Here is a 56,826-nt window from a genome sequence, read left to right on the forward strand (position 1 = left end):
TCGCGCACATGCAGCCGCTGGGGATTGAGCACCATGCCCTTGATGGTCAGAAGTGCCAGAGCCGGATCGAACTTGACCCGATTCTGCAATTGCCCGGTCAGGCATCGGTATAGAAACTGATCGACCGCCTCGCTGTCCCACCAGCCGTCCATATAGGCTTCGCCAAGCCCCAGGGTCCCGTGGGTCATGACGCGGCTGAACAGGCGGTCGTCGTGAACCTGGATATCCCAGGGCCGCGAGCCGCCTATTTGGATATCGATTTGCGCTAGAAGATCGGTAATAAACGACTTGAACTTTGCCGACATGGCCCCGCTCAAAAAATATTAGTGACGCGCCAAGGCGCGGGGAAAGACACCTACATCACTAAAATTTGTGCGTGTTGTCCAGTCCCTTGGTGGGCTTACTGCACCCAATCGTCCGCCTGGCGGGTCGGCGGCGAGTACCCGTCTTCATCATCTGCCGTTTCGAGAATTCCGATCAACTCGGCCACTTTGCCGGTCGGCAGATGATCGCCCTCATTGACCCGCGCCTCATCGGCGTCCAGCCAGACCAGTGCCTTTGTCAAATCCGCTTCGGTGGCTTCGGTCGCCGCTATTTCGGCGGCCAGATGTTCGTCTATGGGACCGAGTACCCGCTCGATTTCACCGCGCGTGAGTGTCATGGCCATATCTCCCAAAAGACCTGCTCACCGATTAATGCGGTGCGCGCCCGATGGGTTGCATGCCGCACTGGCAATAAACGGCAACCCGATGCAATCTGGCTTTCCCTATAACCTATGGAAATTTTCGCCCGCCCTGTCGGATGCGGCGCGCCGGGTGCGTCCTCGCCATACAAGGAGTTTGGCCATGCTCTACGCAATCCTTTGCTACAACGACGAAGCCGCCGTTGGCGGATGGTCGAAAGAACACGACGACAAGATCATGGCCGATCTTCTCGCCGTTCAGAAGCCGCTGGTCGAAGCGGGCAAGATGGGACCGGTGGCTCGGCTGATGCCGACGACTGCCGCCACGACCCTGCGCAAGACCGCTGGCGAGCCGATGGTGCTGGACGGACCTTTCGCCGAAACCAAGGAACAGTTTCTCGGTTTTTACGTCATCGACGCGGAGAGCCTCGAAGAGGTTGTGCAGGTTGTGCGCGATCTGGCCGAGGCCAATCCGGGCATGGGGTCCTATGAGATCCGCCCGGTCCGCGACTTCTTCCCCGGAGCGCAAGCAAAGTGAACGACAAGGATGCCGACTGGATTGGCCTGACACTGGCCGGTGCCCGCCCCCGGGCGGTTGCCGCGCTATACAGGTATTTTCGCGACCTCGACATGGCCGAGGAAGCCTTCCAGGAGGCATGCCTGCGTGCGCTGAAATCGTGGCCGAAAAACGGTCCGCCGCGCGATGCGGCGGCATGGCTGATCCTTGTGGGTCGCAATTCGGGCATCGACAACGTCCGCCGCCGCGCGCGATTTACCGAATTGCCCGAAGAAGATAAGATTTCCGACACCTCCGATGCCGAAAGCAACATTGCCGAGCGGATCGACGATTCCCATTATCGCGACGACATCCTGCGGCTGCTGTTTGTGTGCTGTCATCCGGATCTGCCGGCCACCCAGCAGATTGCCCTGGCCCTGCGGATCGTTTCGGGGCTCACGGTCAGGCAGATCGCCCGTGCCTTTCTGGTCTCGGATGCGGCCATGGAACAGCGCATTACCCGCGCCAAGGCGCGCATTGCCAAGTCTGGCGCAAGCTTTGAGACACCCGACGCCGCGGATCGCGCCGAGCGGGTGGGCGCTGTGGCGGCCATGGTCTATCTGGTGTTCAACGAGGGCTACACCTCGGCCGGCGAGCGAACGGAAACCCGCAACACCTTCGCTCAGGAAGCGATCAGGCTGGCCCGGCTGCTGCTCGGGCTGTTCCCGACTGAGCCCGAACTGATGGGCCTTCTCGCCCTTTTGCTTATTCAGCAATCGCGCGACGCGGCGCGGTTCGACACGACCGGCAACATCGTTCTGCTCGACGATCAGGACCGCGCGCTCTGGGATCGCCGCATGATCGACGAAGGGCTTGCGCTTATCGACAAGGCGATGCGGCACCGGCGCCCGGGTGTGTTCCAGGTTCAGGCGGCCATTGCGGCGTTACATGCCCACGCGAAAACGCCCGCCGATACCGACTGGACCGAGATCGAGCTTCTCTATCGGGTGCTCGAAGCCCTGCAGCCCTCCCCCGTCGTTACCCTCAACCGGGCCGTGGCGGTCTCAAAGATCGAAGGGCCGCAAGCGGCGCTCGACCTGATCGAGCCCCTCGCCGATGCGCTGGGTGGCTATTTCTATTTTCATGGACTGCGCGGCGGGCTGCTCAAAGACCTCGGGCGCATCGAGGAGGCACGCATCGCCTTCGACATCGCCATTGCCCACGCCAACACCACGGCAGAGGCCGTTCACATTCGCGCCCATCTCGACAAACTGGGCGGGTCGCCCTCGGGCGCATAATTTTTTTCTCACTCTTGTCGGGGCGCCAATTGGCCGTCCGTCCTATGGGCATCTTACCCAAGGAGGACATCATGTTCATCAAGACCGCATTTGCGGCGATCGCCCTGGCGACGCTTGTTTGTTTCCCCGTCGGCGCACAGGACGCCACCATGGCAGAGACGTTCGATCCCATCGAACTGAGCACGGACGTGCCCGTCCCCTCCGAGGACGGGACCGTCAATATCGACGGGCTGGAGATGTATTATCAGGTCCATGGCGAAGGCGAGCCGCTTGTGCTCATCCATGGCGGGCTGATGACCATCGAGGCATGGGGGCCGATCCTCCCCGCGCTTGCCGAAAACCGCAAGGTCTATGCAATCGAACTCGAGGGCCATGGCCGCACCGTCGATCTCGACCGCCCCCTGTCCATGCAGCAGTTCGCACAGGACGTTTCGGGGTTCATCGAGCAGATGGATCTGGGGCCCATCGATATCGTGGGCTTTTCCATGGGCGGCGGCACTGCGATGGGCGTGGGAGTCCTGCATCCCGAACTGGTCAAGAACCTTGTCATCATTTCGGCCTCCCACCAGCCCGATTCGATCTGGGATTCGGTGCGGGCCGGCTGGCCCTATATGACAGCGGAGATGATGGAAGGCACCCCCATGCTGGCCGCCTATGAGGCCGTTGCGCCTCAGCCCGAGCGGTTCTCCGGATTCGTCGACAAGATCAGAGAATCGATGGTTTCGGGAGAGCAAAGCTGGACCGACGAACAGATCGCCTCGATCCCCGTACCGGTTCTGATGATCATCGGGGATACCGACCTCGTCCAGTTCGACAAGGCCCTCGAGATGTTTCGCCTGCTCGGCGGACAGTCTTCGACCGGTCCGATGGGTCCCGCGCTCAACACCGCACGCCAGTTCGCCGTGATCCCTGGGGCGACCCACTACGATATCATGTTCAAGACCGACCTTATGCTGCCGCTGATTGAAAGCTTCTTTGCCGCGCAGGCCAGTTGATAGATAGATTCAAGTGGCTGACGGCCGGATTCAGATGTATCGTATTCTGAATCCGGTCTCTGGCATTAGATATTGAAATAAAATGCTTTTTCCGAGTTCGGCCCGAGGAGGCTCCACATGAAGATCACCCCCTATCTCAACTTCGCCGGCGATTGCCGCGAGGCGATGAGCTTTTACCAGTCGGTGCTGGGCGGCGAACTTGAAATGACCGCCCACAAGGATACGCCATCGGCCGAGCACGTCCCCGCCGAGATGCAGAACCAGATCATGCACGCGGCCCTGACCTGGCCCGACGGCACGATTTTCGCCTCCGATGCCCCCATGGCGCAGGCCAATTCTTTTTCCGGCGTCTATCTTTCGGTCCACCCCGAAACCGTCGAGGACGCCGAGCGCATGTTCGCCGCCCTCAAGCAGGGGGGCGAAGTGGAAATGGAACTCGAACAAACCTTCTGGGCCAAACGGTTCGGCATGCTCTATGACCGCTGGGGCGTCAAATGGATGTTCAACGTCGATTAGGTGCAGTGGGGCAGTGATGGGTGTCGGGTCATCCTCTCGGCTTCATCACCACCATTCGCCCCACCCCCATCGTCATCCTCGGGCTTGACCCGGGGAGTGAGTGCCGTCCGTAGGCAAATCGCTCCGGTGGAGCGATTTGAGGCGCGAACGCCCGGAGCGCTATGCGCGAGGGCAGCAACGCCCGAGGATGACGCGGGTGAAGTTGGAAACGCTGCGTAAAAAACTTTATCCCCGTCCCCAGTCCCTCGTGCCATTCTCCTCGCACGGCCGCACCAGAGACGAGGATGCATACGAGCTTCCGGTGAGGGCAGGATGGAGAAAGGGGAAGCATGGGTCCGAGCCTAGGACCACATCGGTCTCCAGGCGCTCCAGAATGTCCGTTGGCCGATCCGGGTTCCATGCGGGTCGCCGCAGGGAAGGCCCAAAGCGGACGGATGGCCGGGCGAGGATGGGAGTCCACGTCGTACTCCCGAAAGGGAGAGGGGCACCGACGGGAGGTTGGCAGGGAAAGTGGGCACCGGTTTCCCGGTTCGCCAACCGACCCACCAAAAATGCCAATATCCCGGACGACAAACCCCAGCCCGAGACGCCGCCATAAGCCAAAAACCCCGGATGCGTGGGGCGATGATCGCTTCATATAAAAACTAAATCATGCGGAGCGTTCATCGCCCCATGCCGTCTACTTCGATCCGTCCTTCGGCCAATCGTGCCGGTGGCACGATTGGAGGTGAGAAGGCCAGGAGAGCTAAGCTCGAATGGCAATCAAAGCCCGAGGCGATCTCGCCGTCGGAGGTTTTGTCATGCGCGGCTGCATAAGCGCAAACTTATCCACCATCCTTCCAACGGATGCGATAAAGGTCGAAGCGGCGGTCGCGCAGGTTGCGCACCGCACCCTGCGAGCGGGCCCATTGCAGGGTCGAGAGGTTGAGATCGGCAACGACAACCATCTCCACGTTCTCGCTGGCTTCTGCCGCAATCCCGTCGCGGGCGAAGGGCATGTCCGAGGGCGTAAAGATCGAGGAATGAGCGTAGTTGATGTCGAGATTGTCGACATTGGCGAGGTTGCCGGTAATCCCCGAGGTCACGACATAGCACTGGTTCTCGATGGTGCGGGCCTGGCAGCAATATTTCACCCGCAGGTGACCCTGGCGCGTATCGGTGCAGTAGGGCACGAACATGATGCGGGCGCCCTGATCGGCGAGACGCCGGGCCACTTCGGGAAACTCGCTGTCGTAGCAGATCATCACCCCGATCGGACCGCAATCTGTATCGATCACATCCACGGAATCGCCGCCCACGATGCCCCAATAATCCCGTTCGTCGGGCGTGGGATGCATCTTTTCCTGGGCGTGGACGGTGCCGTCACGCAAAAAGACATAGCAGACGTTCTGGATGTCCTCGTCTTCGGTGATCGTGGGATGGGTGCCACCGATGATGTTGATGTTGTATTTGAGCGCCATCTGCTGCATGCGCTCGATAAATTGCGGCGTGTATTCGGTCAGCCGCAGGATCGCCTCATGGGGCGGTTGCTCGGGTTCGCTCGAGAGCAGCATCAGTGTGAACAGTTCGGGAAAAACCACGAAGTCGGATGCGTAGTCCGCCGCCACGTCCGCGAAATATTCCATGTGCGTAAAAAACGCCTCAGCGTCGGCGAACCGGCGCGCCTCGAGCTGCACCGTGGTCACGCGCACGGTCTCGCGGCTGCGCCGGTGGGCCGGGCGTGCCTCGTCTTCTTCGTCATAGCGCGGATTGCGCCACACCATGAGCGCAGCGTGGCCCCCCGAAGCCTTGTCGTCGGGATGGTAATTGCGCAGCAACAATTCGGGCTCAAAGCCGAGCTTCATCTGAAAGCTGGCCACCGGATCGCGCACTTCGCGGTCCACCACAGCCTGGAAATACTGACTGGCGCGCGGATAGTCCTTCTTGTTGCGCCGATAACCCGGCAGGCGCCCGCCAAAGGCGATGCCCTTGAGCCAGAGTTCCTCGCACAACCGCTGGCGCGCCTCATAGAGCCGCCGACCAATTCGGCTGCGCTGGCGGCCCGGATCGACACACACTTCAACGCCATAGAGCCATTCGCCCTTGCCATTGTGGAGCGAGCCATAACCGGCCCCGGTGATGTTTTCCCAGGTGTGCTGCTTGAAGATCTGCTTTTCGGCCAATTGCAGCGTTGCCGCATAGCCCACGATCTGCCCGTCATAGACGGCAACGAACTGGCCCTCGGGAAAGGCGTTGATCTGCCCGCGGATCGTGCCGGGAAGGTAAGGTCCTTCTTCGGGGTACACCCTCTGGGTCAGCTTGATGATGGCAGGGATATCGCGAATCTTGGCAGTCCGCACCTCAAGGAGCGGCTTGTCGGAAAGTTTGGGCACGGGGTGGAAACCTCGTTATCGATCAAATCAAAAATGGATTGTGCCGGCGGCGCGCCGTCAGCCTATAGCATGACAACGCCTCACCGCCACTTTTGCTCCCTTAGTGCGTCTCTTGCGCCACCAACTCAAGCGCTCGTCCATAAAGCGCCTCGCCGTCGATGCCGTTTTCAGCGGTTTCGGCAAACCAGTTGTCGATGGTTATCTGCGCTGCAGCACGCCAGCGTGCGGTCTCTTCGGCGTCGAGGGTCACTATCGTATTGCCTTCGGCCAGCGCCTGATCGCGGGCGACGATGTCATCGGAATCGTTGGCCGCTCCGAACCGTCCGGCCCATTCGATTCCCGAATTGGCGTCGATCACCGCCTTGAGGTCATCGGGCAGGCTCTCGTAGCTATCGCGGTTCATCACGAAGGCAAAGGTCTGGGTATAGAGCCCATGGTCACCCGAGAACTCGGTATGGTGGGAAACGATCTCGCTGGTGCGCAGCGCCATGGTCACCTGCCAGGGAATGGTTGCCGCGTCGATCACGCCCCGCGACAGGCTTTCAGGCACCTGCGGGACGGGCATGCCGATGGCCTCGGCCCCCAGATCGGTCAGCATGGCCGAGATGACCCGCGACCCACCGCGTACCTTGAGGCCGGCAAGATCCTCGAGTGTTTCAATGGGGCCGGAGGAATGAAAAACGCCAGGTCCATGGGTATGGACGGCAATCAGCTTGACGCCGGCAAACTCGTCCATGGCATTTTCTTCGACAAAGCGCTGGAAGGCACGCGAGGTGTCCTCGGCATTGGTGACGAGAAACGGCATTTCGAACACTTCGGACTTTGGAAAGCGACCGGGGGTATAGCCGAGCACCGTCCAGATCAGGTCGACAACGCCGTCCTGGGCCTGATCGAACAGATTGGCGGGCGCGCCGCCGAGGATCATTGAAGGATAATATTCGATCTTTATCCTCCCGTCCGACTGGTCCTCTATAGTCTCGGCCCACGGAATGAGGCCCTCACGCGGTACGCTGTCGGTCATGGGCAGGAATTGGTGCAACCGGAACGTGTACTCTTGAGCCGGCGCGGACGAAATAAAGGCAGCGCCACAAAGCGCTGCCGCGAACAGGGTTCTGGTGATCATGAATGGTCCCCAAATGCGCGGGACCAGCAAGGGTGCCTCTCACCCTGTGCGAGTTCGATCCCGCTCCGGGCGATCGGGATGGCCCGGGCGCCGGTTCCCCCGACGCCCGGATTGATTAGCCGATCACTGCTCCGGGCTCAACCGCAGAATCTGCCCCGGATCGGCGTCGGTAATGAGATAAAGCGCGCCATCAGGTCCCTCGGTTACATCGCGGATACGATGGGGAAAACCGTCTCCGAACAGGAACTCGTCGCCCAGCACCTCTTCGCCCTCGAGGTCGATGCGGATCAGGTCGGTGCCGGCAAGAGCCCCCATAAAGGCGTCACCCTGCCATTGGGGGAACAGATCGCCCGTGTAGAACGCCAGCCCGGATGGCGCCGGGGATGGTACCCAGGTCCGTTCGGCTTCCACCAGGTCGTCGGGCAGGTCTTGAGGCGGGTTGATGGGATCGCCCGAATATTCGGTGCCTTCGGTCAACAACGGCCAGCCGTAGTTTCCACCGGGCACGACCTTGTTGAGCTCGTCGCCGCCGCGCGGTCCATGTTCGGCCACCCAGAGCTGATCGGTTTGAGGATGCATGTCGGCACCCTGCATGTTGCGATGACCATAACTCCAGATTTCGGGCAACGCGCCTTGTGTATCGACAAAGGGGTTGTCCTCGGGCACCGACCCGTCGGGCAGGATGCGGATCACCTTGCCCAGGTGTGAATCGAGATTCTGCGCCTGAACGCGGAACTCGGCATCGGACCGCTCACCGGTGGTGATGAACAGATAGCCATCATTGTCGAACGTCAGCCGGGAGCCAAAATGCAGCGTCGAGGGCAGCTTGGGCTGTTGAGAGAAGATGACTTCGACATCGGACAATTGCCCCCTGTCCTCGCTCAGAACCCCGCGTGCCACGGCCGTGGAATTTGTCCCGGCCTCATCGCCGGGTTCGGCGTAGCTCACATAGACATAGCGGTTGGATTCAAATTCGGGATCGAGAGCCACATCGAGCAGACCGCCCTGCCCCTCGAAAACCACTTCGGGCACCCCCGTGATCGGATCGGAAATTGTCCCGTCTGCCGCAACATGGCGCAAATTGCCCGACCGTTCGGTCACCAACATGCTGTCGTCGGGCAAAAATACCATGCCCCATGGAAACTGCAGCCCCTCGACAACCGGATCGAGCGCCACAGCGCCGGCTTCGGTTTCATAGGTTTGGGCGATAGCGGGAGTCGTCAGTGCCGTTGCACACACAAGACCGGCAAGAGCTTGGCGGAACATTGGTTTCTCCTCTTGGATTGGCATAAAATGCCAACCCTGCGAGGCATGTCCGGTTCCGCTCGCCGGCGATCACGATGGTGTCAGTAGCCCGAGCCGCCGCCGGCCCCAAACCATTTTTCATAGTCAGAAACCAGCAGATGGATCGGATCGACGTCCTCCTCGATTGCGGCGAACCGCCCGATGGGATCGAGGAACGTGTTGTCGGTCCTGTCGTCGTTGACCGTTGAGACCTCGCCGATCAGCACGTCGCCCCCCTCGCCCCAGAATTTGTGCCAATTGCCCGGCAACAGGGTCACGCTTTCGCCGGGTGAGAGTTCGAGAATACCACCCGCAGGCAGAACGCGGCGGATGCCATCGGTAAACACCTCGACCTCCCCGGATGTATCGATGCCTTCGCCCGTTCCGTCATCATTGTAGAGCTGGAGCGCCAGCGTGGCGCCGCCGCGATTGATGATGTCCTCGGCCTTTATGGTGTGGCGGTGCATGGGCGAAATCTGGTCGTGACGCGAGATCATGATCTTTTCGGCATAGAGCATACCGCGCCCCTTGCCGAGATCGGCCGCATCGCCGTTGCGGACGGTGAACAGGAACAGGCCGAGCGCATCGAAATCGCCCTGCCCGTAATCGGTCACGTCCCAGCCCAACCCGGAGCGCAAGATATTGTCAATCTGGTCCTGCTTGTCCTTCATTTCGGACGGTGTCCAATATGCAAAGGGGGGCAGGATATAGCCGAAAGAGCGGATGAATTCGTCCGCTTCGGAAATGATGTCATTGACGCGGGAACGCTTCATCCCGTGATCTCCGTCTGCTCAATATGTTTCCGCCAAATGGCTGATCCGCAAACTGTTTTGGAGATCGTCCAGCCCCGGCGCCGCACCCCTGCGAGGCGAGAAGCTAAGGGTTGCCGGACGACCGGGCAAGAGGGTGATACAATTGTCCGAGAAATATCGCGCAGGTTCGACTTGCGCCGTGACAAAGAAGGCACACGCGTCCGATTGCAAGGTGAGTTCAGAGCCGTTTGCGCATCAGAACTACCCCTCCGCAACAGCCTCGCGTGATACGCGAGCCAGTTCAGGTGCTGATTCAAGTCCGATAGAAACATCGAGTCCGTGCAAGGGTTTGGCAGCACCCTCCATATCCAAGGCAATCATATCGAGTGTGAACTCCGCACATGCCAGGCCCTCGCTCATGCCCTTGATGACGACATCTAATTTAGTTCAATGTCTGGGCGAAATGGAAAACTCCAATGACGGACGCCCCGGGAGACAATGATGGACGAGAACGAGCGCGACAATCCCGGCCTTCCCCACCTGCCGCCGACCTATCCGGTTGGCTTTCTGGCTTTGGCTATCATTTTGGAGTTCTTGGTTCCACTCCGGTTCCTGGCCGCTCCGGCAGTGTTCTCGCTGCAAACACTGATCGGCGGCGTGCTGCTCGTCTTGGGCCTCTCGCTCGACATCTGGGCCTTCCGGCTATTTAGGGCCGCCGGGACCAACCCCGAGCCTTTCAAACCGACCACGGCAATCGTCGCACGCGGCCCCTACAGGTTCACGCGCAATCCTATGTATGTGGGCTTCCTGCTGAGCTTTACGGGCATTGGCCTGCTGTTTTCGCTGGAATGGACGCTGATCGCGCTGCCTGTCCTGTGGTTCGTCCTCGATCGCGTAGTGGTGCAACGCGAAGAGGCCTATCTTGCCCGCAAGTTCGGGGCCGACTACGAAACATTTCTCGCAACGACCCGCCGCTGGCTCTGACTATTCGGCGGCTTGCTCGTCCTTGAGGTCGAGGAAGCCGCCGGATTGGCGTTCCCAGAGCCGGGCATAGTGGCCACCCCGCGCCAACAGCGCCTCATGCGTACCCTCTTCGACAACACGCCCATGATCGAGGATGACCAGCCGGTCCATGGCGGCAATTGTCGAGAGGCGATGGGCTATGGCAATCACCGTCTTGCCGTCCATGAGCTTGTCGAGCTGGCTCTGAATGGCGGCTTCCACCTCGCTGTCGAGGGCAGACGTTGCCTCGTCGAGGACAAGGATCGGCGCGTCCTTGAGCAGAACCCGTGCTATGGCGACACGCTGGCGCTGCCCGCCGGAAAGCTTGACCCCGCGCTCGCCGACCTGCGCGTGATAATCCGTCCGGCCGCGGCTGTCCTTGAGATCCATGATGAAATCATGGGCTTCGGCGCTCTTGGCAGCGGCGATCATTTCCTCCTCGTTCGCTCCGGCCCTGCCGAACAGGATGTTGGCCTTGACCGAACGGTGCAGCAGGGCCGTGTCCTGGGTCACAACCCCGATATGGGCGCGAAGAGATTCCTGGGTAACCTTTGAAATGTCCTGTCCGTCGATCAGGATGCGCCCGCTTTCCAGATCGTAAAAACGCAGCAGCAGATTGACCAGCGTGGATTTGCCGGCGCCCGAATGACCGACCAGCCCGATCTTTTCGCCGGGGCGCACGTTGAGATCGACGCCCTCGATGATGCCCTTTTCGCGGCCGTAGTGAAACCTGACATTTTCGAACTTGATCCCGGCGCCTGTGACCTTGAGCGGCCTAGCGTCAGGCGCGTCCGTCAATTCGAGAGGCTGGGCGATGGTTTCCATCGCGTTCTGGGCAACGCCGAAATGGCGCATCATGCCGTTGAGCTGCCCCATGAGGCGCCCCTGCATCATGTTGAGGCGCAGCACCAGGCTGAGCGTGAAGGCGATAGCGCCCACGGTAATGGCGTTTGCCGTCCAGAGCTGGATGGCCAGCCAGCCGAAAGCCATGATCATTACGGTGCTCAGCAGGCCCATGGAGGCCCGCATGCCCGTCACGAGACGGGCCAACCGGGTCGCGGAATCGAGGAAACGCTCGAACCCCTTTTTGACGTAGGTGTCGTTGTCTTCGGCGTTGCCGAACAGACGCAGGGTCTGGACGTTGGCGAAGCTGTCGGTGATCCGGCCGTTGAGCACCGAAGCATTTTCGGCGTTCTCTGCGGCGCGGGAGCGCATGCGCGGCACATAATAGCGGGCCATCAGGAGAATGGCAGCGATCCAGATCACCACAAGCGCCGCCATGCGCCAGTCGAGCTGGGCAAAAAGGAAAATTGTCGTGCCGGCAAAAATGGTCAGCGCCCAGCCGATCTGGATGACGCTGGCGACGAAATCGTTGAGCGATTGGGCGGCCTGGGACACCTTGGTGACCAGCCGTCCCGCGAAATCATCGTTGAAAAACCGGATAGACTGGCGCGATACATAGCCATAGGTCTGCCAGCGCACCATTGTGTTGAACCCGCGCCCGATGGTCTGTTCCTCGACCAGCGCCTGCAACGCGGGCGCCGCAAAGCGCCCCACCACCACAACGACCAGCATCATGGCAAGCTCGGTGCCGTGGGCGGAAATCAGCCCGGCCCAGCCGCCCGCTGCATCGGTGCTTTCCAGCAGATCGATGAGCCGGCCCATATAGAAAAAGAACAGCGCCTCGAACAGCGAGGTGAGGCCCGTAAACAAGAGGACCGCGAGGTAGGGCGCCTTGGCCTGGCGGATATAATACCAAAGGAACGCCCAGATCGTGTCGGGCGGCTGGATATCTCCCTTGTGCTCGAAGGGCATGATCCAGGTTTCGAAGATTTTCGAGATGCGGGCGGGAAGGCTGAGGGTCTCTTGCGTCATGTTCTGATAAATGGCGTCGGCGAGAGATTATGTCAAGATATATCTTAGAAACACGCTTACGCCGCCACCAGCCTTCCCGTCTTTCACGTTATTGCGCGGCAACCTCCTCGGCATCCGCGTCGATGAAGCCGCCGGACTGGCGGGCCCACAGGCGGGCATAGGTGCCGCCCGTTTCCACAAGCTCGGCATGGGTGCCTTGTTCCACCACCCTGCCCTCTTCGAGGATAATGAGCCGATCCATGGCGGCGATCGTCGAGAGCCGGTGGGCAATGGCAATCACCGTCTTACCTTCCATAAGCATGTCGAGCTGGCTTTGAATTGCCGCTTCGACTTCGGAATCGAGCGCCGAAGTTGCCTCGTCGAGCACCAGGATCGGCGCATCCTTGAGCAGCACGCGCGCAATCGCAATGCGTTGGCGCTGGCCGCCCGAAAGCTTGACGCCACGCTCGCCGACATGAGCATCGTAGCCCTTGCGGCCCTTGGCATCGACCAGCGTCAGAATGAAATCATGGGCTTCGGCCTGCCGCGCGGCGTCGATCATCTGCTCATCGGTGGCATCGGGGCGACCGTACTTGATATTGTCGGCCACCGAACGGTGCAGGAGCGATGTGTCCTGGGTCACGACCCCGATGTTGGCGCGCAGCGAATCCTGGGCGACCGATGCCACGTCGGTGCCATCGATGAACACGTGCCCGCTCTGGCGATCGTAGAAGCGCAGCAGCAGATTGACGATCGTCGACTTGCCCGCCCCCGAACGTCCGACAAGGCCGATCTTTTCCCCGGCGCGGATATGCAGGTTGAGCCCTTCGATAACCTTGGAGCTCTCATCGTCACCCTTCTTGCCGTAGTTGAACGCCACGTCCTTGAAAACGATATCGCCCTTAACCCGTTCAAGCCTGGGCGCATCGGGTTCATCGGCGACGATCGAGGGGAGCGAGAGCGAATTGATGCCGTCGCGCACCGTGCCGATGTTCTCAAACAGCGCCGACATTTCCCACATGATCCACTGGCTCATGCCCTGGAAGCGCAGAACGATGGCAGCGGCCGCCGCAACGGCACCGGCGCTGACCAGATCGTCGAGCCAGAGCCAGATGCCGACAAAGCCCACGGCAAACAGCAACAATCCATTGAGAATGGTAATGCCTTGGTTGAGGATCGTCACATAGCGCATCTGGCCGTGGACGGTATCGAGGAACTCGTCCATTGCTTCTCGGGCGTAGGTTTCCTCGCGGCTCGAATGGGAGAACAGCTTGACCGTCGCGATGTTGGTGTAGCTGTCGACAATCCGGCCGGTCATCATCGAGCGCGCGTCGGCCTGCAGTTCGGAAATCTTGCCCAGTTTGGGCACATAATAGCGCAGCAGCAAGACATAGGCGATGACCCAGACAATGAAGGGCAGCGCCAGCCAGACATTGTTCATGGCCGCCAGAACCACGGCACCGATGAAATAGACAATGACGTAATTGAGCACGTCGAGCAATTTCATCACCGTTTCGCGTACGGCGAGCGCTGTCTGCATCACTTTGGTGGCGATGCGGCCGGCAAATTCGTCCTGGAAATAGCTCATCGATTGGCGGATGAGATAGCGGTGCGCCATCCAGCGGATACGCTGGGGAAAATTGCCCAGAAGCGTCTGGTGGATGATCAGGTTCGAAATCAGCACCAGCGTCGGCACGACGAGCAGCACAAACAGGCTCATCCAGAACAGCATCGGACCTTCCTGGGCCAGGAAGGTGTCCTTGTCGGCAGCCGAAAGCCAGTCGATCACGTTGCCGAGGAACCCGAACAGGGCGATTTCGGCCAGTGCAACCAGCGTCGAGAGCACCGCCATGGCAATCAGGGGCAGCTTTACGCCGTCCATATAGTGCAGGCAGAAGGCCAGCAGCGTATTGGGCGGCTGCGAAGGCGCTTCGGGCGGATAGGGATTGAGCAGTTTTTCGAACCAGCGGAACATCGGACAACCAGAAGGGAAGAGAACCCGGCATTCCCGCCCGCGCCTTCCCACATGCGCAAGCGGAACCTGAGGTGATTAATTTAACAAGATAATACTTGATAAATTCAATTCCGAAATTCGTCAAGCACTGACCTTGCCGCAAGGACGCTGCAGCATCTGTAAATCCGACACCGGATAAATCCGTTGGACAGCCGCATAGAATAGCAGCCTTGGGAATGAGTCGCATGTCTCTTGGATGACACCGGCCCAGCGCAGCGCGACCCTTAACAAAGTGGAAATATTTTTTTCGGTCCTAAGTGACTCTGCCGACTCGACAATTCCGGTCCGCGCAAATACCGGCAAAAAATGCCTATGGACAAGAGTCATGCAACCGATTCAAAGTCTTAGCATCACGAAATTGGTAGGGGCAGCCGCTGGAACGCGGTTGATCGGGCATGGGTTCGGCGGAGACATCCGGCGGCAGCGATATGGGATTCGGGGACCAAGCCAAGGGCCTGGTGCAGCGTCTTCTGGCCGCCGGGAATCTGCCGGTTCCTGCCCTTTTGGCGCTCGTTGCGACCCTTGCCTCGGCGGCGCTTTTCATTGGCAATGATTTTGCCCGCTCACAGATCGACCTTGAGAAGCGGGCTCAACTGGTTGCTGCCCTTGCTGCGGCCCAGATTGCACCGGACCACTTCGACACCCTGCCCTCCAGCTTGCCCTTGCTGCCGTCCGGATTTGCGGACAGCACCCATTTTGTTGTTCTCGGCGCCGATGGGCAGGTGCTCCTCGGTGTATCGCCCGCAGCGACGGGAGACGATGCCAGCCCACTCCTGCCGCGAGATCAATATGTTCATGCCAGGGCGCCGCTCACGAATGACGCGGGCGAAGTCGCTGTGTTCATTTCCCGGTTTTCCGTTCTCGACGATCTCGCGTGGCGCCATGGCTGGATTCTTGCCGGCCTGTTGTTGGGCGCGGGGCTGATCGTTCACACGAGCTACCGGCGGACCAGACGTGGCGCGGCCCTGCTTCCAGCCATCGAAGCCGTGCCATACGGACTGGCACATTGGTCTGAGGACGGGCTTCTGGTCTGCACCAACCCCGCTTTTGCGCGTCTCTTGCGGCTTGATCGGACGGCAACAATGCCCGGCGCCTGTTACTCCGATATCAGCGAAACGATTTCAGGCGAAGTTTCCGCCCGTCCGGTCCTTGATACCGAGCGCCAGCGTGTCGTCGAGGTGGCGCGCGAGGATGGCTCGGTTGTGATGCTCGACGAACGCCCCTGCCCGTCCGGCGGCTTCATCACCATCGTCACCGATATTACCGAGCGCAAGGCCGCCGACCGGCTGCTGGGTTCGATCCGGGAAGAACAGCGCCAGCTCGCCCGGCGCTACCACGAGGAAAAGGTAAAGGCCGAGGCTTCAAGCCGTGCCAAGACGAGTTTTCTTTCCCACCTCTCCCACGATATCCGCACACCGCTCAATCACATAATCGGCTTTGCCGACATGATCGCGCTCGAGACCTTCGGTCCCCTGGGCGACCCCAAATATCGATCCTATGTCACCGACATCAAATGCGCCGGTGAAAAGCTGCTGACGTCTTTTGCGGAAATTCTTGAATTCGCCGAACTCGAAGGTGGCCGTAAGACTCTCAAAAAAGAGACCATCGCCATCGACGATCTGCTTTCAGGCTGTTCGATCCGCTTTGCCGGTCGCGCCGCCAAGGCCGGCGTACGGCTCGACGTGGCGCGGCGCACCCAGGGCGACCTTCTGGCCGACCGGCATTATCTCGACCGCATGCTCGCCAATCTGATCGAAAACGCATTGCGATTCACTCCGGCCGGCGGCTTGATCCGGGTCGCCGCCTGGCCAGCGGACAATGGCGTCGTGCTTGAAGTGACCGATACCGGCGCGGGCATGAGCCAAGAGCAGATGAGCAAGCTCTCCCAGCCTTTCGCGCTTCCCGATGCCGCGTTCACGCGGGACCATGACGGCGTCGGCCTGGGCATCGCCATCGCGCGGGCCGTGGCGGAACAAAGCGGTGGGCGGCTGGCCATAGATTCGCTGGAGGGCATCGGGACCACTGTGGCCATTTCCCTGCCCATGGCGCCGGCGCAGGAACACAAATTGCCAACCCCGATTTCAATTGCCACGGCGCAGGCGGCCTAGCCTCTCATGTTCTTGTAAAATTGAGCGGCTGCCGCGCTCACTTCCGCGCGCATCGCCACGATGTCGGCCTCCAGTCTGGCGAAATCGGGATAGTTGGCACGGCGCGCCACCAGTTCACGGAAGGCCGGTGTCCAGCCCTCGTCCTTGAGCGGATCGAGAAGGCAAGCGCTCATCAATTGCAGGATCGTCGCATAGGTCGCATGGATTTCCGCGAGGCGCTCGCCTTGCGGAAGGGTGCCTGTTTCCGTCAGCCTTAAGAGCACTTTGGCTGGCGGGGCCTGTGGTACATCGAGCTTTGCCCCTTCGAGAAGTTGCGCCGTCTGGGCGACAAATTCCAGATCGACCAGCCCGCCATCATGGAGCTTGAGATCGAAAGGGTGACGCGGCGGACGCTCCCTGGCCATCAGGGCGCGCATGTCGAGAACATCTCCCACGATTTTTGCCCGGTCGCGCGGAAGCGCCATGATGCGGGCAATCTCGCTATCGACGGTTTCGGCCAATCCCTCATCACCGATCGCCACGCGGGCGCGGGTCAGCGCCAGATGCTCCCATGTCCAGGCCTCATCGCTCTGATAGGTGCGGAAGCGTTTCAGGCTGGTGGCCAGCGGTCCGGCATTGCCCGAGGGCCGCAGCCGCATGTCAGCCTCGTAAAGCACCCCTTCGGCGGTTGGCGCGGAAATGGCAGCAACGAGCCGCTGAGTGAGGCGCGTGAAGTAGGTGGCGACGTCGAGCTCTCGCTCTCCATCCGACCCTGTCGTGCCCTCGGGTACATCGTAGAGCAGTATGAAATCGAGATCGGAGGTCAGCGTCATCTCCCGGCTGGCCATCTTGCCGAAACCGAGCAGTCCAACCTGCGCGCCGGGGACCGATCCGTGCCGTTGCGCAAAATTTTCGCGCACAGCAGCAAACAGCCGGGCCAGCAGTGTTTCGGCCAGTGCCGTAAACTGGCGGCCCGCCTGTTGCGCCGACAACGCGCCGCCCACAAGGCCGGCAGCGATGAGAAATTTCTGTTCCTGCCCGATGATGCGCGCCCGGTCGATCAGATCCTCGAAGCTGCGGGCTTCGCTCAGAAAGGCATCGACGCTGGCCACAAGGTTTTCCGAGGTTACGATATCGCCGGCGAAGGACGGATCGATCAGCCCGTCCACCACATGGGCCCGATGGATCACAGCCTCGGCCAGCCTCGGCGCCGAGGACATGAAATCGAGCAGCAACTGGCGCAGATGGGCGTGATTGCGCAGCAGCGCAAACATCTGCACGCCCGCCGGCAGCCGGGTCAGGAAATCGTTGAACCGGGCAAAGGCGATATCGGCGTTGCCGCTATCGGCAAAGGTCTTGAGCAGCCCGGGGATCAACTCGGTCAGATGCTCGCGCGCCTTTGAGGCGCGGGTTGCCGCATAGCCCCCATAATGCCATTTGCGAATGGTGGCCGAAACGGCAGCGGGATTGGCGAACCCCAGATTTGCGAGGGTTTCGAGCGTATCCGGGTCATCGTCCGAACCGGTAAACACCAGATTGCCCAGATCTCCCGAAAGGCTCTCGCCCTCGGAAAACAGCTCGGCGTAATAATCGGAAACCCGGGCCAGAGCGGCGCGATAGTCGGCCTCGAACGCCTCGCGGGTCGCGCAGCCCATTAGCAGCGCGATCTGCGCGACGCCCTCTTCGGTCTCGGGCATCACATGGGTTTGTTCGTCGCGCAGCATCTGGAGCCGGTTTTCCACGGCCCTCAGGAACCAGTAGGTTTGCTCAAGATCCTTTGCCGCCTCGGGGCTGATCCATTTGCCCTCGACCAGCGCCGCCAGCGCCTCTACCGTTGGCCGGATACGCAGGGCGGGATCGCGCCCACCGGCGATCAATTGCTGGGTCTGGACGAAAAACTCGATCTCGCGGATACCGCCGCGCCCCAGCTTGACGTTATGGCCCAGCACACGCTGTTCACCCACCTTGCGGTGAATGTTGATCTGACGCTTCATGGCCTGAATATCGGCGATCATCGCGAAGTCGAGATGTTTGCGCCAGATGAAGGGCGCGAGTTCCTTTAAAAACTGATTGCCCACTCCGATGTCGCCGGCGCAGGGCCGCGCCTTGATCCAGGCCGCCCGTTCCCAGTTCTGGCCGCGCGATTCATAATAGCCCAGCGCTGCATCGAACGATATCGCCACCGGGGTCGAGCCCGGGTCGGGGCGCAGGCGCACGTCGGTGCGGAACACATATCCGTCGGCCGTTCGGTCCTGCATGATGGACACCAGCCGGCGGATGATCCGGACATAGAATTTGTTGTGATCGGCATCCTCGGGCAGCACCGCCACCATCGGATCGTAGAACGCGACAATGTCGATATCGGAGGAATAGTTGAGTTCCTGCCCGCCATGCTTGCCGAGTGCAAAGATCGCAAGACCCGAATTGGCGGCGCTGGCCTGTTCGACTCCCTGGGCCAGCTTGCCCTCGCGCGCGGCCTCGTCCATCAGGAAATCGAGCGTTGCCTCCAGGGCTGCGTCCGCAAGATCTGACATGCAGCGCGTGGTTTCCCGTGATGTCCAGACACCGCCGATTTCGGCCACCGCCGACAGCAGTGCCCCGCGCGCCTTGCCGACCCGCAGCCGCTTTGCCAGTTCGGCCTCGGTCTCACAGGAGCCCGCCGAAATCATCTCGGCGATCACCCTGGAAAAAGCCGATTGGGGCTCATCCTGCAGGGCCTCGGCGAACCACTGGGCATGCTGGACTGCGAGGTCGCGCAGATAGGGGGCGGTCGCAAAGATCGGGCCCAGAGTGGCCGCAGCGGTTTCAAACGCTGCACGCTCGCTCTCGCCCAGTGTCTCGGTCACATCGTCCGGCAGCGCCATGTTTTCGGGCGCTGCATCGAGTGCACGCAATCGCGGTCCCAGTGCCGTCATGGCAGAACCACTCTAGCCTGCGGGAAAGGTAATGACAGCCCTGGCGCCGGGCGCATTGTCCTCAAAGCGGATATCGCCCCTGTGCAACCGCACAACCGCCGAGACAAGCGCAAGTCCCAGCCCGGCCCCCGGTTCGGTACGACTGGTTTCCAGCCGCGCGAAGCGTTCAAAGACCCGTGCACGATCGGCCTCGGGTATGCCCGGCCCCCGGTCAGCAACTTCAATGATGATCCTCCCCGCTTCGCGGCGGGCGGAAATCGATATGCCGCCGCCTTCGGTGCTCCGACCGTACTTTATGGCATTTTCGACAAGATTTACAAGGGCTTGACCGATGAGTTCGCGATTTGCGTCAAGCGTGATTCCAGGAGTGATGGCGGTTTGCAGCGTGATCCCGGCGTCCTCGGCCACCGGGGTGTAGAGTTCGGCCACATCGGCCACCACTTCACTCAGGTCGATATCGGAAAACGCCCCGGTCGAGGTCCCCGCCTCGGCCCGGGCAATGAGCAGCAGCGCGTTGAAGGTGCGAATGAGCTGGTCGGATTCGGCGATGGAGGTTTCGAGCGCCACCCGCCGCGCTTCGGGATCGGGATTGCGCAACGCCGCCTCGGCCTTGTTGCGCAGCCGGGTCAATGGGGTCTTGAGGTCGTGGGCGACATTGTCTGTCACTTCCTTGAGCCCGGCCATCAGCCGCTCGATGCGTTCGAGCATGGCGTTGAGGCTGGTGGCCACCGCGTCGAATTCGTCATTGCGGCCGGTCACCGGCACGCGCTCGGACAGATTGCCCGACATGATCTTGTTGGAGGTGTCGGTAATGGCGTCGATGCGGCGCAGCACGTAGCGTGCGGTCAACCCGCCTGCCAAAACCGACAGCACCACGATGCCGATAACGCCGCCGAAAAAGGTCCGCAGGATGATGGCGTTAAAGCCGCGCCGCTCGCCGACGTCGCGGCCGATAATCAGCCGCAGCCCGTTGGGCAGTTCAAGCGATTCCACCATGGCCGTGCCGCTCGTGGGCACGGAGTCCTCCGGCCCGCCGTAGATTTCCCGGCCGCGCTCGTAATTGAGTTCGTAGCGTCCGGGCTCGGCGAGGACGATGGCGGGAAAGTCGGTGACGTTACCGGCGATCATGACGCCGGTGGGGTCGCCGAGATAATAGATTCCCGGTCCAGGTCTGTCGGCCAGCCTTTGGACGGCGAAGGCGACGGCCCGCACGCCCGACTGGTTGGCGAGCAGGCGAATCTGGGCAATTTCGCGTTCGACATCGCGCAATTGCTCGCGCTGGATCTGGATAGCGCTCTGATAGGCGATCAGGCCCAGAAGGACGATGGCAAAGCCCACAAAAATCGCGATGAACATCGCCGTGAGCCGGACCGTCGTGGTTCGCCACAAGGAGCGCAGACGAAACGGTCTGGGCGTCGCGTCAGTCACGGATCATGTACCCCGCGCCGCGCACGGTCTGGAGCAGCTGGCGCTGATGGCCCTTGTCCACCTTGCCGCGCAGGCGCGACATATGCACGTCGATCACATTGGTCTGGGGGTCGAAGTGATAATCCCAGACATTTTCGAGCAGCATGGTGCGGGTGACGACGCGCCCTGCGTTTTTCATGAGATATTCGAGGAGGCGAAATTCGCGGGGCTGCAGAATTATGGTTTCCCCTGCCCGCTCGACCTTGCGCGATAGCCGATCGAGGGTCAGATCGCCCACCTGATAGGATGTCGCGGCCTCGCTTGGGGCAGAGCGGCGCGCCATGACCTCGATACGGGCCAGAAGTTCGGAAAAGGCGTAGGGCTTGACCAGATAATCGTCACCACCAGCGCGCAGTCCGGTGACCCGGTCATCGACCTCGCCAAGGGCCGAGAGGATGAGAACGGGGGTGTTGTCGTCTTCGGCCCGCAACGATTCGATGATCGAAAGGCCATCGCGGCGCGGCAGCATGCGGTCGACGATCAGCACGTCATATTCCATGCCCGAAGCCATGGCGTAGCCGGTCTCGCCATCGCTGGCATGATGGGTGACATGACCGCATTCATCGAGCGCCTGAATGAGATAGGTGGCCGCTTCGCGGTCGTCTTCGATGAGCAGTATTTTCACTCTTGGCGCCCCCGCAAAAGGAGGGCCGGCCCGAGTCCCGGGTCGGCCCAAATGGCTCTTATTCCTCTGCGCTAAGAGGCACCCCGACAAAGCGGACCACCCCATCGCGGCTGATGCGGAGCGAGATCGCCGACTTGCCCTGTTCGGTGGCTGCGTCGATTGCCGCGACAAAATCGTCGGGGGTCGACACAACGCCGCCATTGGCCTGCTCGATGACATCACCACGGATGATGCCGCTGTTGGCTGCCAAAGAGTCCGGCTCGACCGACGCAACGACGATTCCGTCACCCTCGGGGTTGGCCATCACGGAAAGACCGATCTCCGAACCCGTGGCCTGGGGTTCTTCAGGCTCTGGCTGTTCGGCAGACGCAGGGGCTTCGGGCTCTTCATCCTCAAGACGGTCGAGACTAACCGAGATGTCGATTTCCTCGCCGTTGCGAATGATGCCGAGTTCGACAGTGGAACCTGGCGAGCGCTGCGAAATGACACGCGAAAGATCGCGACCCGATTCGACACCCTCACCATCGACCGAAACGATGACGTCACCGGACTGAACGCCGGCGTCACTGGCCGGAGCGCCTTCGATCGGCTGAGTGACCAGAGCACCATTGGTGTTGGCGAGACCCAACGCATCGGAAAGATCCTGATTGAGATCCTGCAGCGACACGCCAAGGAACCCGCGCGTTACAACACCGTCCTCACGCAACTGCGAGATCACATCGGTCGCAACCGAGGCGGGAATGGCGAACGCAATACCCACATTGCCACCGGACGGTGAGAAGATCGCGGTGTTGACGCCGACCACTTCTCCTTGGGTGTTGAACGAGGGACCGCCCGAGTTGCCGCGGTTCACGGCAGCGTCGATCTGCAGGAAGTCGTCATAGGCCGATGCGTTGATGTCCCGGCCACGCGCCGAAACGATACCCGCCGTCACCGTTCCACCGAGTCCGAAGGGATTGCCCACCGCGACGACCCAGTCGCCAACGCGAGCCTCATCGGCGGAAAATTCGACATAGGGCAGATCGTCCCGGTCGTCCTGGACCTTGAGCAGGGCCAGATCGGTTCGCGGATCGGTGCCAACGATATCGACAGCCAGTTCGGTATCATCCTCGAGCAGCACCGTCACTTCGGTCGCATCCTGCACGACGTGGTTGTTGGTCACGATGTAGCCGTCGGCCGAGATGATGAAGCCCGAGCCAACGGCCTGCATGAAATCACGCGGGCGGTTGGGCCGCTCCGGATTTGGCGCATTGAAGGGCTCTTCGAACTGGTCGAAGAACCGGCGAAGGGGGTGGTCTTCGGGCAGATCCGGGAACTCGAACTCGAAGTTGGGGCCACGCTGGATCTGCTGAACGGGAACCTCGGCGCTGACCTGCACGGAAACGACGGCCGGCGAAACCGACTCGACCAGATCGGCGAAACCGCTCATCGGGGGCGATCCCACATCGGTTCCAACCTGTTGGGCAATTGCGGGCTGGGTGTTCACGAAGCCGGCGCCAAGCGTACCTGCCGCGACAGTCATTGCCATTGCAGATGCGGCGATCCACTTGCGCTTCGGGGTAGAAAGCATGTTGGACATGTTGGAAAGATCCTCTCAGTTACAGACAGTTTGTTTCTGCTGCTGGCGTCTATGTAATACGCGCGGGCTTTCCGCACAGTTGCACGCGAATTAAATCTTGGTAATGGAGCGGGCCGAATTGTGGCCGGACGACCCCGCCGATAGGGCGGCTCTAGCCCCAGACCGCCTGTCGCAGCATTTCGAGCGCCATCAGGGTCAGAATGGTCTTGAACCCCCGGCGGAATGTAACCTCGGATACCCGATCCAGGATGCGGCTGCCCACGATGGTTCCGGCAAAGCCGGTCAGGATCATGGCCAGCACCACGGGCAGATATTGCGCAAATGCAAACCCGAAAAATGTGAAAGTTGCGACCTTGGCAATGTTGTTGAGCGTCATCAGGCTTGCCTGAGTGGCGATCAACTGACGGCGATCATCGAGCTTGCGCAGAAAATTGGCGACCAGGGGCCCTACCGCCCCAACGAACATGCCGACCCCACCGATGATCGTGCCCGCGGCGAAATTTGCAATCGGCCCACGTCCGGTCACACGTGGTTGGGGCACCCAGACGCAATAGAGGATGAACAGCCCGATCACCCCCTGAAACAGGGCCTCGGGGATCGATACGGCGAGGCTGCCGCCCAGAACGATGCCCAGCACGCTGCCCGCCCCGAACCAGGCCATCAGATGCCACTGTATATGGGCGCGCTGGATAATGGCGCGGCCGCCATTGGATCCAAGCTGGACGAGCCCATGGACTGGAATCACCACAGCGGGCGGAAACACCAGTCCCAACGTTGCCAACATGGCAATCCCGCCGCCCAGAGAGAACATCGCGGTTATCATCGATGTGATGAAGCTGACGGCGATCAGCGCCAGCGCTATGGGCAAGGACAGGCCATCGGGCAAGAGCTGAACGGCGTCGAAATTCATATGGCAGGCTCCCTGCCCCTTGATGGCAGAGCCCGCGCGCAAGAACAAGCGCGCTGGTTGGCCGGATTTCCGCGCTGTGGGAAAACGTGCGCCTCAGCTCTTGCGGAGCCTTTCGAGGGCGCTTTCCTCTTCCGCAGAGAGCCCCGATTTGCCCGTGACCGTCTTGCGGCGGCGGATGGCCCATATGGCCAGACCGATCAGCCCGCCGCCCAGCAGAATGGGTGTTGCGACCCACAGGATGATCGTGTGCCCGGCAAAAACCGGATTGAGCAGCACGAACTCGCCGTAGCGCGCCACGACGAAATCATAGACTTCCGTGTCTGTGTCGCCCGCCACCAGCCGGTCGCGCACCAGCAGCCGCAGGTCGCGGGCCAGTTCGGCGTCGGAATCGTCAATCGACTGGTTTTGGCACACAAGGCAGCGCAGATTGCCCGAAATCGAGCGCGCCCGCTGTTCGAGCACGGGATTGTCGAGCACTTCGTCGGGCTGTACGGCGCCGGCTGTCATCGGCACCAAGAGCGCCAGCAGCGTGGCCAGGGCAAGGACGAAACGCTTCACTGGCCCGCCTCCGCCGGCTTGGCTTTGGCCCTGGCAGGTGCGCCGATCCGCATGCGCCGGTCACTCAGCGAGAGGAACCCGGCTCCCGCCATCAGGACGGCGCCCAGCCATATCAGCAGTACGAAAGGCTTGTGCCAGAGGCGCACGACCCTACCGTCATCGCCGAAACGCTCGCCAAATTGCACATACATCTGGCTGAACCCGTAAGTCGCGATCCCCGCCTCGGTGGTCGGTGTGCCGCTGACCGCATAAACGCGGCGCTCGGAGGTCAATTGCCGGTCACCGCCCCAGGGTGCATCGATCCCGAACGTGCCCTGATCGGCGGTGAAGTTAGGCCCCTCAAAATGGGCCTCACCCTCATAGGTGATCGAATAGCCCGCGATCTCGGCGGTTTCCCCGGCCTGCATCGACGTGACGGTTTCGGTCTGGAACGCCGTGGCGCAGACAATGCCGATCACCGACACGCCAACGCCGAAATGGGCGATGGAGGTGGACCATGCGGTCTTGGGCAGGCCCTTGAGTCGCTGCCAGCTTTGCGCCCACTTTACCTTGCCGATCGCGGCACGTTCGGCCAGTTCGGCGATGGCGCCGACCATGACCCAGATGCCGATGCCGAGCCCGATGGGCGCGAGTGAAATCGGAAAGCCCAGAAAGCCGAAGACCACGAGGGTCAGAACCAGCGTTACGATAATCGCGCCAAAGAGCCGCTGGCCCACGGCAACCAGATCCCCCCTCTTCCAGGCGAGGAACGGGCCAAACGGGATCAGCAGCAGCAGCGGCACCATCAGCGCGCCGAACGTCAGATCGAAGAAAGGCGCTCCGACCGTGATGCGCGCGCCGGTCAGGGCTTCGAGGACCAGCGGATAGAGCGTGCCGATCAGAACGCCCGCCGTGGCCGCCGAGAGAAACAGATTGTTCAAAATCAGCGCGCCCTCGCGGCTGATCGGTGCAAACAGGCCGCCATGGCGCAGCGTGGACGCGCGCAGGGCAAACAACGTGAAGGCCCCGCCGATAAACGCCGCGAGCATGGCAAGGATTATGATTCCGCGCGTTGGGTCCGAGGCAAACGAATGCACCGAGGTCAGGATCCCCGAGCGCACCAGGAACGTGCCAAGCAGGCTGAGCGAGAATGTGATGATGGCAAGAAAGATCGTCCAGATCTTCAGCGCATTGCGCTTTTCCATGACGACGGCCGAATGAAGCAGGGCGGTGCCGGCCAGCCAGGGCATGAAGCTGGCGTTTTCCACCGGATCCCAGAACCACCAGCCGCCCCAGCCCAGTTCGTAATAGGCCCAATACGAACCCATGGCGATCCCGAGCGTCAGGAACGACCAGCTTGCCAGCGTCCATGGCCGCACCCAGCGCGCCCAGGCTGCATCGATCCGCCCCGATACCAGCGCAGCCACAGCAAAGGAAAAGCAGATCGAAAAACCCACATAGCCCAGATAGAGCAGCGGAGGATGGATGGCGAGGCCGATGTCCTGGAGGACCGGATTGAGTTCGGTTCCGTTGAACGGCGCCGGATCGAGCCGCCAGAACGGGTTAGATGTGAACAGTACGAACCCCGAAAACGCGGCGACCATCAACCCCTGATTGGAAAGCACCAGCGTCTTGAGCTCGTTGGGCAGGTTGCGCCCGAACGCGGCCACCGCCGCCCCGAACAGGGTCAGGATGACCACAAAGAGCAGCATGGAGCCTTCGTGGTTTCCCCAGGTGGAGGTGATCTTGTAAAGCATGGGCTGGAGCGAATGGGAGTGCTCGACCACCAGCCGCACCGAAAAATCGTCGACGGCAAAAGCCGAAAGCAGTGCGGCAAAGGCCAACCCGACCAGCGCGAACTGCAATATCGCCGCCTGGGAAACGAACCGTTGCGCCAACTCGCTCTGCCGCCAGAAGGCAAAGCCCGCTCCCGCCTGTACGATGGCCAGAACGAAGGCCAGAACGAAGGCAAAATGTCCCAGTTCGATGGTCACGCTGCGCTATCCTTCCTCGCCCTGCCAGACGCCTTGCGCGCGCAGCGAATCGGCGACCTCACGGGGCATGTAGGTTTCGTCATGCTTGGCGAGCACGTTGGTCGCCAGAAACGTGCCATCGGGCTGCACGCTGCCCTCGGCCACCACGCCCTGTCCCTCGCGAAACAGGTCGGGCAGGATGCCGGTATAGCGCGCTGTCATCTCTCCGGCCCCGTCATGGACGACGAAAACATTGTTTTCCCCATCCTGTTGCCAGCTGTCCTCGAGCACAAGCCCCCCCAGCCGGATGGGCGTGCCGGGGGAAATTCCCGCTTCGGCGATCTCGGTGGGTGAATAGAAAAACACGATCTGGTCGCGCAGGGCCGTCAGGATCAGGCCCGCTGCCAGGGCGAGAACGACACCGAGGCCGGCAATGACGCCGAGACGTTTCTGTTTGCGTGTCCAGGCCATCGCCTTACTCCATCAATCCGGTTTCGCGCCCGAAATCTTCCAGCGCCAGTCTTTCCTGCCCCGAAAGTGCGGCAAGACCGCGTTCGACATCGGCGCGTGCCGCTTGTTCGCCATCGAGTTCGATGCGCGAGCGGACCAATTGTATCCATTCGGCCGCGCTACCACCTTCATCGTATAGCCGCGCGGCGAGCCCATCGACCATGCCGCGGATCATCACATCCATTGTGGCATCCGGCTCGCTGTCGCCAAGCGTTCCGCTTTCAAGCCCGGCCTGTGCGGCCACCAGCCCCGAGCGCGCCGTGTCGATCCAGGCTTCCTCGCCCGTCGCAAGACCGAGCAATTGGTTCCAGAGCGCCACGGCCTCCTCATATTGGCCCGTTTGGGTCAATTGGCCAGCCAGATAAAAACGCGAACGGACATGGATCGGATCGGCTTCGACCGCGCTGCGCAAGAGCGTCATCGCTTCGGCGTCGGCCACCCCGTCATTGCCCAGTATCAAGGCCTCGGCCAGGTTGGTTTCACGGTCTGCCGTGGGCGGTTCGAGCGCGAGGACGCGTCGCCAGGCATTGGCTGCTTCGGCAAAGCGTCCCTGTTCCATATAGATCGGCGCCAGAACCAGCCAGCCGCGCACATCGTCGGGCGTCTGCTCCATCTGCGCTTCGACAGTGGCAACGGCCGCCTCGATATCGCTGGCCGATATCTGGGCTGGCTGCTCGCGTTCGGCCAACGGCAGGGCCGGCAGGTCGGCCCGCCCGATCCAGGCGTAAAGCCCCAGACTGGCCACGGCGACAACCGGCAGGGCCGCCAGCATTACTGCCCGTCCGCTGAACCCGCCCTTTTTGCCTCCGGCTTCCTTTTCCTGAGCCATCACTTCACGCGCCAGTTCGGCCCTGGCCGCTGTCGCTTCATCGGCCGAAAGCCGGCCGGCGGTCAGATCGCGCTCGATCCCATCGAGCTGATGGCGGAAAAAGGCTCGCGCCGCATCGGGGCTTTCGCCCGTGGGTTCGGAGCGCGGTGCACCGCGCAGCCCGGCGCCAAGCACACCCAGGCATGCCAGAACCAGCAATATCGCGAAAATCCAGAACAAGTGTGAGACTAACCCTTGAAAACCAATGAGATGCCGTTTCTATAGGCCAAATTCGCGCAGATTGCAGTCGGCGATTGGCGCGCGCTTTGCCGCACCGCAGAGTAAGGGCCGGACGGGACGGACATGACCGAGCAAGTCAAAACCATTGCCGTGGTCGGCGCCTCCCCGTTTGCGTGGCTTCTAGCAGGGCTTTTGGCTTCTGACCATTCACGAGCAATTGTGCTGCTCAGCCCGCCGCCCAATCCCTACGCCCTGCGCGCCCTGCCCTCGCTTTCGCTCGCCCCGGTGACACGCCCGCAAACCTGGTCGATGCTTCTCGGTCACGCACGGCCCGCAGTGCGGCGCCTGTCGCGCATCGTGCCCACAATCGGCGAGCGTATCGACGTTCGCATGTTCGCCCGATCCCCCGAGGCGTCCACGGCGTTGAGCCATATGCGCCATATCGCCGACGGATTTGGCTATCCCGCCGATCCGGTTGAAAAGACACCCCTTGGCACAAGCGTCGGACTGCGCGATGTCCGGATGATCGATGCCGGTGCGCTCCACGCTGCCGCGCCGTCGTGGCTCACCGCGGCCAATGTCGCCGTGCTCAATTCCATGGACGGCCTCAAGATCAGACGCGATGGCAGCGCGCGGTTTGGCACGACGGCGATCGATCAGGTGATTCTGGCCGATGACGATGCAATCGTTCAATGGCTGGACCCCGATGAAATCGGCACCTTCGCCCGCCTCGAGACCTGGACCGGCGTCGAAACCGCTCCCCAAAGGCATGCGCGCTACCGGGCGGGGTTCGATCTCGATACCGGAGCGGTCTTTGCCCAGGCAAGCGACGGCGTCGTTCGCGCCGCGGCGCGCAATGACGATGGAAAGGCGCTGACCCGCATTGCCGATTGCCTGACGCTGGACCCTGCGCCGCGACTTGCCGCCCAATCGGGGTTTACGCGGCTGTGTTCCCATGATGGCGCCCCGGTTCTCGGCCCCACGCGCCGTGGCAAACTGTTTGTCGTCGCCGGGCTCGGCGTACTCGATCTGGTCCTTGCGCCTCTGGTCGCCGGCATCATTTCGGAGCGGGCAAGCGGGGTCGAGGTGGAATGGGCAGCGGCGCATGGCGCCGACCTGCGCCAGCCCCGGCGCGAAGTCGCCGAATTTCATCCCGGGCGCCTTGCCGGGGGCGCCCCATGAGCGAAAGCGCACGCCTTTGCGGCGCCCTGCCGCCCGAATTTTCGCGCCCGGTCATCGATCGCACCCGCCCCGTGCGGTTCCGGCTGAACGGGCGCGCGTTTGCCGGCTTTGAAGGCGACACCATCTTCACCGCGCTTCTTGCCAACGGCGTTCACACCGCCGGAAAGTTTGGAGCCGATAGTGTCGCGCTCGACGCATACACCGCTCCCCCCATCGCTTTGGAAGGCAACGAAGGCCGGCCCGATCTCGCCATGCCCATGACGATCTGCCCGGCCGTCAATGGCGCGTCCCTGGTCTCGGCCGGCCCGGTCCCGGCCGTTACAAACACGCTGGCGGCGCGGCTGCTGCCCCGACGCAAGGATACGCTGGGCCTGGTCTACAAGACCGGTGCGGCTGAGCCGGGCGGATGGATCGACAGCGCAGCGACCCGCACAATCTGGGCCGATGTTGCAATCGTGGGGGGCGGTGTTGCCGGGCTCTCGGCAGCCCTTGCCGCCGCCCGCAAGGGTCTGCGCGTCTGTCTTGTCGAAAAGGAAACAACGCTTGGCGGCCTGTCGGAATTTTTCGGCAAGGCCGAGGGCGAACCGGACCCCGAGGATACGATAAGCCAGCTGGCCAGCCAGATTGGAGAATCGGGTCTGATTACCCTGCTGCTCGGCACCATGGCCTTCGATCTTTCCGGCAAATCGATCCGGGCCATTCGCGTCCTTAGGACCGGTGCTCTTCCCCAGCCCGAGCATCTCTCGATAACAGCCGATACCATCGTTCTGGCCACTGGAATGGTTGGCCGCATGCCGATCTTTTCTGGCAACAGGCTGGCTGGCGTCGACGAGGCCAGCGCCGCCTGGCGGCTGGCAGCGCGCCACAACATATGGCCGGGCGCCAGCGCGCATATCCATTCAACCACCAATGCGGGCTACCGCATGGCGCTGCTCGGCGCGGCGAGCGGCAAATCGATCGCCCGCACCAGCGATCCGCGCATCGATCCGCAGACCCGGTTCATCGAATTCTGCAAGGCCTATGGTTATCGGCTCGGCTGGGGCATGACAATCGAATCGGCGGTGCCGGCCCGGCGCGCCGGGCTTGCCATCCATCTGGCCAATGCGGAAAACGGAGCCCCGGCCGACGACGCCATTTCTTGCGACCGCCTGATCGTTTCTGGCGGCTGGCAGCCCGATCTCGATCTATGGCTCAAGGCGTCCGGGCCGGTGAGATGGGATGGCAAGGCACAGACGCTCGTCCCGCATGGCCCGCTCGACGGCGTGGTTCTTGCTGGCAGCGTTGCCGGTTATCTCAGCCTTGCCGGCTGCATCGCGCACGGCAAGGCGGCGCTGCAAACAGCCCTTGATGGCCAGGATCGCCGTGTCGACGATCCGCGCATCGACCCGGTTTTCGATACTCCTGATGGGCCGTTGCTCGTTTCGCGCCCCGGCCAGCCCAATACCGCCGCCGCCTTTATTGCTCCGGGCGCCTCAGGCGCACTGTCCGCTCCGGCGGCGCGCGGCTGGGCCCGGCTCGCCGGTCCACAGCAAAACCATGCCAGCGCCGCCCTTGCCGGGCCACTCGGTCCGCTGGAGGTTGTGGGCGAAATCGTCGCCCAGCGCCTCGATCCCGCCTTGGCACCGACGCTGTGCGCCGAACGCTGTATCCTGCCACGCACACTGCACAGATCGGCGGATAACGCGCCTTTTTCAGCCCATGTCCCCGAGGGCATCCCGCTCTTTCTCGAACACCGCTTCGGTGCCGACCAGGTCCAATGGCTCGTCATCGTCGGCCAGCCGCGGCACTTCGATCCGGGATGTCTGGTTTTCGCCAACACGGACCATCGCTCACCACTCGAGGCGATTGGCGTTGTGCTCGCCGATGAGGGGGACAGGCTTCGTGTGTTGCTCGCCAACATGGCGATGACCCCGGGCGCCACCGTTTATATCCGGGACGGGCTCACCGTTCTTGCAGCCCGTCTCGAACGGACGGTCTAGAGCCGTTCAGGATTTGATTGGATCAAATCCTTGGCTCCAAACCCTTGCTTTGTCGCGTATTGCGAACCGCAAAACCGTTTCCATCCCCGATCGCGTCGAGGACATGGTTTTGCTGGACACGCTCTAGCCTTGAGCGGTCCGGCGCTCGGCCCCGTCGCGGGCCCGGCGCAAGATATCGGCATATTCGGGATTGAAGCGGATCTCGGCCATCTTGATCCCGGCGTCCAGCCGCTCGCGCGCCACCGGATCGGCGGGTGCTCCGCGATACATGTCGAGCGCGCGGGTCACCAGCACCTCAACGGTCTGCCCCGTATCGGCCCAGGCCTGATCGAGCAGCGCATTGACGGCCAGGGAGTCGCGGCATTTCCTCACGGTCATGAGCAGATAAAGCCCGTTGAGCGCGGCCAGCACGTCATCGGCGTCGACCCGATCATTGCCATCCCGGGGCCGCCGCAGCGCCTGGGTGACATTGAGCGTGATTTCTTTCATCGGGCGTTCGAGCCGTTCGGACAGCCGCGCCGTCAGATCGGTCATGATCGTGCCCCACAAGGACCGCCGCTCGATTTCGAGATTGTAATTGATGGCCCGCATCAGCCTGTGAAACCGGTCGATCGCCTTGCACGAAAAGTCGACGTCGGAAAACAGGTTGGGCTGGCTGGCCAGCTTGCCGATCTGGCTCTGGGCATGGCTGAGCACGGCCTCGACCAATGCGCCATAGCCGGCGTTGGTGATCCGCGTTTCGCCATTGCCGCCCGCGATCGCCACCGCGGCGGCCATGGCGCGGCTGGGGTTGGCCATGTGACCGACCATGACCTGCATCCAGAGCGCCCGGGTCAAAGGATTGGTGATCGAGATCGATTGCAGTGCCGTGGCCATCGCCGCTTCATCGGACATCGAGCCGACAGCGATGCCGAATTTGCCAGCCTGCGCCAGCAGGGGACGGCGGCGCATGGCCATGATGACGGCTGCGAGGCGCTGGCGCGCTTCTTCGCCCCCCATCTGGATCGAATTGCGGCGCTCGAGTTCGCGATCGTCCTTTTCGGCGACGGCGTTGGCTTTGAGTTTTTCGAGTATCTCGGGCAGCAGCAGGTCGAAGGCCTCGACCGCGTCAGCACCCGAATCAATGGCATCGGCCAGCCGCGCGGCTTCGTCATCGGCGATGTCGCGCGCCATCCATGTCCATATCTTGCCCGCCGTCTCGCGCTCGATGGCACCGGCAAACGCATGCGGAACGGGCGGATCCACAAGAATTCCCTCCAGCGCTTCCAAAAATGCGTCCTTGCCTGCGTCGATCCGGCGCTTGGCGCCGCCTGCGCCGTGCGGCTGGTTCTTTACGCCGGGAAATGTATCGGGGAGAGCCATGAAATCCTGTAACCGGTGCGCTGCGTGAGGGACCGAAGGCCGAACGTATCCGCAATGGGGTAAAAAAACCTTTCAAGGTGTTAAAAAAAAGGGTGCCGCCAGCGGCGACACCCGTCAATCATTTTTGCGCTGGGGCAAATGTCTACGCAGTTACACCCCAGGCTCCGTCGACCTCGCGGCAGGCCTGTCCCGAACGGGTGTAGGTCTGCCCGCCCAGGGTCACGCGGTGCGAAAATTCGCGGCAGTCGAGATTGTTGACCCGCACATAAGGACCCACCGAAACCTGACCGGTCGCGCCGCCCGAAGACCAGGTGCGCGGAGCACCGGGGCGCCCGAACTGGAGGGCGTAGAACTGGGCATCATTGGCGGCCGAGCGCTGGGCCGGCGTCAACTGACCGAGGATCGAGGAATCGATATATTCATAGCTGCCCGGCTCCAGACGCGCCTGCTGAATCGGCGTCGAATCGGAGGGTGTGTTCACCGTGGGCTGCTCGGGCAGCGGATCGGTCATGACAGTGGGCTGCGGCATCATGGGCTGGTTCGTCTGGAAATTGGCCGTACGGGTACAACCGGCGACCACCAGAGCCAGCGAAACAAGTGCAATCGCCCTCAACATCTTCATTGCGCAATACCTTTCGTAACGGCCAATAAGCCTTTTAATGTCTATCTCAGCCAATACGGCCAAATTGCGGTTTGTCGCCGCCGGTTCAAGTCTGTTGCCGTGCCTGTCGCGCAGCAGGAAGCCGAAGTGTTGCCCGAAGGCCACCCAGATCCGAGCGTGTCAGTGTCAGATCGCCTCCGTAAATATCGACGAGTTCCTTGACGATATCGAGTCCCAGTCCGCTCCCCGGCGTTTTTTCGTCCAGCCTGACCCCGCGCCGCAACACCTGCCCGGCTTCGGCCGCGGTCAGACCCGGTCCGTTATCTTCAACGACGATCTCGACGCTCCGGTTCCCTGAATTGCTGGCCTCGCGCGCCGAAAGGCGAACTTCCGAGCGCGCCCATTTGCAGCCATTATCCAAAAGATTGCCGGCCATCTCCTCAAGATCGCTCTCATCACCCCGGAACCAGGGCACATCGGACGGCAGGTCGATGGCGATGTCGCATTGCTTGTTGAGCTTGCCCATCACGCGCCCCAGCCGCTCGAGTACCGCACGGGTATCGGCCCGCTTGCCGACCACGCTCGAGCGCGCCGCCAGCCGCGCCTTGTCGAGATAGGTCGAAACGATGCGGCTCATATTGTCGGTTTCGTGCAGCACCGCCGTGGCGAGTGCTGTCTTGCCCCCGTCGGCCTCGTTGCGCAACACGGCCAGCGGGGTTTTCAGCCCGTGGGCGAGGTTGCCCACCTGGGCGCGCGAGCGTTCGACAATCTGGGTGTTGGAGCGCAGCAGTTCGTTGACCTCGTCGGCGAGAGGCGCGATTTCCTGAGGGAAGCTACCCTCGACGCTGGGCCTGTCGCCTTCGCGCACCGCCTCGATGGCCTCACGCAGCCGCTCGATCGGCCGCAGCGCAAAGCGCGCGATCATGCCGCTCATGGCAGCCAGGATCAGGGCCACAAACGCCAAAACGATGATCGCCTGCCCCCGAAACGCGGCGGCGCGGCCTTCCACATCGGTGTAATTGCCGGTCACCGTGATGACATAGCGCCCCAGATCGTCCAGCGTCACCCAGCGCTCAACGGCCCGCAATGTCTGGTCGCCATAGTCGTCGGCGATCATGCCCGAACGGGTTCCCGAAGCATTAAAGGTACCCTCGAGATCGGGCAGCACCGTTCCAACCATCGAGGGAGAAAAATTGACCAGCGCGCCCGCCTCGTTGCGGATCTGCCAGTACCAGCCGGAGGTGGGGCGCGAAAATCGCGCATCGGCCAGACCGATCTCCCCGGACGCCGCCGAATCGAGTTCGAGAGTCTGCCCGACCAGCGATGAAATCTGTAAATCGAGGCTTTCGGTCAGATCTCTGTCGAGGGCCTGCGAGTAAAGCTCGGTCAAAAGAAACGCGGTCGCGACGAGCGCAACGATCAGCCAGCCCGCCGAAAGCCAGAACAGCCGGAAAGCGATGGAGCCACGAGTCACGAGAGCAGGTCCAGGAAAAGTGGGAACCGGTTTTCCGTCCGGACCTGCGACCACAGGGAAAATTGAGCCAGTTTCGGGTTTCGCAGAAAGCTGAACACGGCTCAATCCGCCAGGATCTGATAGCCGAGCCCGCGAATGGTCTGGATCAGTTCTTCGGGCAGCTTCTTGCGCAGCCTGCCAACAAACACTTCGATCGTATTGGAATCCCGATCAAAATCCTGATCGTAAAGATGCTCGGTCAACTCGGTGCGCGAGATCACCTTGCCCTTGTGCATCATGAGGTAGGACAAAAGCCGGAACTCGTGGCTGGTCAGCTTTATCGCCTGCCCGCCCACAGTCACCCGGCCCGCCTTGGTGTCGAGGCGAACATTTCCCGCTATGATCTCGTTGGACGCATGGCCCGCCGCCCGGCGCACCAGCGCGCGCAGCCGCGCCAGCACTTCTTCCATATGAAAGGGCTTGGCCACATAATCGTCGGCGCCCGCGTCGATGCCCTGCACCTTGTCGCTCCAGCGGTCCCGCGCCGTCAGCAGCAGCACCGGCATCATGCGGTTTTCGCGGCGCCAGGCTTCGAGCACCGAAATCCCGTCCATACGCGGCAGCCCGATATCGAGCACCACGGCATCATAGGGTTCGGTATCGCCCAGGAAGTGTCCTTCCTCGCCGTCCGTGGCGCTGTCGCAGACATAGCCTGCGTCGGTCAGCGCTTCACAAATCTGCCTGTTGAGGTTTTCGTCGTCTTCAACAACAAGAATTCGCATGGTCCCGCCCCGCCCGCGTGTAGGCTATTGTGCATTCAACGTCAGATTGCGCGCCTGGCCCGAGGTTTCCAGCACCGCAAGCACATAGACCAGCGCTCCGCCCTGCTCACAGACCTTGACGCTGAGCACTTCGGTCGAAGGATCGATCCCCTCGCGTGAGAGCACTGCAGCCACCGGCTGTATGCGCCCCTCGGCAAGGGCAGACTGGATGGCCGAATTGTCCCAGCATCCTTCCTGCGCCAAGGCTGGCATCGCGCCCAGCGGCAAAGAAAGGCTCAAAGCCAGGGCCAGCGATGTGAGTCGGGACAGGAGAGCGTTTTTCATGCCCCGACTATTACCGTCAGTTTGCTGAACTGCAAATGAATGGTTCGCCCAAATTGTGGCGGAGGTGCCTAGGGTCAGGACCTAGCCTTTGCCAAGTTCTGTCTTGAGCCCGCGCCGCAGGAAGATGATCGCAAGCGCCTCCATCACCATCTGCGGCCCCGAATATTCGCCCAACATGGCAATGTCGATGCCAAAGCTCTGGGCGATGCCGACAACCAGCATCAGTGCGCCCACGATATAGGTCTTGTAGCCCTCGAAAATCGTCATCTCGTTGATATCCTTTTCGGTTTGAGATGGAGGTTGCAGCGTGACGGCCGACAGTGCCGTGGCCCGAATATCGCTGACGCGGCTGGTCCAGCCGCGCCCGAAACTGGCCCAATTGGCCAGCCTTTGAAGAAATCCCATACGCTGGCCGCACAGCGCTTCGATCAGCGCGCGTGTGTCGCGCCTTTCAACCGCCGCGAGCGTTAGCGGCCCGACAAACCCGTCCTGCACCACGCCCACCAGCGCCTGCAGCACCCGCACCGCGCGGTCGGGTCCGGAATTGACGCCATAATCGAACACCGCAAGGTCCAGTCCCGCCGGAAGCGAGCCCGCCTTGCAGCGCTCCCAGTACAGCGCCTTGTAGATTGCCGCGGCCTCGGCCCGCTCCAGCGCCCGGACCTCCGATTTCGGCAGATCCCACCACGGATCGATGCCGCGCCATCGGGCGAGCGTCTTGTGGGTGATCCCCATATTGGTCGCCCCACCGGGATCGGAGGGATGGTCGGCATAGCCGCCCTCGTGCTCCAGAATCTTGGCAAGGCAAAGCGTCCAGCGCGAAGCCGGCATATTGCTTCTCCCTTTTGAATCAAAAATTGGACAAAGCCCCGCCTAAACCACACCCGTCACCCCGGCCTTGAGCCGGGGCCCAGTACAGTCTGCGTATGAGACAGAACCACCAAGGCTGCCGGTTACTGGGTCCCGGGCCTTCGCCCGGGATGACGCTGGAGAAGAGCAAGCTCAGGGGGCTTTTCCGGCACTGCCTTAAGATCAGCCGTTGTCGGAAAACGAGAGTTCGATCCAGTCGCTGCCGCGCCTGACCAGCATCAGAGCATCCTCGAAAGCGTTGAGCACGCGGTTGCCGCCCAGCTTGAGATTGCCGGTCCCGTCGCGGAAGGTCAGCGCATTGCCCGCCGTTCCCGTGACGATCAGCACGGCGCCATCGAACCCGCCCTCGATGGTATCGATATCGTCGGTCGTCCCGCTTTGAGGTGCCGGAACCACGTAGCCGCTCTCAGCCGCCAGAACGCCTCCGGCAATCGTGGGGAAGCTCACGGCGCACCCCGCAAAGCTTGAGAACCGCACAAACCCGGTCGTGCCCTCCAAACGCATCGCGGTTTTGAAGTCGGACCCGTAGCACCTAAGGAGGGGATGAACTGAGGTCATCGAGAGAGCGTTGCGCGCAGCTTTTCGCTGCAGGCGCGCAACGCTTGAGGTGGCCATGGTCAGTCAGAGTTTCTCTAGAATGTGAATGTCACAACCCATTCCGGAGAGACCGACCATGACCACTGCAAAATCTATACCCCCCGATGCCGTGCTGGTAGCCATCGACATTGCCAAAGTGCGCAATGAAGTCTTGATTGAAGCATCTGGCCACAAGCGTCGCCGCCGGCTGCAGGTCCTCAACAATCGTGCCGAGCATGACCGGCTGATCGAGGTGCTGCTGGATTACGGCCGGCCTGTAGTCTGCGGCTTTGAGGCGACGGGCAACTATCACAGGCCCATCGCGTGGCGCCTAGCTGAAGCGGGCTTCGAGGTGCGGTTGATTTCGTCGTTGGCGCTCGCCCGAACCCGCGAGGCCTTGCACAACAGCTGGGACAAGAACGATCCCAAGGATGCGCAGGTGATGCTGCACATGCTGAAGATCGAGGCAACCCAGCGCTATCACGATCCGCTGCGCGCCGGCATAAATGACGTGCAGGAGTTGTCGAAGACACATGAGGCGATCGCAAAGGCTAAGACCGAGATCCAGCACCGCATTCTGACACACTACCTGCCGCTGTATTTTCCCGAGATCGATCGTTTTCGTGGAAACAGCCGCAGCGATTGGTTCTTCGCTTTCCTCGACGCCTTTCCGACGCCAGCAAGCATCACGGCGCTGACGAAGGAGGAGTTCATCAAAGCAGCTTGGGATGTCGTCGGCCGCAAGGTCAGCAAGACACAGATTCTGATGGATATTTACGAGACGGCGCGCACCTCGATCGGCCTGCCGTTGCCGCTCGATGCCCCTGCCATTCATATGTTCCGCATGGTTATTGCAGAGGCTCGTAGCCTGATCCGTCAACGCAACGAGATCGAAGCACAGGCAGATGATTTGCTGCGACACAGCCAGGATTACCAGCTCCTGCGACAGATACCTGGCATAGGGCCGATCAATGCGTTGACGATCATTGCCGAGGCTGGAGACCTACGCCGCTTCCACCATCATCGCCAGTTCCTCAAGTTCTGCGGACTGGATCTATCGACCCAGCAGTCCGGTCAGTATCGAGGCCAGACCCGGCTTTCCAAGTTCGATAATGCCAGGCTGCGCCGCACCTTGTGGATCGCCGGGCAGGTCGCCATCCGCCAGCGGGAGAATGGCTTCCGGCACAAGTTCGAGCGATACATCGCGCGAGATCGCGACAATCCAGACCTACGCCGCAAGGCGATGACTGCAATTACCGCCAAAATGGCGCGTGTCGTACACGCCGTCGTCAAAAGCGGTTCAGACTACCGGCCCTTCATCGAAGGGCGGGTGCCAGGTGGAAGGACCTCTGTCAGTTAGGGCCGTGAGGGCATCGCTTCGATGACCCTGTAGATAATGTTCGGGTCTTCCACCTGGATCAGAAGCTCGTGTTGAGGACGGTGAGGGCCGCAATCGGCGTACCCTGTGTTTGCTATGGACGAGACCTTATCCCTTGCCGGTGGAAGCCGCCTGGTTCGACAATGCAACTTGACGAGCGTCACGCAGCGAGAGCATGCTGACGAACAGAGAAACTTTGCCGGTCTGCCCCATTTCTTTCCGCTCTTAGGACGTCATCGGAGACCTTGAAGGTGAAATCATCGTCCCCCGCCAGCCCGATCTCGGCTCGCCCAGACCAGCCCGACTGGAAGATCAACGTCGCGCTGTCGGCCGCGTCTTCCTTGTTCAGCGTCAGCCGCACATTGCCGTTGCCGCCTTCCGCATCGGGGATGGCAGTAAACAGCGCCGCTTCGGAGCGCACGGCCAGCCGGTTGGTCGCGTCGGGCTCCGTTCCGACCCCCAACCCCGCCACTCCATTGAACAGAGGCGCCCAGTTCCCGGCCCGAAACATCACCGGCTGCCCGCCGCCGATATCCCACGCCAGCCACCCCTCAGCCGGCTCGGCAAACCGCCAGCCACCCTCGCTCCAGGCCGCCAACTGCCCGTCACGGCCCTCCCACGCGCCGGTTGCCGCCACCCCGATGCCATAGGTGTCGCCAGCCTCAGGCTCGACCGGCGGCTCGATCACCGCCAGCCCGGCCAGCCGGATCTGCACCAGTGCATCGAGCAACAGCAGCGCCTCATTATGGGTTACGTGTTTTTGCGCCTGCTCGGAGGCGATCAGCGGCAGATCGAGCCGCGCCGTCGAACTCATGGGTAAACTCCCTGTGCGGCCAGCCCACCGCCCAGCACCGGGCTGACCTGTTGAATTGTGAAACCGAACGCGCCCGCCGGTCCCTCGAAATCGGCCATTTGATCGGCCGTCGAATAGGTCCAGCCCGCCGTCCCCACATCCTCGACGCGCACCGCCGATCCGCCATCGAAAATGGAAACCCGATACCACTCAGGGGTGACGTCGAGCGCAATATCGCCATAGGTCCAGCCATTGCCGCCCACCCGGCCCCGCCGGATCCAGCTCAAGGCAATGTCCCCGCTCGGATCGCGAACCGCCCGCAAATGCACCGGCGCCAGCGGCAGCGCGGTCCCGATATCCACATCGACGTCCAGCGCCGTGCCCTCCGCATCGCGCAATCCGGCATAGGCCAGAAGCGTCCGCGTATCGCCCAGCCCGCTTTGCGGCACGGCGAGCCGCGCGCAATTGGCGTTCACCATCATCACCCGACTGCCCGCCGACGCGCCGCCAACCCGCGTCCCGTCCTGCCCCCGCAACACCCCCGTCAGCCGATAGGTGGAGGCCCCGACAAGGTCGGCCCGTTCAAACCCGATCAGTTCCCAATGCCCGGCATCGGTTTCCACCGCCAGCCGGTTGCTCGCTGCCAGCACCGCCTGCGGCTCGGCAGACGCCAGATGCCCGCCATACAATGACAGGACGATCTCACCGCCACGGTCCCAAATCCCTGTCGGCCCAACCACCAAAGGCTGCGCCAGAACGCCCAGCGTCCCCGCCCCGGTCAGCCGCGCCAACTCGGTTCGCGTTTCGGAATCGCGCAGGCTGATCGGCCCCGGCCAGGGATCGCTCATGGCCGCCGCCACAAGCTCGGTCCCGCCATCGCTCGCCGGCAAATGGGCAATGGTGATAACCGGCGTCGCGGCAACCGGCGGGCTGATCTGCGGCATGCGCCGCTCGGTGGCGCCCGTCACCCCGTTGATCGTTCCCCCGAAGGCCGCGGCCGAAACCTGCCGCAGTGCCCCATCGCGCACCGTGCCGATCACGAACGGCCCGTCCGCCTGCCCCTCGAGCGCAACCATGTCGCCCGCTTCCAGCGCCAGCATCGAGGGCGGCAGCGCAAAGTCCAGCCCGTCCTCACCCTGCCGCATCGCCCGCAACATCGCTTCAGCCACGGCCCCGGCATCCGCCGGATCGAGCACCAGCCCCGTTTCCGCCCCCGCGTAACGCTCGCCCTTCGGCGCCACGGCCAATGCCGTCGCCGTCTGATAGTCGCGATCCCTGTCGAAATAGCTCAGCGTCAGCCGCCCGGCCCGCTCGGCCCAATCCCCGCGCTTGCGCGAAACGATGGCCCCCTCGCCCGCCGCCAGATCGGCCTGCGCCATCTCGACAACCGAGCGTGTATCCCCGGCCCGCCAGACGATTCCCGTCTCTCCGTCGCGCACCGAAAGCCCCAGCGCCTCGACCAGCCCCGCCGATGCGTCGCGCAGGCTGGTCACCGCCTCGATGCCCAGCCCATGCACCATGGGCGCCCGCGTATCGATCGCCTCGACCGGCACACCGAACGCATTTGCCATGGCAGCCAGAAGCTCCTCGGCACTCGCCGCGCCCAGCCGCCCGTTGAGCCAATGGCCGGTGTCGTAATTGGCCGCATCGGACCAGATTTCGGGCATGCCCGGAAACGCCGGATAGGGCCGCGCGTCCCAGCACCACAAATATATCCGTTCGGCATCGAGCATCGGCGCCCCATAAATGCCTGACACCGGATTGTGCGCCCCCGTTTCCTGCCAGTATTGATGGCACGCCCGCAGCATTTGGCGCTGGATCAGCGGATCGGGCGCCCCGCTGGAAAAGGGCGGCCGCTTGTCTTCGGCGCTTTTGGGGTCGCCAAACGCATTGGGCGCGTTCGGCCCCTTGTCCACCGCCCCGCATCCCAATTCGGTCAGCCAGATGGGTTTGGACTGCGGTACCCATTGCGTCGGCGTCGCAGAGCGCACCCCACCCACGCGGTTGTGGTGCGGCTGGGTCCAAAAGCTCACCAGATCCTTGTAGCGCCACACCCAGTCCTCACCATGCGCGCCATCCACTATAGGCGTGCGCACCTGATCGGCCCGGTCGGCGTCCGAAGCGTAATACCAGTCGAACCCCTCGCCGCCAGCGATATTGCCCTTGAGATAATCGAGGTCGTAAATCGCCCCCGCCACCGCAGCATCGAGATGGCCCTCCCCATCGCGCCAGTCTGCCATGGGCATGTAGTTGTCGATCCCGATGGCGTCGATATTTGCATCGGCCCACAGCGGATCGAGATGGAAAATCCGGTCCCCCGATCCATCGTCGGGCTGATATCCGGAATATTCCGACCAATCCGCCGCATAGGTGATCTTTGTTCCCCCGCCCACAACAGCCCGCACCTCTCCGGCAAGCGTCTTGAGCGCATCGACAAAGGGAAAGCGCGTCGCCCCCGAGCGCACCCAGCCCAGATGCCGCATTTCCGAGCCGATCAGCATGGCATCGACCCCGCCCGCATCCTGGGCCAACTGGGCATAGTGCAGGATCATGTCGCGATAGCCATTGGCCATGAAGGCATCGACCTGGCTCGCCGCCGCGCCCGTTCCATCGGGAGACCCGGCAACACCGGGCGCCGGATGACAGGTGATCCGCCCCCGCCAGGGATAGGCCGGCTGGCCGGCGCCCAGCGTATAAGGGTCGGTCTTCCCGTTGCTTTCGGCAATATCCATCATCACGAAGGGATAAAGCGTAACCTTGATGCCGCGCGATTTGAGATCGCCAATCGCCGCCCTGACGCTGGCATCCGACGGCGTACCGCCATAGGCCGCGCCGCCATCATGATCGCTGACGCGGTTGGCCTCGGCGCGCCCCAGCCCCGCCACTGCCCAGCTGGTGCCCTTCACCTCTTTACTGGTGCTGTCCACCCTCGGCTCGACAACGCATTCCCCGCAGCGCAGATCGGTCCCGAACCAGGCCACCACCAGTCCCACATGTTCGAGATCGGGACACAGCGCCGTCAACTCGTCGATGGACATATCCCAGTCCGAGCGCGCCGCGCTCAAATGGCAGTTCTCCGCCACCGCCCGCCCCGGCCCCAGAACCCGCACGCGCGGTTTGGGGTCGTATCCGAACTCGGTCGAGCCGGGGATCAGGCATACGGCGCGAATGTCGCGTTCAAGATCGCCGACGGGTCGGCAGATTTCCACCGACAAATTGGGAATGCGGTTGCCGAACGGGGTCAAATCGAGCCGCTCGAACACCAGATAGCACAGCCCGCGATAGGCGGGCGTTTCGCCCTGCTTGCTCACGATCAGCCCGTCGCGCGGCTGGTCCATCGTGCCACGGTAAAACCGTATATCGAGCCCGTCGGTTTCCAGAAGCTTGCCATCGGCCCAGATGCGCCCGAAATGGGCGACCTCCCCCTCGCACAGCGCCAGAGCGAAACTGGCGGCAATCGTTTCTTCCTCGGTCCCCGACGCCCCGAACCCCTTGGATCCCGAGCTTTCCGGCGCGATCCGTTCGAGCTCGGTCGCCCAGATAATATTGCCCGAAACCCGACCCCAGCCATAAATGCGCGCGATCGCTCCGCCCTCGCTCGATCCGATCAGCCTGATATCGGAATGGGCGCGCGAAGCGGGCTTTTCACCAAAGATCTGCGCATCGATCGCGCTCCCCGCCAGCGCCCCCAGCGCCCGCCCGATGGTCGCCCCGATCGGCCCGCCAATTGCGCCACCCACCACCTGCCCGGCCAGCGAAAGTGCCAGAGTTGCCATGTGTCCTGTCTTTCAAAAAAGTGTCGTGCAATTGGTTCGGAGCAACGCCCAAGGCCCTCTCACGGAAACCCGAACACCCCGGCCACGCGCCGCGCCCAGCTCTCGCCCAGCGCGGCCTCGACCACCCCCACATGCTCTTGCGCATGCACGAACCGGTCCGGCGCCACCATCACGCCGCAATGGCGCGCCGGCCGATGCCGCATCAGCTTAAACAACACAACATCGCCCGCCTTCGGCACCCCGTCCCGCGCCACAAGATGCCGCCGCGCCGCCGCTTCCAGCGCATCGCCGACGCCAAAATCGCGCCAGTCGCTGCCATAGGCGGGCACCGGCCCGGCCTCGCCGCCATAAAGCTCTCGCCAAATCCCCCGGATCAGCCCCAGACAATCGGCCCCCGCGCCACACCGGCTCGCCTGATGCCGATAGGGCGTGCCGATCCAGCCACGCGCCAAAAGCGCAATTTCCGCTCCCGGTCTCACCGCACCACCGCCCTTCCGTCCAGCCGATCCTCGGTGCCCGGATAGCGCAGCACGAAGTCATTGCCCGGAATGTGCGGAAACCCCTGGAAGTTGACGGCATTGGAGAACTTGGACCCGCAGGTTGCAAACCGCTTGTCGCACCCGGCATAGACGGTCAGCGTATCGCCGATCTCCACCCAGTCGCCGACCGGCCGGTCGAACGCAATTGTCCCGCCATCCTGGCGCGCAATCGTCTCCTCGATCCCCATCCTCATGCCGCTGTCCCAGCGCGCCACCCCGTGGCTGAACCACCCGGCGTCAAACCCCTCGAGCCCGCTGACCGTCACGCTTGTCGCATCGGACTTGCCCGTCACGATTGCGGCGGCCCGAAACGCTCCTGTCTCGATATCCTTCCCGCAGCGCCCGTCCCCCAGTCGCGCGTCGCACATATGCTGATAGAGCCGCCCGCGCGGCACGTTCATCGCGTGCTGGCCCGAGCGCAATTCGGCCCGGAACACCCCGTCCTCGCGGGTAATCTCGCCGATTGTATCGGTCCGGATCAGCTCGCGCTGTTCGAGAGCCCGCCAGTTCACCCGCCAGCTTTGAACCCGCGCGCCATCATAGCGGCCCAGCGCAATGTCATCCTCGCTGATCGCCTCGGAATGGAGCACGCCAAGCACCTCGGCGGTCTCGGTCTGCGCGCCGAGCTTTTGCACAATCTCCCCGCCATCGAGCCCATGCGCAGGCGCAAATTCGGTCCCACCGAACCCCAGCGTCACGTCGTGGTCGGTAAAGCCCAGCGTCACCCCATCGGTGCGCTCAATCCGCCAGCACCAGCACAGCGTTGTCGCCCCGCTTGCGATATGGGTGGCAAAATCGTCGCCAAACTGTCTCATTCGCCAGTCACCTCGATCAGGGGGATGGCGGGCGCAACGGCCGCGTCGAACCCCGACATCTCCACGTCGAGCCTGTCGGTATCGAACCGCACCGGCACGTCGAAGAAAAACCCCGCCGTCACCACCGCGCCCGCGTCCGGCGCCTCATCGAGCGTCACCACGCCCGTGAGCAGGTCCACCGAAAACGCCCCTGCCCCCAGCACTCCGCCATCCAGGGCCACCGTCACACTGCCCGCCACCGGCTTGGTGATCGGGCGCAGATAGGGGTCGAAACTCGCGCCATAGCGTTTGACCAGCTGAAACGCCGTTGCCTCTCCGTCGCCGACCCCGATTTCCTGATCGGTCGCCGCCGGCGTCCCGCCATCCGCACTGGAGGAAAAATCGATCCCATCGCGCCACAAAAACGAATGAAACCGCCCCCGCCGCTCCTCGAAAAACGCCAGCACCGCCAGCATGTCGGCCCGCGATTTGACGCCATACCCGGCATTGTAGCGCCGCCGCGCATGGGCCCAGCGGCTGTTACGCTCCTCGCGCCCCGACGCGAGTGTCACAACGTCGGTCGCCCGCACCGGCCCACCCTGCGCCCCCAGCGCAATATCGAGCGGAAACCGCACCTGATGAAACGCCATGGTCCCTTGTTCCTTCTTTTTTCAAATTGCCCGGCACCCGCGCCTGCGCGGAAGAAAGGCCCCCTCTCCCGTCTGGCTGCGCCATCCGACCTCTCCCCCAAAGGGAGAGGTGGTTCTCGGCGCTTGCCGCATTCTTACCTCTCCCTTGGGGGAGAGGTCGGCGCGAAGCGACGGGTGAGGGGGCCTTTCCTATCTCGCTCTCTGCCCACCAAATCCGCTCGCTAACTCCCCCGCGTCCCGCGCCGCACAACGCGCAACAGCATGGCGCTCATTTCGGCTTCCGCCGCCGCAAAGCTGCGCGCATCGTTGGCCGTGACGTTGAAATTGACCGTCACCGCCTGCCCGCCGCCCGAAGCGACCCCCAGCCGGCCATCGGCGCCGCGCGCCAGCGGCAAAATGGCTTCTGGCCCGGCCTCCCCGGCCAATCCCCATTGCCCTTGCATGGGAAAATAGGTCGGGCTGGCCAACACCCCGCCCTTGGCGAACGGCTTGACGCTGGCCAGTGCCGGATTGAACCCGGCAAACAGGCTCTCGATGCCGCCCGAAACCAGATCCCCCAGCGGCTTGAGCGCGGCTTTGAGTGCAATATCGGCAAAGGCCCGCCCGATATCGGCGAGCAGCGTCCGCAACGACCGCCCCTCCATGATCGCCCCGCGCAAACTGCGCGTCAGCGTGGCGCCCACCGAGCTTCCCAGATCGCGAATGCGTTCGAGCTCGACGGAGACATCGCTCATTTCCGCATCGAAACTCTGGCCAAATATCTCGCTCATTGTCTCTCTCCGTCAGGATGGCGCGCCATCAGCGCCTCGAGATCGTTCCGCTCCAGCGCCGCCCCCTTTCGCCCGGCTGCCCCGTCATGCGCCGCCGCCAGCTCGCGGGGCGTCATCGCCCAGAACGCGCCCGGGGACAGCCGCAACACGCCCAGCCCGAACGCCATGACCTCGCTCCAGGGAAATCCGCTCATTGGGCCTCCCCGAATGTCGCCTGCAAAAGCCGCACGCAAATCTGCGCCGCGCCCTTCAATCCCCCTTCGATCGAAAACCGCGCCAGATCGTCATCGGTGATCGGATGGCCCGCCCCGCGCAGACCGGCCCCCAGGATCGCCGTCAGGTCGCGGGCCGAAACCCGCCCCTCGGCAAAGCGCTCGACAAGTCCATTGAGATCGGAAGCCTGCAGCCGCGCCTCCAGTTCGGCCAGCGCGCCCAGCGTCAGGCAAAGCGTTTTCGTCTCGCCGCCGATCTCGGCGTCGATTTCTCCGCGTTGCGGATTGGCCATTTCATGGCTCCCTGAATGTGCTACGCTCGTTTGAGCGATTGGGTTGTGTTGTGATGTGTACAAATGGAGCGCGCCAGAATGGCAAAGCCCTCGACCACGCTTACCGTGCGTTTGCCCAGTGAAACCCGGGCCAAGCTCGACCGGCTGGCCGATCTGACCCAGCGGTCCAAATCCTTCCTGGCCGCCAAGGCGCTCGATACCTATGCCGAGCGCGAGCTGGAAAAGTTCGAACGCATCGAAGCGCAACTCCGCGCCACCCCGGACGCGCCCGACCCCGATGCCGACGAAATCTTCGCCATCATGGAACGCGCCAGCCGCAACGGAAGCAGCTAGGATCAAGTCCCGTTCCCCCACCAAATTGTCATCCCGGGCGAAGACCCGGGATCCAGTAACCGGCAGAGTTGGTGGATAAGTCTCGAACGCCGAGTGTAGTTGACCCCGGGTCTTCGCTGGGGTGACACGATGGAAGGTTGGCCAGCACCGCCCCCTTCGCCTTCCCGGACTTGATCCGGGACCCAGCAGCGCTGAAGAAAAGGCTGCCGTGCCAGATCCACTGAACCGCCACGCAACTACAGCGCCGTAAACCCGATCTCACCGGCGCTTTCCAGCGCCAGCTCGAACGTCACCTCACCCGCGTGATCGCCGGAAAATTCCAGCGCCACGATCTGAAACGGTCCCTCGACCGTTCCGAAATCGGGCAGGATCAACTGCCAGTTGCGGATCGTTCCGCCGAAAAACAGCTCGCGCACCTGCGCATCGGACGTCTTGTCCTTGAAAATCCCCGACCCCGAAACAGAGGCACGCCTGATCCCGCCGCCTTCGAGCAGTTCCCGCCAACGCCCGGCGCTTTCGGCATCGGTGGTATCGACGCTTGCCGCGTTGAAGGCGAGCTGCTTGGTGCGCAATCCCGCAACCGTCAGAAAACTCCCCGACCCGGTCTGGTCGAGTTTCAAAAGCATGTCCTTGCCGCTCTGGGCCGTCATCTCAATTGTCCTTTGGTTCGGAGAAAAGCCGCAACTGCACCGCCGCCCGCGCCCGCCCCGTCGCCAGGTCGATGGCGGTTTCGGTGCGCACATGCCGCCTGTGGGTCAAAACATGGTCCTGGGGCGCCAGCGCCCCCATGACCGCCACCCGCTCGATCCTGTCGGCAATCTGGATTGCCGCCGCGCGCGAGGGTTGCGGGCTCCAGCAATGAATGGTCAGCCGATGCTCGCAACCGGGCGCCTCGTCGCCGTCGCGCGGCACCGCGTCGTGGCGCAAGATCGTCACGTAGGGCGGCTGTTGTCCCTTGGGCGGCGCATCGAATATCGCACCCTCCCCGATCAGCAGCGCCAATGGCGCATCGGCTGCCCAGGCGGAAACCAACGCGTTCTGAATATCCTCGAGCGCTTCCATCTAGCCCACCATCGCCGTTTCGGCGCACAGGCAGGACAGGTACGCTCGCCGCCCGTTCAGATCTTCTACTTCGACGATCTCCAGCGCCCGCCCGCGATAGACGATCCGGTCGCCGGGCCTTAAATCCTTGCGAAACCGCAGAACCACCGCATGCGTCGAGGTCGCCGCGCGTCCATCGCCCTCGCGCATGATCCGCGCCGAGCGCGAGCGCACCCGCGCCCAGACCGAGGTGATGGGCAAAAACAGCGTTTCGTGCCCGCCATCGGGCATCAGCGCCATGTCGCGGTGTTGCAGTTGCACCCGGTCGCGCAGCGTGCCGACCGGCGGCACCGCGCCCCTCACAGCCGCACCCGCTTGTGGCTGGCGATCAGCCGCTCGAACCCGGCAGGCACCGAAGCCCCCGCCCCGCTCACCAGCACCGCATCGCGGTTTTCGTACCAGGACGCAGCCAGCGTTTTGAGCGATTGGACCAGATCGGCCGGCACCTCTTCGGGCTCTGTCCCGAACCCGGCGACATAATCGATCTCGATCCCCATCCGCGCGCGCAACACCGGCGCCCCAGCCACCGTCACGGGCAAAATGATCCGTGCCGGATTGGCCCGTCCATCGGGCAAGACCTCATTGAGATCGATCTGATGCTCTTCGCCGTCAGCGTCGTAGCAGCGGATTTCGCTCAGCGTCACCATTGGCGAGACCGGCAGTTTGATCACCCGGTCCTCCGGCCAGCCATCGAGCACAACCCGCCAGGTCTGGGCCAGCAGCGCCTTGCCCGTCAGGCTTTCGACATGGACCCGCGCCGCCACGATCAGCGCCTCGATCAGCCCATCCTCGGCCTCGTCCTCCACCCGCAGATGCGCCTTCATCTGCACAAGCGAAACCGGCTCCTGGGCGGGACCCGCCAGAAGGTATGATGTCATTTTTGTTCTCTTTGATTTGTTGTGTCGTGCCAGCGGCAGCGACCCGCCCACGGCGAGCCGCTGCCCGGAATGGATCAGGGCGTGGCGAAAGACGGGATCTGCGAGAACCGGAGCGGAGCGTACTTTGGTACGTGAGCACCGGAAGCGCAGGTCAATGCCGTTTGCAGCCCGCCCTCATTCATTCCTACGCTCCGAATTTGAGGAGCTTGATGGCGTCATAATCCGCAATCCCGCCGCCGACGCGCTTGGTCGTGTAAAACAGCACATAGGGCTTGGCCGAATAGGGATCGCGCAGGATATTCACCCCCTGCCGGTCGACGATCAGATAGCCGCGCCGGAAATCGCCAAAGGCGACCGAAAGGCTGTCCACGCCGATGTCGGGCATGTCTTCGGCCTCGACCAGCGAAAAGCCCATCAGGCTCGCCCGGCCATCGGGCGAAGCGGCGGGCTGCCAGAGGTAATTGCCCTCGGCATCCTTCAACTTCCGCACCGCCCCTTGCGTGCGCCGGTTCATCAGCCAGGTCGCGTTCTGGCGATAGCCGGCCTTGAGCGCATAGACCAGATCGACCAGCGCGTCGGCCGGATCATTGGCGTCGAACCCGGCATCCGCCCCCGTCGAAATGGTGCCCAGCTTTTCCCAGGCCCAGCTCGCCTCATCGACAGTATCGGCGTCGAGAAAGCCCGAAGGCTTGTTGACCCCATCGCCGAGAATGAACGCCGTCGTTTCCTGCTCGGCGAAGGCGGCATTGACCTCCTCGGCAATCCACTGGCCCACATCGACCGCCGCATCGTCGAGAAACGCCTGGGTCGCCGCCGGCATGGCGTAAAGCTCGGTCGTGGGAAATGTCAGCTCGTCGATCACCTGGGAATTGGTCTGGGTGCGCGCCGCCGTCTCCCCGACCCAGCCCACCTGAGGCCCCGTCACCGTGATGGGCTTTTTATAGACCGAGGAGGACACCTGCCGCACGCCGCAGATCGCCCGCATGGGCGAAATGGCTGTCAGGAGCTTGGTGATCTCGGTTTCGGTTTCCCCCGGCACCAGATAACCGCCATCGGGGTTCGAGCCGATCGAAAGCGCCTTTTCTTCGCCGCGCTTCACATAGGCGGAAAACGCGTCCTTGTATTCATCGCTGGCAACCGCCCTGCCCCCTTCGAGCGCCGGACGGGCCTTGTCCACCGCCGCCTTGTCGAGCGCCGATTTGTGCCCGTCGAGCACCGCATTGAGCCGATCGAGCTTGCCTTCGAGCAACGTATCGGCGGACCCACGTTTTTCCAGGTCGCCCAGCCGCTGGTCGTTGGTCGATTTGAACTCCTCGAAAGCTGTCATGAAATCGGCGAACAGGGCATCCACATCCCCAGCCGGAAGCGCCGCCACCTTGGTCTCAAGGCGCGGTTCGATAGATTTGGTCATCAGTTTTCCCTTGTTGATATTGCGTGGGGTCGCGGCCCTGCCTCCCCACCACTGTCATCCCGGGCGAAGACCCGGGATCCAGTATCCTCACGCGCTCGTGGTCCTCACCGGCATTGAGCGTACTGGGCCCCGGCTCATGGCCGGGGTGACTCCTGGAGAAGACGCAAGGCCCTACGACGTCATCAGTCGCGCCGCCGCGCCAAGCGTTGCGGCCAGTTTGGAGTTGCCGCCCGGCCCGGAGCCAATCCGAGCCGCCTCCATCATCGGAAAGGTGACGATGGAAATTTCCCAAAGGTCCACGGCCCACAATCGACGCGTCCCCGTCCTGCCCTCGCGGGTGGCCCGTACGGCCCGAAACCCGATGGAAAGCCCGTCGATTGCCCGCTGTGCGATCAGCGCCTTAAGGCTCGCCGCGCGCGGCACCCCCTCGAGCAGCCGCCCGGACACCTTGAGTCCGAACCCGTCCTCGGCAATCTCGTCCCACAGCCCGATGGGTTCCTTGGGATCGTGCTGAAACAACAGCCGCACCCGGCTCGCGCCGCGCGATTTCAGCGTGTCGCGAAACGCGCCAGGCATCACGATATCCCCGCCCCCGTCGAGCCGCCCGAACACCGAGGCGTAGCCCGAAAACCGCCCATCGGCGTCAATCGCAACGCTCATCTGGCGCTCTCCGGCTTGCCTCTTGCCGATTTGGTCGGCCGTTTGGCCAGCGATCCCGCCAGGTTCCAGGCAAACTGGCGAAACACCTGCGTGGCTTCTCCCGGATTGCTCTTTGCGGTCTTTTTTGTCCCCATCAGTCCTTGTCCCTGAACAGTTTGTTGAGGTGGGCGATTTCGGTCACGAAGGTGTTGAACCGCCGATTGGCCGCCGAAAGCTCCTTGAGCAGCGTAAACACCGCCACGCTCGCCCCGCCCGCCCACAAAAACAGCGCCACATGCGCCAGATCCCCCTTGGCGAGCACCGTCGAAATGATCGCGTCCATTTCCGTCCCTTTCTGGCGTCTAGGCCTTCGCCCCAAACCCCAACAGCTCCCGCTTCTCCGCATCGCTCAAGAACGACGCATTCCCCACCCGCTCCCAGTCCATCGCCCGATCGGCGGCCAGCGCCTCGATGCCGTCGAAATCGGGCACCAGTTCCACCCCGCCGAACCCCGGCGCCAGCCAATGGGTCAGCGATCCCACAACCGCCCGCACCAGCGGAATGACCGTCTGCCGCCAGAGCGCCCGGCTGGCCTCGGCGTAGTTCGCGTAAGTGTTGTCCCCCGGAATCCCCAGCAGCATGGGCGGCACGCCGAAGGCCAGCGCGATCTCGCGCGCCGCCGCGTTCTTGGCGTCGAGAAAATCCATTTCCGCCGGGGTCAGCGCCATCGCCTTCCAGTCCAGGCCGCCTTCGAGCACCATGGGCCGCCCGGCGTTGATCGCCCCGGCAAACCCCTCCTCGAGCTCGGATTTGAGCCTTTGGTACTGGTCCTCGGTCAGATTGCCCGCCGCCGCGTTGTAAACCAGCGCCCCCGATGGCCGCGCCGCGTTTTCCAGCAAGGCCCGGTTCCAGGCGGTCGCCGCGTTGTGCGTCTCAAGGCTCCCCTGTGCCGCCTGCAACGGCGCCTGCCCGTAATGATCGTCGAGCGGATCGAACAGGGTAAGATGCAAAACCCGCCCCACTGGCCCGGTATCGAGCATCAGCTTGTGGGTCCGCCCACCCGCCGTATAGGCATAGCCGATCGGCCAGCCATCCTTGCCCGCAATCACTGCCATGCGGTCGGGCCGCAATCCGTAAAGCCCCCTGACCTGCCCCTCGACGATCGCCGCGTCGAGATAGGCATTGCCGGCCAGTTGCAGATAGGAAAAGACGCTTTCGAGCAGCGCCTTGCCGTCCTGGCGCGGATTGGGGCGTCCGAGCAGGGCAAGCAGCGGATGCTCACTCAGCACCTTGTCTCCATCGCGCACCTCGAGCGGCACCCTTGCCGCATTTTCCGCCACCATGCGCACGCAGCGATAGACAATGGGGTTTTTCGCAAACCCTTCATTGGCCAGCGCCGCAAACCCCTTCTTTCCGCTCCCGCCAATCCCCAGCGGCGCAAGCTGAAACAAGGTCTGCGGCGCCGCCGATTTCCGTTCAGCGCCCACACGCGATCGCCCGCCCACAAGGCGCCCCAGCCAATCGGCCATCGTCCCATCCTTTTTGATTGTTGCTGGAGATCGCCGCAGCATCTCCATCATGGCTGAACCTTACCCCACCAGCGTGACGCGGGGATAAGTCCCAAAAAAATCAAACCCGCACCCGCGGCACCGGCCCATCGCGCAGCAGCAATTCGGTCACAGCCCACACCAGCGCATCGAGCCGGTCGGGCGAATGGCCCTCGGCCAGACCGTCCGGCCCGAAGGCGCACAATTCGTCCTCGAGCTCGGCAAACATGCCCGCGTGTTTCACCCGCGCCTGCGCATAAAGCGCCGCGACCGGTTCGGCGCGCACCCATTTGCCCCTGTTGGCCCGCGCTTCGCGCACCGGCACACTCGCATCGACCTGCTGCATGAGATTTTTCACAAGATCCCCGCCCTGGTTCACCTCGGCCAGGATCGTATCGGCATCGAACTCGTGAAACGCGGCAATCGCCACCCGCGCCCAGCCGACAGGGGTCACCCCCTGCACCGTCCGGTCGGCCAAAACCACCGCATTCTCCCCGGATCGGCCCGCAACGATGATCCCGCAGGCGTCCGAATTCTTGCCCCCCGTCACCGGCGGATCGACCGCCACCACGATCCGGGTCAACCCCGGCACATCGGCAATCCGCCCCGCTTCGATCTGGCTGCGGTTCCACAGCGCACCGGGCACCTCCTCGACCATCTCGCCATCGAGTTCCTGCCGTCCGAGCACCGTTTCATTGTATCGCGCCACGATCGCTTCGAGAAACGCAGGCGCCAGATTGTCCCGGTTGGCCTTCGTTTTCATTCGCGTCACCACCGTATTGGGGTCCGTCATCAGGCGCTTTAAAAGCCGCGTCGGTTTGGGCGTCGTGGTCACCAACTGGCGTGGCCGCGCCCCGATCCGCAGCCCGAATTGCAGCATGTCCCATGCCGCCTCGGCCTTGGGCCATTTGGCCAGCTCGTCGCACCATGCAGCGGCAAATTGGGGTCCGCGGAACCGTTCGGGATCGTTGGCCGGCATCAGCCAGGCTTCCGCCCCGTTGGGCCAGACGACAATTCCGCGCGCCTTGTCCAGCCTTGGCCGCTCGGACACCGGGTACACCGAAACGATCCCCGAAACCCCTTCCACCATAATGGCGCGCGCCTCGTGCATGGTTTCGCCCACCAGCGCGATGGGCGAAACCGGACGCCTGCCCGAGACCAGTTCGCGCACCCATTCGGCCCCGGCCCGCGTCTTGCCGGCGCCGCGCCCACCGAGCATGAGCCAGGTCGTCCAATCGCCCTCGGGCGCGCGTTGCATCGGGTGGCCCCAAAGGTCCCAGCAGATCTTGAAATTTTCGAGATCGGAGGCTTCGAGCACCTGCGCGCGCCGCATCATCTCGGCCTTGCGCGCCCTGGTCAGAGGCGGCAGATCAATCTTCGGTTTCAAGCTTTGAAATCCGGTCGACCAGGCGCTCGCGAATGGCTTCGAGTTCGGGGTCCATGCGCACCCGTTTCTTGACCACTTTCTTTTCCGCCGCTTCGAGCGCCGTGATCTTGTCGAGCGCCTTGGTCATGGATTCGAGCATGCGCATTTCGGTTGCACTCATGGGTTCCTCTAAAAGTTTGCGTTCGAGTTGGGTGATCTGGGCCTCGATCAGCCCGAGCATGCGGGCCAGAAGGCTCTGGCGCCGCTGCCGGCCCACTCCGGGCTTGCGCAGCACCCAGTGCTCCTTGCGGCGTCTTGTGTTGAGCCGGTTGAGCGTCAGCCCGTGGGCGGCAGCGATCTGGACTATGGGCGTGTCGGTGTCCTCATACTCTGCCCGCACGGCATCCCAGTCCGGCTCCACCGTTCCGCTCATCGCCCGATCCATCGCTGTCGTGAAAAAGGTCCGGTGAGACCCCGCGCCCCAGAGCACCGTGGAGGGGCCGCTGCTCTCGAGTGCGACCAAACACGATCGCGTCCGCAGTAATCTCACCGTGCCACAAACCTAACCGGGATGCGTGACGCGGGGATAAGTCCTGCGATATTTCGTGAAACCCTCCCCCGTCCGGCGCGTTGGAAACGCCACATGCCCATGCTCGCCCGTAAGGTCGTCGCGCCGATGCGGACTTATCGGACAGACGCTGATACGGAGTTCACTCATGCACCGCGCTCTCGCCACCGCCCTTCTCGCCTCGCTTTCAATGCCCGTCATTGCCCAGAATTCCGACACGCTCGATATAGGCCGGGAGCGCTCCGAAGCGTTCCTTGCCGGCGATCTCGAGCCGATCTGGGAGGACATGACACCGCAAATGCAGGACGGCCTTGGCTCGCTCGATGATTTTTCGGCCTTCCGCCAGCAGGTCGTTACCGACCTCGGCGAGGAAACCGCAGTCCTGGACGAACAATTCACCGCCGAAGGCGACTTTGGCGTCTATACGCGCGTTGGCGAATGGTCTTTGCTCGACACGCCCATCGTCATGCAATGGTCCTTCAATTCCGGGGGCATGATCGCCGGATTTTTCGTCCAGCCCCAGCCCCAAGCGGCGCCCTCGGCCTATCTCGATTATCAAACCGGAACCGATTTGCGCCTGCCCTTTGAGGGGGAGTGGTTCGTCTTCTGGGGCGGGCACGATATCGCCGACAATTACCATGCCGCCGATCCCGCCCAGCGCTTCGCCTATGATTTCGTGGTCCGCGAGGACGACCGATCCTACAGCGGCGATCCTCAACGTCTTGAGAACTACCACTGCTGGGGCCGGGAAATTCTCGCGCCGGCCGATGGACAGGTGATCGCCATGGTCAACGATCTGGCAGACCAGCCGATCGGGGAAACCGATGCGGAAAATCCTGCGGGCAATCACGTCATCCTCGCTCTGGCCGACAATGAATTCGCCTTTCTCGCCCATATGCAGCAAGACACGATCACCGTGCAGCGCGGCCAGGAGGTTTCGGCAGGCGATGTGCTTGGATTGTGCGGCAATTCGGGCAACACCTCCGAACCGCACCTGCATTTCCACCTGCAGACCACGCCTGACCTGAGCGAGGGCGAGGGTCTTCCCGCCCAGTTTCAGAACATCGAAATCGATGGCGAGCCCGTTGCGCGCGGCGAACCGGTTCGCGGCCAGACGGTCGCGCCGGCCACACCCTGAACTCGGGCATTCACTTGGGAAAATTAAGGAACCTGTCGGCGCCGATCGTGTTGTGCCCTGTGAGGCAATCGCACGGGAGAGCATCATGGACGACACGCATCGCGCGCGCCGCGGCTTCGGCTTTTGGGCAGCAATGGTCATCGGAGCCATCATCTTGATTTTCGGGGTTCCCATCCTGGGCGGCGGAGTCTGGCTCGCGGCACTTGGCGGATCCTGGTATTACATTCTGGCCGGTATCGGCCTTGTGCTCACCGCGTTTTTTCTGTTCCGACGCTCCATGCTCGCCGTCTGGGTTTATCTCGTGACCTTTGCGGGCACCGTCGCCTGGGCGCTCTGGGAGGCCGGGCTTGACGGCTGGGCACAGGTTCCGCGCCTTGTTGCGCCTACCGTCGTGCTCGTTCTGGTCCTTGCAACCATCCCCGCCCTGCGCGGACGCCTGGCCCGCCCTGTCGGCACCGCCGCCGCAGCGATTGCCGGCGGGCTGGCGCTTGTCGGCTCGCTCTCGGTTCTGACCCTGTCCCAGCAGGGCACCGCCATCGCCCAGGACGCCCCGGCGGCCGATGAGCCGGCGCCGATCGAAGAAACCCAAGCGCCGGTGACCGAAACTCTCCCCGAGGAGCCCGGCGAAGTGCCGGAAGGCCAGGTGCCTGCGGTCGAAGCCGAAGAACCGGCAGCGGACGAGGAGACTGCGCCATTGTCGCCCGAACCGCCGGCCGCGCCTGACGCCGCCGAAGACACCGCGACCGAGACCACGCCGACCGGCGTCGAGGCCCGCGCCCCGCTCGATACCATGGAGATCGGTGAGAACTGGCCCGCCTATGGCGGCAATTATCGTGGCACGCGCTATTCGCCCCTCACTGGGTTCACCCCGGAAAATGTCAGCGAATTGACCCGCGTATGGGAGTTCAATTCGGGCGATATGCCCGGAGAAGATGCGTCCAGCTATTCGCCCGAGAACACGCCGCTCAAGGTTGGCGACGATCTTTTTCACTGCACCGCCATGGGCATCATGGTGGCCATCGACGCGGCAACCGGCCTTGAGGAATGGCGCTACGATCCGGACGTCCCCACCGACGCCATTCCCTATGGCGCAACCTGCCGCGGCGCCGCCTATTTCGAAGTGCCCGACGCCGATCCGGACACCATCTGCGCCACCCGCGTCCTGTGGGGCACGCTCGACGCCCGCCTGATCGCCGTCGATACGCGCACCGGCCAGCCCTGCCCCGATTTCGGGATGAATGGCGAAGCCTATCTCGAAGACGGCCTGGGCGACACGGTACCGGGCTGGTACGCAATCACATCGCCCCCCACCATCGTGCGCGGCATCGCGGTCATGGGTGCCCAGGTCAATGACGGCCAGGCCGAAGACGCCCCTTCGGGTGTCGTGCGTGGCTATGATGCGGTCACGGGCGAACTCGCCTGGGCCTGGGATCTGGAAAATCCCGACAGCCGCACCGCGCCCCCCGAAGGCG

54 protein-coding genes and 1 pseudogene (2 of these 55 cut by a window edge) are annotated in these 56,826 nt (G+C 62.9%); 12 read left to right on the forward strand and 43 right to left on the reverse strand.

Annotated features, from left to right (window positions below; all coding sequences use genetic code 11):
- Positions 1-305 carry the 5' portion of a cyclopropane fatty acyl phospholipid synthase gene (gene cfa, locus V6617_RS12740; protein WP_338607331.1) on the reverse strand. Its footprint begins 811 nt before the window's first position, so only the first 305 of its 1,116 coding nucleotides appear in the window; it begins with the start codon at positions 303-305; its stop codon lies off the left edge, out of view.
- Positions 306-400: 95 nt separating this feature from the next.
- Entirely contained in the window at positions 401-661 is a 261-nt protein-coding gene (locus tag V6617_RS12745; protein WP_338607332.1) for a hypothetical protein, read from the reverse strand.
- Between the two features lie 184 nt (positions 662-845).
- Here V6617_RS12745 and V6617_RS12750 point away from each other — a divergent pair, with 184 nt between their 5' ends.
- From V6617_RS12750 to V6617_RS12765, 4 genes are all read left to right on the forward strand, one after another.
- Positions 846-1,220 (forward strand): YciI family protein, encoded by a 375-nt coding sequence (locus V6617_RS12750; protein ID WP_338607333.1) that lies wholly within the window; start codon positions 846-848, stop codon positions 1,218-1,220.
- Positions 1,217-2,476, forward strand: a complete 1,260-nt coding sequence (locus tag V6617_RS12755) for an RNA polymerase sigma factor (protein ID WP_338607334.1) — start codon at positions 1,217-1,219, stop codon at positions 2,474-2,476. Before V6617_RS12750 ends, V6617_RS12755 begins: the two co-directional genes overlap by 4 nt.
- A 71-nt stretch (positions 2,477-2,547) precedes the next feature.
- Positions 2,548-3,471, forward strand: a complete 924-nt coding sequence (locus V6617_RS12760; RefSeq protein ID WP_338607335.1) for an alpha/beta hydrolase — start codon at positions 2,548-2,550, stop codon at positions 3,469-3,471.
- A 117-nt stretch (positions 3,472-3,588) separates the two neighbouring features.
- Positions 3,589-3,987: a VOC family protein gene (locus tag V6617_RS12765; RefSeq protein ID WP_338607336.1), complete on the forward strand. Its 399-nt coding sequence runs from the start codon at positions 3,589-3,591 to the stop codon at positions 3,985-3,987.
- Positions 3,988-4,811: 824 nt separating this feature from the next.
- Here the strand turns inward: V6617_RS12765 and V6617_RS12770 are convergent.
- The 5 genes from V6617_RS12770 to V6617_RS19015 form a co-directional block, all read right to left on the reverse strand.
- Positions 4,812-6,359 (reverse strand): carbon-nitrogen hydrolase family protein, encoded by a 1,548-nt coding sequence (locus V6617_RS12770; protein WP_338607337.1) that lies wholly within the window; start codon positions 6,357-6,359, stop codon positions 4,812-4,814.
- A gap of 100 nt (positions 6,360-6,459) precedes the next feature.
- Positions 6,460-7,482, reverse strand: a complete 1,023-nt coding sequence (locus tag V6617_RS12775) for a TRAP transporter substrate-binding protein (protein ID WP_338607338.1) — start codon at positions 7,480-7,482, stop codon at positions 6,460-6,462.
- A gap of 123 nt (positions 7,483-7,605) precedes the next feature.
- The gene (locus V6617_RS12780) at positions 7,606-8,748 is read right to left on the reverse strand and encodes a PQQ-dependent sugar dehydrogenase (protein WP_338607339.1); all 1,143 of its coding nucleotides are present in this window, start codon (positions 8,746-8,748) and stop codon (positions 7,606-7,608) included.
- Between the two features lie 80 nt (positions 8,749-8,828).
- A complete protein-coding gene (locus tag V6617_RS12785) occupies positions 8,829-9,539 on the reverse strand; it encodes a D-lyxose/D-mannose family sugar isomerase (protein WP_338607340.1) in 711 nt (236 codons plus the stop codon).
- Between the two features lie 18 nt (positions 9,540-9,557).
- Positions 9,558-9,749 (reverse strand): glycoside hydrolase family 2 protein, encoded by a 192-nt coding sequence (locus V6617_RS19015; RefSeq protein ID WP_422394783.1) that lies wholly within the window; start codon positions 9,747-9,749, stop codon positions 9,558-9,560.
- Positions 9,750-10,016: 267 nt separating this feature from the next.
- Between V6617_RS19015 and V6617_RS12790 the strand changes: the two genes are divergently transcribed.
- Positions 10,017-10,502: an isoprenylcysteine carboxylmethyltransferase family protein gene (locus V6617_RS12790; protein ID WP_338607341.1), complete on the forward strand. Its 486-nt coding sequence runs from the start codon at positions 10,017-10,019 to the stop codon at positions 10,500-10,502.
- Here V6617_RS12790 and V6617_RS12795 read toward each other — a convergent pair whose 3' ends face one another.
- Positions 10,503-12,395 (reverse strand): ABC transporter ATP-binding protein, encoded by a 1,893-nt coding sequence (locus V6617_RS12795; RefSeq protein WP_338607342.1) that lies wholly within the window; start codon positions 12,393-12,395, stop codon positions 10,503-10,505.
- Positions 12,396-12,483: 88 nt separating this feature from the next.
- Positions 12,484-14,349: an ABC transporter ATP-binding protein gene (locus tag V6617_RS12800; RefSeq protein ID WP_338607343.1), complete on the reverse strand. Its 1,866-nt coding sequence runs from the start codon at positions 14,347-14,349 to the stop codon at positions 12,484-12,486.
- A gap of 467 nt (positions 14,350-14,816) precedes the next feature.
- On the opposite strand from V6617_RS12800, the gene V6617_RS12805 reads away from it, so the two are divergent.
- A complete protein-coding gene (locus V6617_RS12805) occupies positions 14,817-16,496 on the forward strand; it encodes an ATP-binding protein (protein WP_338607344.1) in 1,680 nt (559 codons plus the stop codon).
- On the opposite strand, the gene V6617_RS12810 is transcribed toward V6617_RS12805, so the two are convergent.
- From V6617_RS12810 to ccmI, 9 genes are all read right to left on the reverse strand, one after another.
- Positions 16,493-19,390, reverse strand: coding sequence for a bifunctional [glutamine synthetase] adenylyltransferase/[glutamine synthetase]-adenylyl-L-tyrosine phosphorylase (locus V6617_RS12810; RefSeq protein ID WP_338607345.1), 2,898 nt, complete (start codon positions 19,388-19,390; stop codon positions 16,493-16,495). The two genes, V6617_RS12805 and V6617_RS12810, sit on opposite strands and share 4 nt — an antisense overlap.
- 12 nt (positions 19,391-19,402) lie before the next feature.
- Positions 19,403-20,818, reverse strand: a complete 1,416-nt coding sequence (locus tag V6617_RS12815; RefSeq protein ID WP_338607346.1) for a HAMP domain-containing sensor histidine kinase — start codon at positions 20,816-20,818, stop codon at positions 19,403-19,405.
- Positions 20,811-21,482 (reverse strand): response regulator transcription factor, encoded by a 672-nt coding sequence (locus V6617_RS12820; RefSeq protein ID WP_338607347.1) that lies wholly within the window; start codon positions 21,480-21,482, stop codon positions 20,811-20,813. Before V6617_RS12820 ends, V6617_RS12815 begins: the two co-directional genes overlap by 8 nt.
- A gap of 58 nt (positions 21,483-21,540) precedes the next feature.
- The gene (locus V6617_RS12825; protein ID WP_338607348.1) at positions 21,541-23,061 is read right to left on the reverse strand and encodes a Do family serine endopeptidase; all 1,521 of its coding nucleotides are present in this window, start codon (positions 23,059-23,061) and stop codon (positions 21,541-21,543) included.
- A gap of 151 nt (positions 23,062-23,212) precedes the next feature.
- Positions 23,213-23,971 (reverse strand): sulfite exporter TauE/SafE family protein, encoded by a 759-nt coding sequence (locus V6617_RS12830; protein ID WP_338607349.1) that lies wholly within the window; start codon positions 23,969-23,971, stop codon positions 23,213-23,215.
- A gap of 93 nt (positions 23,972-24,064) precedes the next feature.
- Positions 24,065-24,478 carry a cytochrome c-type biogenesis protein gene (locus V6617_RS12835; protein WP_338610719.1) on the reverse strand — a complete coding sequence of 138 codons (414 nt, stop codon included), beginning with the start codon at positions 24,476-24,478 and terminating at the stop codon, positions 24,065-24,067.
- 47 nt (positions 24,479-24,525) lie between these two features.
- On the reverse strand, positions 24,526-26,502 hold the full coding sequence (locus V6617_RS12840; protein WP_338607350.1) for a heme lyase CcmF/NrfE family subunit: 1,977 nt from the start codon (positions 26,500-26,502) through the stop codon (positions 24,526-24,528).
- Between the two features lie 6 nt (positions 26,503-26,508).
- Complete coding sequence (ccmE, locus tag V6617_RS12845) at positions 26,509-26,952, reverse strand: cytochrome c maturation protein CcmE (RefSeq protein ID WP_338607351.1); 444 nt, start codon at positions 26,950-26,952, stop codon at positions 26,509-26,511.
- Positions 26,953-26,956: 4 nt separating this feature from the next.
- On the reverse strand, positions 26,957-28,039 hold the full coding sequence (gene ccmI / locus V6617_RS12850) for a c-type cytochrome biogenesis protein CcmI (protein ID WP_338607352.1): 1,083 nt from the start codon (positions 28,037-28,039) through the stop codon (positions 26,957-26,959).
- A 123-nt stretch (positions 28,040-28,162) separates the two neighbouring features.
- On the opposite strand from ccmI, the gene V6617_RS12855 reads away from it, so the two are divergent.
- Both V6617_RS12855 and V6617_RS12860 read left to right on the forward strand, forming a co-directional pair.
- On the forward strand, positions 28,163-29,221 hold the full coding sequence (locus tag V6617_RS12855) for a hypothetical protein (protein ID WP_338607353.1): 1,059 nt from the start codon (positions 28,163-28,165) through the stop codon (positions 29,219-29,221).
- Positions 29,218-31,200 carry an FAD-dependent oxidoreductase gene (locus V6617_RS12860; RefSeq protein ID WP_338607354.1) on the forward strand — a complete coding sequence of 661 codons (1,983 nt, stop codon included), beginning with the start codon at positions 29,218-29,220 and terminating at the stop codon, positions 31,198-31,200. The genes V6617_RS12855 and V6617_RS12860 overlap by 4 nt, the downstream gene beginning before the upstream one ends.
- Positions 31,201-31,323: 123 nt before the next feature.
- Here the strand turns inward: V6617_RS12860 and V6617_RS12865 are convergent, their stop codons facing one another.
- The 7 genes from V6617_RS12865 to V6617_RS12895 form a co-directional block, all read right to left on the reverse strand.
- The gene (locus V6617_RS12865; RefSeq protein ID WP_338607355.1) at positions 31,324-32,562 is read right to left on the reverse strand and encodes a hypothetical protein; all 1,239 of its coding nucleotides are present in this window, start codon (positions 32,560-32,562) and stop codon (positions 31,324-31,326) included.
- A 142-nt stretch (positions 32,563-32,704) separates the two neighbouring features.
- Complete coding sequence (locus V6617_RS12870; protein ID WP_338607356.1) at positions 32,705-33,184, reverse strand: hypothetical protein; 480 nt, start codon at positions 33,182-33,184, stop codon at positions 32,705-32,707.
- An 85-nt stretch (positions 33,185-33,269) separates the two neighbouring features.
- Positions 33,270-34,637, reverse strand: a complete 1,368-nt coding sequence (locus tag V6617_RS12875; RefSeq protein WP_338607357.1) for a HAMP domain-containing sensor histidine kinase — start codon at positions 34,635-34,637, stop codon at positions 33,270-33,272.
- Positions 34,638-34,738: 101 nt separating this feature from the next.
- Positions 34,739-35,398 carry a response regulator transcription factor gene (locus V6617_RS12880; RefSeq protein WP_338607358.1) on the reverse strand — a complete coding sequence of 220 codons (660 nt, stop codon included), beginning with the start codon at positions 35,396-35,398 and terminating at the stop codon, positions 34,739-34,741.
- Between the two features lie 24 nt (positions 35,399-35,422).
- Positions 35,423-35,722 carry a hypothetical protein gene (locus V6617_RS12885; protein ID WP_338607359.1) on the reverse strand — a complete coding sequence of 100 codons (300 nt, stop codon included), beginning with the start codon at positions 35,720-35,722 and terminating at the stop codon, positions 35,423-35,425.
- 81 nt (positions 35,723-35,803) lie between these two features.
- Entirely contained in the window at positions 35,804-36,553 is a 750-nt protein-coding gene (locus V6617_RS12890) for a glycoside hydrolase family 108 protein (RefSeq protein WP_338607360.1), read from the reverse strand.
- A 201-nt stretch (positions 36,554-36,754) separates the two neighbouring features.
- Complete coding sequence (locus tag V6617_RS12895; protein WP_338607361.1) at positions 36,755-37,039, reverse strand: hypothetical protein; 285 nt, start codon at positions 37,037-37,039, stop codon at positions 36,755-36,757.
- 226 nt (positions 37,040-37,265) lie between these two features.
- Here V6617_RS12895 and V6617_RS12900 point away from each other — a divergent pair.
- Positions 37,266-38,553: pseudogene (locus tag V6617_RS12900) on the forward strand (IS110 family transposase).
- 153 nt (positions 38,554-38,706) lie between these two features.
- Here V6617_RS12900 and V6617_RS12905 read toward each other — a convergent pair.
- The 8 genes from V6617_RS12905 to V6617_RS12940 form a co-directional block, all read right to left on the reverse strand.
- Entirely contained in the window at positions 38,707-39,360 is a 654-nt protein-coding gene (locus V6617_RS12905; RefSeq protein WP_338607363.1) for a DUF2793 domain-containing protein, read from the reverse strand.
- Positions 39,357-43,115 (reverse strand): baseplate multidomain protein megatron, encoded by a 3,759-nt coding sequence (locus tag V6617_RS12910; protein WP_338607364.1) that lies wholly within the window; start codon positions 43,113-43,115, stop codon positions 39,357-39,359. The genes V6617_RS12905 and V6617_RS12910 overlap by 4 nt, the downstream gene beginning before the upstream one ends.
- A gap of 59 nt (positions 43,116-43,174) precedes the next feature.
- Positions 43,175-43,594 (reverse strand): NlpC/P60 family protein, encoded by a 420-nt coding sequence (locus V6617_RS12915; protein WP_338607365.1) that lies wholly within the window; start codon positions 43,592-43,594, stop codon positions 43,175-43,177.
- Positions 43,591-44,469 carry a DUF2163 domain-containing protein gene (locus V6617_RS12920; protein WP_338607366.1) on the reverse strand — a complete coding sequence of 293 codons (879 nt, stop codon included), beginning with the start codon at positions 44,467-44,469 and terminating at the stop codon, positions 43,591-43,593. The genes V6617_RS12915 and V6617_RS12920 overlap by 4 nt, the downstream gene beginning before the upstream one ends.
- Positions 44,466-45,098 carry a DUF2460 domain-containing protein gene (locus V6617_RS12925; protein WP_338607367.1) on the reverse strand — a complete coding sequence of 211 codons (633 nt, stop codon included), beginning with the start codon at positions 45,096-45,098 and terminating at the stop codon, positions 44,466-44,468. The genes V6617_RS12920 and V6617_RS12925 overlap by 4 nt, the downstream gene beginning before the upstream one ends.
- Before the next feature lie 221 nt (positions 45,099-45,319).
- A complete protein-coding gene (locus V6617_RS12930) occupies positions 45,320-45,868 on the reverse strand; it encodes a phage tail tape measure protein (RefSeq protein WP_338607368.1) in 549 nt (182 codons plus the stop codon).
- Positions 45,865-46,062, reverse strand: coding sequence for a rcc01693 family protein (locus V6617_RS12935; RefSeq protein WP_338607369.1), 198 nt, complete (start codon positions 46,060-46,062; stop codon positions 45,865-45,867). Before V6617_RS12935 ends, V6617_RS12930 begins: the two co-directional genes overlap by 4 nt.
- Positions 46,059-46,373, reverse strand: a complete 315-nt coding sequence (locus V6617_RS12940; RefSeq protein ID WP_338607370.1) for a gene transfer agent family protein — start codon at positions 46,371-46,373, stop codon at positions 46,059-46,061. The genes V6617_RS12935 and V6617_RS12940 overlap by 4 nt, the downstream gene beginning before the upstream one ends.
- Positions 46,374-46,451: 78 nt before the next feature.
- Between V6617_RS12940 and V6617_RS12945 the strand changes: the two genes are divergently transcribed.
- Positions 46,452-46,706: a ribbon-helix-helix domain-containing protein gene (locus tag V6617_RS12945; protein ID WP_338607371.1), complete on the forward strand. Its 255-nt coding sequence runs from the start codon at positions 46,452-46,454 to the stop codon at positions 46,704-46,706.
- Between the two features lie 236 nt (positions 46,707-46,942).
- Here V6617_RS12945 and V6617_RS12950 read toward each other — a convergent pair whose 3' ends face one another.
- The 10 genes from V6617_RS12950 to V6617_RS12995 form a co-directional block, all read right to left on the reverse strand.
- Positions 46,943-47,356, reverse strand: coding sequence for a phage major tail protein, TP901-1 family (locus V6617_RS12950; protein ID WP_338607372.1), 414 nt, complete (start codon positions 47,354-47,356; stop codon positions 46,943-46,945).
- Between the two features lies 1 nt (position 47,357).
- Positions 47,358-47,768 (reverse strand): DUF3168 domain-containing protein, encoded by a 411-nt coding sequence (locus V6617_RS12955; protein WP_338607373.1) that lies wholly within the window; start codon positions 47,766-47,768, stop codon positions 47,358-47,360.
- The gene (locus V6617_RS12960; protein ID WP_338607374.1) at positions 47,769-48,098 is read right to left on the reverse strand and encodes a phage head closure protein; all 330 of its coding nucleotides are present in this window, start codon (positions 48,096-48,098) and stop codon (positions 47,769-47,771) included.
- A gap of 8 nt (positions 48,099-48,106) precedes the next feature.
- The gene (locus V6617_RS12965) at positions 48,107-48,685 is read right to left on the reverse strand and encodes a head-tail connector protein (protein ID WP_338607375.1); all 579 of its coding nucleotides are present in this window, start codon (positions 48,683-48,685) and stop codon (positions 48,107-48,109) included.
- A gap of 184 nt (positions 48,686-48,869) precedes the next feature.
- Positions 48,870-50,096: a phage major capsid protein gene (locus V6617_RS12970; RefSeq protein WP_338607376.1), complete on the reverse strand. Its 1,227-nt coding sequence runs from the start codon at positions 50,094-50,096 to the stop codon at positions 48,870-48,872.
- Positions 50,097-50,267: 171 nt separating this feature from the next.
- The gene (locus V6617_RS12975) at positions 50,268-50,756 is read right to left on the reverse strand and encodes an HK97 family phage prohead protease (protein WP_338607377.1); all 489 of its coding nucleotides are present in this window, start codon (positions 50,754-50,756) and stop codon (positions 50,268-50,270) included.
- A 133-nt stretch (positions 50,757-50,889) separates the two neighbouring features.
- Positions 50,890-51,078 carry a hypothetical protein gene (locus V6617_RS12980; RefSeq protein WP_338607378.1) on the reverse strand — a complete coding sequence of 63 codons (189 nt, stop codon included), beginning with the start codon at positions 51,076-51,078 and terminating at the stop codon, positions 50,890-50,892.
- A 19-nt stretch (positions 51,079-51,097) separates the two neighbouring features.
- Positions 51,098-52,264, reverse strand: a complete 1,167-nt coding sequence (locus tag V6617_RS12985; RefSeq protein ID WP_338607379.1) for a phage portal protein — start codon at positions 52,262-52,264, stop codon at positions 51,098-51,100.
- Between the two features lie 100 nt (positions 52,265-52,364).
- Positions 52,365-53,618, reverse strand: a complete 1,254-nt coding sequence (locus V6617_RS12990; protein WP_338610721.1) for a DNA-packaging protein — start codon at positions 53,616-53,618, stop codon at positions 52,365-52,367.
- A gap of 34 nt (positions 53,619-53,652) precedes the next feature.
- Positions 53,653-54,081 carry a hypothetical protein gene (locus tag V6617_RS12995; protein ID WP_338607380.1) on the reverse strand — a complete coding sequence of 143 codons (429 nt, stop codon included), beginning with the start codon at positions 54,079-54,081 and terminating at the stop codon, positions 53,653-53,655.
- 283 nt (positions 54,082-54,364) lie between these two features.
- Between V6617_RS12995 and V6617_RS13000 the strand changes: the two genes are divergently transcribed.
- Together V6617_RS13000 and V6617_RS13005 are read left to right on the forward strand one after the other, a co-directional pair.
- Entirely contained in the window at positions 54,365-55,354 is a 990-nt protein-coding gene (locus V6617_RS13000) for a M23 family metallopeptidase (RefSeq protein WP_338607381.1), read from the forward strand.
- Positions 55,355-55,439: 85 nt separating this feature from the next.
- Positions 55,440-56,826 carry the 5' portion of a PQQ-binding-like beta-propeller repeat protein gene (locus V6617_RS13005; RefSeq protein WP_338607382.1) on the forward strand. The gene runs 1,247 nt beyond the window's last position, so the window shows 1,387 of its 2,634 coding nt (coding positions 1-1,387); its start codon is at positions 55,440-55,442; the stop codon falls past the right edge of the window.

The sequence above is a fragment of the Pelagibacterium nitratireducens genome, from assembly GCF_037044555.1.
Classification (GTDB): domain Bacteria; phylum Pseudomonadota; class Alphaproteobacteria; order Rhizobiales; family Devosiaceae; genus Pelagibacterium; species Pelagibacterium nitratireducens.

What these genes read in the sequence shown, in the direction of transcription:
- V6617_RS12825 (WP_338607348.1), bottom strand. Translation starts at nt 23,061, where the DNA reads ATGTCCAACATGCTTTCTACCCCGAAGCGCAAGTGGATCGCCGCATCT.
- V6617_RS12940 (WP_338607370.1), bottom strand. Translation starts at nt 46,373, where the DNA reads ATGGCCAATCCGCAACGCGGAGAAATCGACGCCGAGATCGGCGGCGAG.
- V6617_RS12790 (WP_338607341.1), top strand. Translation starts at nt 10,017, where the DNA reads ATGATGGACGAGAACGAGCGCGACAATCCCGGCCTTCCCCACCTGCCG.
- V6617_RS12805 (WP_338607344.1), top strand. Translation starts at nt 14,817, where the DNA reads ATGGGATTCGGGGACCAAGCCAAGGGCCTGGTGCAGCGTCTTCTGGCC.
- V6617_RS12910 (WP_338607364.1), bottom strand. Translation starts at nt 43,115, where the DNA reads ATGGCAACTCTGGCACTTTCGCTGGCCGGGCAGGTGGTGGGTGGCGCA.
- V6617_RS12925 (WP_338607367.1), bottom strand. Translation starts at nt 45,098, where the DNA reads ATGGCGTTTCATCAGGTGCGGTTTCCGCTCGATATTGCGCTGGGGGCG.
- V6617_RS12945 (WP_338607371.1), top strand. Translation starts at nt 46,452, where the DNA reads ATGGCAAAGCCCTCGACCACGCTTACCGTGCGTTTGCCCAGTGAAACC.
- V6617_RS12955 (WP_338607373.1), bottom strand. Translation starts at nt 47,768, where the DNA reads ATGGAAGCGCTCGAGGATATTCAGAACGCGTTGGTTTCCGCCTGGGCA.
- V6617_RS12935 (WP_338607369.1), bottom strand. Translation starts at nt 46,062, where the DNA reads ATGAGCGGATTTCCCTGGAGCGAGGTCATGGCGTTCGGGCTGGGCGTG.
- V6617_RS12835 (WP_338610719.1), bottom strand. Translation starts at nt 24,478, where the DNA reads ATGACAGCCGGCGCCGTACAGCCCGACGAAGTGCTCGACAATCCCGTG.
- ccmE (WP_338607351.1), bottom strand. Translation starts at nt 26,952, where the DNA reads ATGGCCTGGACACGCAAACAGAAACGTCTCGGCGTCATTGCCGGCCTC.
- V6617_RS12885 (WP_338607359.1), bottom strand. Translation starts at nt 35,722, where the DNA reads ATGAAAAACGCTCTCCTGTCCCGACTCACATCGCTGGCCCTGGCTTTG.
- V6617_RS12800 (WP_338607343.1), bottom strand. Translation starts at nt 14,349, where the DNA reads ATGTTCCGCTGGTTCGAAAAACTGCTCAATCCCTATCCGCCCGAAGCG.
- V6617_RS12990 (WP_338610721.1), bottom strand. Translation starts at nt 53,618, where the DNA reads ATGATGCGGCGCGCGCAGGTGCTCGAAGCCTCCGATCTCGAAAATTTC.
- V6617_RS12830 (WP_338607349.1), bottom strand. Translation starts at nt 23,971, where the DNA reads ATGAATTTCGACGCCGTTCAGCTCTTGCCCGATGGCCTGTCCTTGCCC.
- V6617_RS13000 (WP_338607381.1), top strand. Translation starts at nt 54,365, where the DNA reads ATGCACCGCGCTCTCGCCACCGCCCTTCTCGCCTCGCTTTCAATGCCC.
- V6617_RS12775 (WP_338607338.1), bottom strand. Translation starts at nt 7,482, where the DNA reads ATGATCACCAGAACCCTGTTCGCGGCAGCGCTTTGTGGCGCTGCCTTT.
- V6617_RS12985 (WP_338607379.1), bottom strand. Translation starts at nt 52,264, where the DNA reads ATGGCCGATTGGCTGGGGCGCCTTGTGGGCGGGCGATCGCGTGTGGGC.
- V6617_RS12950 (WP_338607372.1), bottom strand. Translation starts at nt 47,356, where the DNA reads ATGACGGCCCAGAGCGGCAAGGACATGCTTTTGAAACTCGACCAGACC.
- V6617_RS12975 (WP_338607377.1), bottom strand. Translation starts at nt 50,756, where the DNA reads ATGAGCGTTGCGATTGACGCCGATGGGCGGTTTTCGGGCTACGCCTCG.
- V6617_RS12930 (WP_338607368.1), bottom strand. Translation starts at nt 45,868, where the DNA reads ATGAGCGAGATATTTGGCCAGAGTTTCGATGCGGAAATGAGCGATGTC.
- V6617_RS12760 (WP_338607335.1), top strand. Translation starts at nt 2,548, where the DNA reads ATGTTCATCAAGACCGCATTTGCGGCGATCGCCCTGGCGACGCTTGTT.
- V6617_RS12795 (WP_338607342.1), bottom strand. Translation starts at nt 12,395, where the DNA reads ATGACGCAAGAGACCCTCAGCCTTCCCGCCCGCATCTCGAAAATCTTC.
- V6617_RS12920 (WP_338607366.1), bottom strand. Translation starts at nt 44,469, where the DNA reads ATGAGACAGTTTGGCGACGATTTTGCCACCCATATCGCAAGCGGGGCG.
- V6617_RS12995 (WP_338607380.1), bottom strand. Translation starts at nt 54,081, where the DNA reads ATGAGCGGAACGGTGGAGCCGGACTGGGATGCCGTGCGGGCAGAGTAT.
- V6617_RS12750 (WP_338607333.1), top strand. Translation starts at nt 846, where the DNA reads ATGCTCTACGCAATCCTTTGCTACAACGACGAAGCCGCCGTTGGCGGA.
- V6617_RS12965 (WP_338607375.1), bottom strand. Translation starts at nt 48,685, where the DNA reads ATGACATCATACCTTCTGGCGGGTCCCGCCCAGGAGCCGGTTTCGCTT.
- V6617_RS12860 (WP_338607354.1), top strand. Translation starts at nt 29,218, where the DNA reads ATGAGCGAAAGCGCACGCCTTTGCGGCGCCCTGCCGCCCGAATTTTCG.
- V6617_RS12865 (WP_338607355.1), bottom strand. Translation starts at nt 32,562, where the DNA reads ATGGCTCTCCCCGATACATTTCCCGGCGTAAAGAACCAGCCGCACGGC.
- V6617_RS12905 (WP_338607363.1), bottom strand. Translation starts at nt 39,360, where the DNA reads ATGAGTTCGACGGCGCGGCTCGATCTGCCGCTGATCGCCTCCGAGCAG.
- V6617_RS12745 (WP_338607332.1), bottom strand. Translation starts at nt 661, where the DNA reads ATGACACTCACGCGCGGTGAAATCGAGCGGGTACTCGGTCCCATAGAC.
- V6617_RS12780 (WP_338607339.1), bottom strand. Translation starts at nt 8,748, where the DNA reads ATGTTCCGCCAAGCTCTTGCCGGTCTTGTGTGTGCAACGGCACTGACG.
- V6617_RS12880 (WP_338607358.1), bottom strand. Translation starts at nt 35,398, where the DNA reads ATGCGAATTCTTGTTGTTGAAGACGACGAAAACCTCAACAGGCAGATT.
- V6617_RS12855 (WP_338607353.1), top strand. Translation starts at nt 28,163, where the DNA reads ATGACCGAGCAAGTCAAAACCATTGCCGTGGTCGGCGCCTCCCCGTTT.
- V6617_RS12890 (WP_338607360.1), bottom strand. Translation starts at nt 36,553, where the DNA reads ATGCCGGCTTCGCGCTGGACGCTTTGCCTTGCCAAGATTCTGGAGCAC.
- V6617_RS12810 (WP_338607345.1), bottom strand. Translation starts at nt 19,390, where the DNA reads ATGACGGCACTGGGACCGCGATTGCGTGCACTCGATGCAGCGCCCGAA.
- V6617_RS12870 (WP_338607356.1), bottom strand. Translation starts at nt 33,184, where the DNA reads ATGAAGATGTTGAGGGCGATTGCACTTGTTTCGCTGGCTCTGGTGGTC.
- V6617_RS12980 (WP_338607378.1), bottom strand. Translation starts at nt 51,078, where the DNA reads ATGGACGCGATCATTTCGACGGTGCTCGCCAAGGGGGATCTGGCGCAT.
- V6617_RS12785 (WP_338607340.1), bottom strand. Translation starts at nt 9,539, where the DNA reads ATGAAGCGTTCCCGCGTCAATGACATCATTTCCGAAGCGGACGAATTC.
- V6617_RS12765 (WP_338607336.1), top strand. Translation starts at nt 3,589, where the DNA reads ATGAAGATCACCCCCTATCTCAACTTCGCCGGCGATTGCCGCGAGGCG.
- V6617_RS12970 (WP_338607376.1), bottom strand. Translation starts at nt 50,096, where the DNA reads ATGACCAAATCTATCGAACCGCGCCTTGAGACCAAGGTGGCGGCGCTT.